Origin of the sequence: Nocardioides sp. TRM66260-LWL, from assembly GCF_020075545.1 — a bacterium.
Lineage (GTDB): Bacteria > Actinomycetota > Actinomycetes > Propionibacteriales > Nocardioidaceae > Nocardioides.
In genome coordinates, this window is record NZ_JAIQZK010000010.1 from 55434 (window position 1) to 101626 (window position 46193).

A 46193-nucleotide genomic window follows, 5' to 3' on the forward strand; every position below is an offset into this window, starting at 1 on the left:
CGCCGTGGCCGAACTCGTGCGCCACGACGTCGATCGAGCCGATCCAGCGACCGCCGGACTGGGTGTGGCCGACCTGCACCTGGGTGCCGTCGTAGTAGGCGTTGACGTCGTTGAGGCCGACGCGGATCGGCACCCAGCCGCCGTTGCCCGTCATGCCGTTGCGGCCGAGCCAGGTGGAGAGCATGCGCCGCTCCTGGTCCGCGGCGTAGAAGGCGTCGACGCAGCCGGTCTCCTTGGACGTGGCCGAGCCGTTGCCCCAGGTGTTGGTGGACTTCACCAGCGTCGTGTTGGTGGCGGCGTCCTGGCACACCAGGCTCGAGGCGTTGGAGTTGCGCATGACGTAGGACGAGCCGCTGGTCGAGGTCGGGATGGTGACCGTGCCGGCGTAGGCGGAGTTGCCCGTGCCGTCGGCGACGTGCTCGCGGGTGCGCAGGACCTTGCCGGTGAGGGCGTCGACGTCGACGGTGAGGCGGGACGCCTCGCCGCCGCGGGTGCCCCGGACGGTGGTCTCCCACGCCAGCCGGCTCGAGCGGCCCTGCACGACGACCAGCGTCGGCGCGGCCTCGGCGGAGCCGCCGCGCACCTGACGCAGGGCGACGGCCGTGGCGGTGCCCGCGCCGCGACGCGGCGTGATGCCGGCCAGGCTGACCGGACGCGTCTGCGCGACCGACGTGCCCAGGACGCGTCCGGCGGCGTCGGTGGTGACGACGAAGTCGCCGCCGCGCACCGGCAGGCCGCGGTAGGTGCGGTCGTAGGCGACGTAGGTGAGGCCCTCGGAGGAGTGCGTGCGACGCGCGACGAAGGCGTCGTGACGGGAGGCCTTCAGCGCCGCGGGCCGCTCGGCGACCAGGGCACGGGCGGACTGCTGGGCGCGGAGTCGCGCCGTGGCCGGGGCGACCGGCCGAGCGTCACCCTGGCGGGCGCTGGTGGCGCTCGAGGAGGGGACGGTGGAGCCGGCCTGGGCGGCGGACACGGTGGTGGCCGCGACGGCGGGGACGAGGGCGACGCTCAGCGCGCCCACGAGGAGTCGTTTCAACGTGACACTCCTGCACATGAGGGGCCGGGGAGCGGCCCGAGACGGTTGACCCGGCGGTGGGACGACGTCGTCGCACCGGCCGGGCCCTCAGGCAAGCCGCTGGCCCGGGACCGGGTCAACGGACCCGGAGTGCACGTCCGTGCACTGCGCGAACCTGCACGATCGATCGGGCAACGCACGGCCGACGTCGACCGTCCCGCCGGGCTGCGTTTGGCGCTCGCGACGCCTCCAGCCGTCCTACGATGCGGCCGTGACCCCCGACCAGCCGTCGTCCGCGTCCGTCGTGAGCGGCCGCCGCACCTTCCTGCTGATGATCCCGATCAACCTGCTGATGGTGCCGTGGGTGTGGATCGGCCGCGTCGTCTTCGGCGTCTTCGGCTGGTTCGGCCTGGTGCTGATCCCGGTCGCCCTGGTCGTGCTGGCGGCGCTGACGCTCACCACCGTGCTGGCCTTCGTCCGCAAGGCGCGACCGCGCGGCCTGACCCGCGTCGAGCTGATCTGGCAGTGGCTGCTCTGGGGCGCGCTGCTGGTCTTCGGCGCGGTGCTGCCCGACTTCGGCGACACCGAGGACTCCACCCGCTCGGCCCTCACCCAGGCCTTCGGCTATTCCGATCGGCTGATCAGCCTCAGCTTCGACCTCGCCGTGATCGCCGCGGGCGTCGCGGTGGTGGCCTGGATCGGGCTGCTGGTCAGCCTGCTCGCCGGCTCGCGGACCCAGGCGATCTCGAGCCCCGGAGCCCCGGCCGCGGCCTGAGGGCTCAGGCCCCCGGCCGGTCCAGCCGCTCGATGATCGTGACGTTGGCCTGCCCGCCGCCCTCGCACATCGTCTGCAGGGCGTAGCGGCCCCCGGTGCGCTCGAGCTCGTGCAGCATCGTGGTCATGATCCGGGCGCCGGTCGCGCCGATCGGGTGGCCGAGCGCGATGCCGCCGCCGTTCACGTTCACCTTCTCGTGCGGGATCGAGAGCTCCTTCATCCAGGCCAGCACGACGGAGGCGAACGCCTCGTTGCACTCGAACAGGTCGATGTCCTCGACGGTCAGTCCGGTGCGCTCGAGCGCGTGACGGGTGGCGCGGATCGGGCCGGTGAGCATCCACACGGGGTCGTCGCCGCGCACCGAGAGGTGGTGGACGCGGGCCCGCGGCGTCAGGCCGTGCTCGGCGACGGCCCGCTCGGAGGCGACCAGGACGGCCGAGGCGCCGTCGCAGATCTGGGAGGCGACGGCGGCGGTGATGCGTCCGCCGGGTGCCAGCGGCTGCAGGCCGGCCATCCGCTCCAGCGAGGTCTCCCGCGGGCAGGTGTCGGCGTCGACGACCGTGCCGTCGGGCAGGGTCAGCGGGGCGATCTCGTCGGCGAAGCGACCCGCGGCGGCGGCCGCGAGGGCCCGCTCGTGCGAGGCCAGGGCGAAGGCCTCCATCTCCTCACGGCTGCAGTCCCAGCGCTCGGCGATCATCTCGGCGGAGTTGAACTGGCTGACCTCGACGTCGCCGTAGCGCGCGACCCAGCCGGGCGACTCCGCGAACGGCGTCGAGAAGCCGTACTGCTGGCCGACCAGCATCGCGGCGGAGATCGGGATGGCCGACATGTTCTGCACGCCGCCGGCCACGACGAGGTCCTGGGTGCCGGACATGACGCCCTGGGCGGCGAAGTGGACGGCCTGCTGGGAGGAGCCGCACTGGCGGTCGATGGTGACGCCCGGCACGTGGTCGGGCAGGCCGGCCACCAGCCAGGCCGTGCGCGCGACGTCGCCGGCCTGCGAGCCGATGGTGTCGCAGCAGCCGAGGACGACGTCGTCGACGGCGCCGGCGTCGACGCCGGTGCGCTCGACGAGGGCCTTCAGCACGTGCGCGGCGAGGTCGGCGGAGTGGACGCCGGCGAGCGCACCCCCGCGGCGGGTGACCGGGGTGCGGACGGCGTCGACGAGGTAGGCGTCAGGCATGGGAGATCCCGTCGAGGAGGATGGTCAGGTACTGGTCGGCGATGGCGGTGTGCGCGTGCTGGCCGCCGGGGCGGTACCAGCGCACGGCGACCCAGACGGTGTCGCGGATGAAGCGGTAGGTGAGCGTGAGGTCGAGGTCGGCGCGCAGCACGCCCGTGCGCACGCCCTCCTCGAGCAGGGTCATCCACACCTGCCGCGACTGGGCGTTGCGCTCGGCGAGGTAGGCGAACCGCTCGGACGCGCCCAGGTGCGCCGCGTCGTTCTGGAAGATCGCCACGGCGTCGCCGTGCTCGTGGATGGCGTCGAAGGAGAGCCGGACGGCCCGCTCGAGCTTGCGGCGGGCGTCGTCGTCGCTGGCGAGGATCTCGTCGTAGGCCGCGAAGAGCCCCTCCTGGAAGGTCCGGAGGATCTCGTCGACCATCGACTCCTTGGAGTCGAAGTGGTGGTAGAGGCTGCCCGAGAGGATGCCCGCGGCGTCGGCGATGTCGCGGACGGTGGTGTTGGTGAAGCCCTTCTCGGCGAAGAGCCGCGCGGCGATCCGCAGCAGCTCGTCGCGACGGGACGTGGCGGTCGCGGAGGGCGGGGACGACGCTGGAGTCACGGGAGGCATCCTCGCTCAGGCGTGCTGGCTGCTGGCCGAGACGACCTCGCCGGTGAGGTAGGAGGCGTAGTCGGAGGCGAGGAAGACCATGACGTTGGCGATCTCCCAGGGCTCGGCGGCCCGGCCGAACGCCTCGCGCTGGGTGAGCTCGTGCAGCAGCTCGTCGGAGGTGACCTTCGCCAGGAACGGGTGCATGGCCAGGCTGGGGCTCACCGCGTTGACCCGGATGCCGTGCGGCGCGAGGTCGAGCGCCGCGCAGCGGGTCAGGGCCATCACGCCGGCCTTCGCCGCCGCGTAGTGCGCCTGGCCCTCCTGGGCGCGCCAGCCGATGACCGAGGCGTTGTTGACGATGACGCCGCGGGTGCCGGCCTCGGCCATCCGCCGCCCGACCGCCCGGACGCAGCGGAAGGTGCCGGTGAGCGTGATGTCGAGGACGCGCGACCACTGCTCGTCGGTCATCTCCAGCACCGACGCGGTGCCGCCCAGGCCGGCGTTGTTGATCATCACGTCGACGCCGCCGACCTCGTCGGCGAGGTCGAGCAGGCGCTGCACCTGCGCCTCGTCGGTGACGTCGCAGACGGTCTGACGCACCCGATCGGCGCCGAACTCGGCGGCCAGCGCCTCCTCGGCCTCGGCGAGTCGTCGCTCGTGGGTGTCGGAGAAGACCACCGCGCGGGCGCCCTCCTCGAGGGCGCGGCGCACGACGGCGGCGCCGATGCCGGCGCCGGCGGCGGCCGTGACGACGACCGTGCGGTCGGCGAGCAGGCCGTGCGGCGGCACGTAGGCCGGAGTGGGCTGGACGGGGCGGGCGGACGTCATGGGGCTCAACCTCGGGGCTCGCGGGGCAGGCCGAGCACGCGCTCGGCCAGGATGTTCCTCTGCACCTCGTCGCTGCCGCCGTAGATCGTGTCGGCGCGGGAGAAGAGGAACAGGCGCTGCCAGGTCGACAGCTCGTAGGGGGCGGCGTCGGCGAGCAGTCCGCCGGTGCCGACGACGTCCATGGCGAGCTCGCCGAGACGTCGGTGCCAGCCGGCCCAGGCCAGCTTGAAGATCGAGCCGGCGCCGCCGCCGGCCGCGGAGTCCTCGCCGTTGCCGACCAGCGAGAGCGTGCGCAGCGCGAAGGAGCGCAGCGCCTCGAGCTCGACCCGGGAGTGCAGCATCCGATCGCGCAGCACGGCGTCGTCCCAGACGCCGGTCGCGCGGGCGAGCGCGATCAGCGCGTCGAGCTCGCGGGCGAAGCCGACGACCTGGCCCAGGGTCGAGACGCCGCGCTCGAGGCCGAGCAGGCCCATCGCGACGCCCCAGCCGCGGCCGGGCTCCCCGACGATCAGGTCGGCGTCGGTGCGGGCGTCGGTGAGGAAGACCTCGTTGAACTCCGAGCCGCCGGTGAGCTGCTCGATCGGCCGCACCTCGACGCCGGGCTGGTCGATCGGCACGAGCAGGAACGACAGGCCCTGGTGCCGCTGCGAGCCGGGCTCGGAGCGCGCCACCACGAAGAGCCACTGGGAGAAGTGGGCGTTGGAGGTCCAGACCTTCTGGCCGTCGAGCACCCACTGCGAGCCGTCCTCGGAGAGCCGGGCGCGGGTCTGGACGTTCGCGAGGTCCGACCCGGCGTTCGGCTCGGAGTAGCCCTGCGCCCACAGCTCCTCGACCGCCACGATCGGCGGCAGGAACCGCGCCTGCTGCGCTGGGGTGCCGAAGGCGAGCAGCGTGGGGCCGAGCAGCTCCTCGCCGAGGTGGTTGACCCGCCCGGGCGCGTCGGCGCGGGCGTACTCCTCGTGGAAGATCACCTGCTGCCACAGGCTCAGACCGCGTCCGCCGTGCTCGACCGGCCAGCCGACGGCCGTCCAGCCCTCGCGCGCCAGGTGGCGGTTCCAGGCGAGCCGCTCGGGCAGCGCCTCGTGGTCGCGGCCGGGCCCGCCGAGGCCCTTGAGCCCCTTGAACTCGCCGGCCAGGTGGTCCTCCAGGAAGGCGCGCACCTCGGCCCGGAAGGCCTCGTCGGTCGGGGAGTAGGTCAGGTCCACAGGTGCTACGCTACCAAGCAACTGTTTGGTTGGGCGAGAGGGTGAGAGGTGTCCGAGACCGTCGACACGATCCCGGCGGCGCTGCGGGCCGCCGCGACGCGGTTCGGCGACGCGCCGGCCTACGTCGAGGACGGCCGGACGACGTCGTTCGTCGAGCTCCACGCCCGGGTGCGCGAGACCGCCGCCCGCTACGTCGCCGCCGGGGCCGAGCCCGGCTTCCGCGCGGTGGTATGGGCGCCGAACAGCGTCGCCTGGGTGGTCGCGGCGCTCGCGGTCTCCTACGCCGGCGGGACGCTCGTCCCGGCGAACTCGCGCTACACCGGCCACGAGGTGGCCGAGCTGGTCGAGCGCACCCGGGCGCAGGTCGTCGTCCTGGCCGACGGCTTCCTCGGCCGCTCCCAGCGCGCCGACCTCGAGGCGGCCGCCGACCTGTCCGGCGTCCGGCTGCTGCTCGACGTCGCCGACCTCGGCGAGCAGGCCGAGCCCGACGCCGGCCTGCTCGCCGAGGTCGAGGCCCGGGCCGACGCGGTGCGGGCCGACGACGTCGCCGACGTGCTGTTCACCTCCGGCACCACCGGACGACCCAAGGGCGCCATGTCGGCGCACCGCCAGACCGTCGGCGTCGCCCGCGCGTGGGGCGAGCTCGGCGGCGTCACGAGCGCCGACCGCTACCTGGTGGTGAACCCGTTCTTCCACTCCTTCGGCTACAAGGTCGGCATCGTCACCGGGCTGCTCACCGGCGCCACGCTCCACCCCGAGGCCACCTTCGACGTCGCCCGCACCCTCGACCTGATCGAGCGCGAGCGGATCACCGTGCTGCCGGGTGCGCCCACCATCTACCAGTCGCTGCTGGCCGCGGCCGGCCGCGAGCGGCGCGACCTCTCGTCCCTGCGCCTGGCGGTCACCGGCGCCGCGGTGGTGCCGCAGGTGCTGATCGAGCGGATGCAGGAGCCCGCGCCGACCGGGCTCGGCATCGCCCAGGTCGTCACGGCCTTCGGCATGACCGAGGCGGTCGTCGTGACGATGTGCCGCGAGGGCGATCCTGCGGAGCTGGTCGCGAGCACCTGCGGCCGCGCGATCCCCGGCATGGAGACGCGCATCGGCGAGGACGGCGAGCTGCTCGTCCGCGGGCCGTTCGTCATGCTCGGCTATCTCGACGACCCCGCGGCCACCGCCGAGGCGATCGACGCCGACGGCTGGCTGCACACCGGCGACGTCGGGGAGCTCGACGACGCCGGCAACCTGCGCATCACCGACCGGCTCAAGGACATGTTCATCTCCGGCGGCTTCAACGTGTACCCCGCCGAGATCGAGCAGACGCTGACCCGGGTCGAGGGCGTCGCCGACGTCGCGGTGGTCGGCGTGCCGGACGAGCGGCTCGGCGAGGTGGGCGCGGCGTTCGTCGTCCGCGACGCCTCCCCCGCGGGCGCGGCGCTGGACGCCGCGTCGGTGATCGCCGCCGCGCGCGAGCGCCTGGCCAACTTCAAGGCCCCCCGGGAGGTCGTCTTCGTCGACGCCCTCCCCCGCAACCTGTCCGGCAAGGTGCTCAAGACCGAGCTCCGCGCCGGCCTGCGAGAGAGGTGACGATGGACCTGTCGCTGTCGGAGTCCGAGCTGGCCTTCCAGGCCGAGGCCCGGGCGTGGCTCGCCGCGCACGTGCCGGCCGAGCCGCTGCCCTCCATGGACACGCCCGAGGGCTGGGCGCTGCACCAGGAGTGGGAGGCGAAGCTGGCCGCGGACCGCTGGTCGGTCGTCTCCTGGCCGCGCGAGGTCGGCGGTCGCGAGGCCTCGCTCGTGGAGTGGGTGATCTTCGAGGAGGAGTACTACCGCGCGGGCGCGCCGGGCCGCGTCTCGCAGAACGGCATCTTCCTGCTCGCCCCGATCCTCTTCGAGCACGGCACCCCCGAGCAGCAGCAGCGCTTCCTGCCCTCCATGGCCACCGGCGAGCGCATCTGGGCGCAGTGCTGGAGCGAGCCCGAGGCCGGCTCCGACCTGGCGTCCCTGCGCTCCACGGCGCGGCGCGACGAGGAGCGCGGCGGCTGGGTCCTGGACGGGCAGAAGACCTGGTCCTCGCGCGCCGCGCTGGCCGACTGGGGGTTCGGCCTGTTCCGCTCCGACCCGTCCGCGCAGCGCCACCGCGGGCTCACCTACTTCCTCTTCCCCCTGGACGCGCCGGGCGTCACCGTGCGTCCGATCGCGCAGCTGGACGGGGAGGCCGGCTTCGCCGAGATCTTCTTCGACGAGGTGTTCGTGCCCGACGCCGACGTGCTGGGCGGGGTCGGCGAGGGCTGGAGCGTCGCGATGTCGACGGCCGGCAACGAGCGCGGCCTCTCCCTGCGATCCCCCGGACGCTTCTGCGCGGCGGCCGACCGGCTCGTCGACCTGTACCGCAGCACGCCCGAGCCGCCCGCCGCGGCCGGCGACGCCGTCGTCGACGCGTGGCTGCGCGCCCAGGCGTACCGGCTCTACACCTGGGGCACCGTCACCCGGCTCGCGGACGGCGGCGACATCGGGGCGGCGGGCTCGGTGAACAAGGTGTTCTGGAGCGAGCTCGACGTCGCCCTGCACGAGACCGCGCTCGACCTGCTCGACGCGGACGCCGAGCTGGAGTCGCGCTGGCTCGACGGCTACACGTTCTCGCTGTCGGGGCCCATCTACGCCGGCACCAACGAGGTGCAGCGCAACATCGTCGCCGAGCGGATCCTCGGCCTGCCGCGCGAGCCGAGGGGAGCCTGACGTGCACTTCGTCCACACCACCGACCAGCGGGACCTGGCCACGTCGCTCGAGGCGCTGCTGGCCGGCGCGGACACCGTCGCCGTGGCCCGGGCCTGGGCCGACGGCGACCTCGGGCCCGGGCTCGCGCTGTGGCGGCGTCTGGCCGACCAGGGCGTCTCGATGCTCGCGACCGAGGCGTCCGCGGTCGAGGTCGTCATCGCCTTCGAGGCGCTCGGCCGGCACGCCGTGCCCGGGCCCTGGGTGGAGTCGGCGGCGTACCTGCCGCGCGCGCTGGGCCGCGAGCTGGACGGTCCGGCGACGGTCGCCGTCGCGCCGCTCGCCCCGCGCGCCCTGGACGCGCACGTCGTCGAGGAGGCCTACCTGGTCGTCGACGGCGTGCTCCACCGCGCCGCGCCCGCCGACGGCGCGACGCACCGCTCGGTCGACCGCACCCGCGCGCTCGTCGACCTCGTCGCCGGCGACGCGGTCGACGGCCCGACCGATGCGGCCCTGGCCGCGGCCGAGCGGCTCGCGGTGCTGGCCACGAGCGCCCAGCTGCTCGGCGCCGGCGAGCGGCTGCTCGCCGACACCGTCTCCTACGTGCGCCAGCGGCGGCAGTTCGGCCGCGAGATCGGCTCGTACCAGGCGCTCAAGCACGCGCTCGCGGACGTCCGCATCGCCCTCGACTTCGCCCGACCGCTCGTCGACGGCGCCGCGCTCACCGACGCGCCCGCCGACGTCCACGCGGCGAAGATCGCGACCTCCGACGCGGCCTACCTGGCCTCGCGGACGGCCCTGCAGCTGCACGGCGCGATCGGCTACACCCAGGAGTTCGACCTGAGCCTGTGGCTCACCAAGGTCCGTGCGCTGGTCGGCGCCTGGGGCACGCCCGCCCGGCACCGCGCGGCGCTGCTGGCCCTGCTCGTGGACGGGCGGGCCGCCTGATGGACTTCGCGCTCTCCGCCGAGCAGGAGCAGCTGGTCGCCACCGTCCGGGCACTGCTGGCGCGGCGCTCCGACCCGGCGGCCGTGCGATCCGCGCTGGCGCTGCCGCTCGGCTACGACGAGGACCTGTGGCGGCTGCTCTGCGAGCAGGTGGGCGTCGCCGCGCTGGCCGTGCCCGAGGAGCACGACGGCGCGGGCGCGACGCTCTTCGAGGCGCTGCTGGTGCTCGAGGAGCTCGGCCGCACGCTGACGCCGTCCCCGCTGCTCTCCACGCTGCTGGCGACCGAGGTGGTCCTCGCCGGCGGCACCCCCGAGGCGCAGGCCGACCTGCTCCCCCGGCTGGCGGCCGGGGAGACCGCCTGCGTCGTCGACCTCGCGGCCCCGCATCCGGTGGTCGACGCGGACCGTGCGTCCCTCGTCCTCGTGCTCGGCGACGACGGCGTCCTCGGCGTGGCCGACGCGGCCGCGTGCGCCGTGGCCTGGACGCCGTCGATGGACCAGACGCTGCGGCTGGGCACCGTGTCGGTGCCCGCCGACGCCGTCCGGCCGATCGGGCGCGCCGAGCCCGCGCGGGCCAGGGTGGCGGCGGTCGGCACGGCCGCGGTCGCCGCGCTCGCACTCGGCTGCGCGACGCGCGGCCTGGACATGACGGTCGCCTACAGCGCCCAGCGGGTGCAGTTCGGGCGGCCGATCGGCTCCTTCCAGGCGCTCAAGCACCGCATGGCCGACCTGCTCGTGCGCGTCGAGCTCGCTCGCTCGACGTCGTGGGCCGGCTCGTTCGCGGTGGCCCGCGGCACCGCCGAGGACGGCACGCCGTTCGACGCGCACGTGGCGGCGTCCTGCTGCCTGGAGGCGGCGGAGCGGGTGGCCGCGGAGACCGTCCAGCTGCACGGCGGCATCGCGATCACCTGGGAGCACGACGCCCAGCTGGTGTTCAAGCGCGCGCACGCCCTCGGGCACCTCTTCGGCACCGGGCGCGCGCATCGCGAGGCCCTGGCCGAGAGCACGGCATGACCCGCCCGGCGTCGTCCGTGGCCGCACCGTGGCCCAGGTCACAGGCCGTCCCCGGGTCAGACCGGGACGGCGCTCCTAGGATGCGGGACATGGACAGCGTCGACACCACCCCCCAGGAGAACGAGGCGGCCGAGGACGCCACCGAGGCCCTCACCGGCGAGATGGTCGCGAACCCCCGTCGCACCCGGATCTGATCCACTCCCTCCCGCCACTCCGATCCCCGAGGACCCCCGGCCGCCGGCCGGGGGTCCTCGTGCGTCCGGGGCCCGGCGGCCGCGGATCAGCCGCCTCGCCGCGTCACCGTGTCACCGTGTCACCGCGGCAGCACGCGCACCGCGTACGTGCGCTGCGCCCGCACCCCCAGCGCGTCGACGACCTCGACGTCGACCACCACCGTGCGCGAGGCGGGCACGACGCGGGGCAGCCGCAGCCGCAGGACGCGACTCCCGTCGTCCACGCGCTCGAGCCGGGCGCCCGTCGGAGCGCGGACCCGCCAGCGGAGCGAGGGCAGGCCGCCGGTCGCGACCAGCGTGACGCGATACGCGCTGCCGGCGCGTCCGGCCGGCAGCCGGGTGGGCCGGAGCGCCAGCCGCGGCACCACCCGCAGCGGCCAGAGCGCGGTGGCGGTCGCACCGTCGGCGTCCTGCACACGCACCGGGACGAGCAGGTCGCCGGCCGTGCGCGGGGTGCCGGTCAGCGTGCCGTCGGCGGCCAGCGCGAGGCCGGGCGGCAGCCCGGTCGAGCTCCACGCGTACGGCGCGGTGCCGCCCGTGGCGGCGAAGCGCACCGGCCCCAGGGCGAGGCCGACCTCGGCGGGCCGCGAGTCCGGGAGGTCGATGCCCAGCGACGGGCCGGGAGGCGTCACCCGCAGCTCGCCGGCGACCACGCGTGTGGTGCCCTCCGCGTCGCTGACCACGAACCGCAGCGGCGTGGTCTGCGGGACGTCGGGGGCCGCGCCGAGCAGCGCTCCCGAGTACGGGTCGAAGCGGAGCCCCTCGGGCAGCCCCAGGGCGGCCGTGCGATACGGCGGCACCCCTCCGGTCAGGACGAGCGGCGTCTGGGTCACGGCGGTGCCCGTCACCACGGGGGTCGTGCCGACCCGCGCGGCGAGGACGTCCTCGAGCGGGCGCGCCGTCACCGCGTAGCGCCCCAGCGAGCCCGCGGCGTCGTAGGCGTCGGGGCGCGCGAGCGCGGAGCCGTCGCCGACGCCGTCGCCGCTGCCGTCGCCGGCCACCTGCACCAGGAGCCGACGCGAGGTGCCGGCGGCCACGGGCACGTCCACGGTGGCCCCGGTGCCGGTGGCCACCCAGCTCGCCGCCGGGAGGGTCGGCGGCGCGGCGCGTCCGATCTCGACGCCGGTGTCGGCGTCACGGACGGTGAGCGCGACGTCGAGCATCTCGTCGTCGGAGACGGGCGCCGCGGTGATCGCGGTCGGCCGGTCGATCGCGACGACGAAGCCGTCCACGTCGCCGGGCGACTCGATCGCGCCGGTGGCGTGCCCGTCGACCAGCGCCCGCGCGGCCTCCGCACCGCCCTGCCCGCCGCTGCCGTCGGGCCCGTCGTCGGCCACGGTGCCGAGCGCGGCGGCGAGCGTGGCGACGTCGTCCTGCTCGGGGTGCGTGGCGCCCGGGTAGGAGCCGTGCGACCAGCCGCTCACGTCGGCGTCGACGGGCAGCCCCAGGATCGGCCCCCACAGCGCGCCACCGGCCCAGAAGGTCGTCGTGCCGACGGCGGTGGTGCGCCCGTGCGGCTCGAGACCGGCCATCCGGCCGACGTGCAGGGCCGCGGTGAGGCCGGCGTCGCGCGGCTGGCGCATCAGGTCCGCGAACACCCAGGCGGGGCCGGACGCGTCGCGCTGGGCCTGCCGGTCGGCACCGAGCAGGTAGGTGTAGGTGGTGCCGCCGCAGCGGCCGCACCAGGCCGCCACCGGGTTGTCGTACGCCTGGGTCAGCAGGATCTCCACGCCCCAGGTCGGGTCGTCGGGCCCGTCGGCGCGCAGCGCGTCGGTGCTCGGCCGCTCGGTCGTGACGTCGACGTCGAACGGCGCGAGCTTCGCGGCGAGCACCTGCCAGGTCCAGCGGACCCAGTCCTGCTCCTCGGCGCCCAGCGACGCCGGGTCGCCGTCGCGGTCGAAGGGCGCTGCGACGAGGGACCCGACGCCGGTCAGGGCGTTCCAGCCGACGTCGGCGACCGTGGCGCCCACGACGTCGAGGTAGACGGTGCGGGCCGCCCCGGGACGCGAGTGCAGCGCCAGGACGTCGACGTCGCCCGCCGCCCGCCGGGCGACGGCGCGCTCCGCCCGGGGCATCCCGGTCGCCGGGGCCGCGACGGCCACCGCTGTCGACCCGGCCTCCGGCGGGCCGCCCGGCGTGCCGAGCGCCGGTGACCCCGGGCCGAGAGCCAGAGGGATCACGACGAGCAGGCCCGCGAGGAGCAGCGGGCGGGGCCGCACACGGTGCGACCGACGACGAGCAGGACGAGCAGGACGAGGCATGGCGGTCCCTCCCAGGTCCGACGACCCGACCACGCTAGGGAGCGCGGGTCACGGACGGCAGCCGTCGCCCGGGCGGCCCGGCCTGACCCGTCCGGGCCAGGGGGCGCGTCCGTGCCGGGCGCGACGACGGAGATGCCGCGCAGCGCGTCAGCGCACGGTGCGGTACTGCCCCTTGAAGAACAGGAGCGGGTCGGCGTCGGCCTCGTCGGTCTGCAGGTCGACGACGCGGCCGATGACGATCCAGTGGTCGCCGGCCTCGTGGACGGCGTGGATGGTGCAGTCGACGTGAGCCACCGAGCCCTCGATCACCGGCGACCCGGTGACCGCGGAGGGGTGCCAGCCCAGGCCGGCGTACTTGTCGGCGCCGCGGCTGGCCATCTGGTTGGAGACGTCGACCTGGTGCTCGGCGAGGAAGTTGACGCAGAACCGGCCGGAGCGCTGGATGGCGGGCCACGCACGGGAGGTCCTCGCGGGCACGAACAGCACGAGCGGCGGGTCGAGGGAGACGCTGGAGAACGACTGGCAGGTCAGGCCCACCGGCTCGCCGTTGCTGATCGCGGTGACGACGGTGACACCGGAGGCGAACCGGCCCAGCACGTCGCGGAACCGGCGGGCGGCGGCGACGGCCTCGGGATCGGCCGGGTCGACGGCCGCCTCCTCGCCCGGGTGCAGCTGCACGTCGTAGGCGAGCCAGGAGTCGATCAGCTCGGCGCTGGGCCACGTGGCCGCGGCGTCGGGACGCATGCCCTCGGGGACGGCGGGGGGCTCCGGCGACGTCATGACCCCCACCGTAGTGGCGGGTCCGGCGACCGCCGGGACGGGGCCGTCGGGGTGGGCCCCCATGGTCAGCGTCCGCCGCTGAAGTCGTGGCCCCAGTAGGAGACGGCCGTCGACTCGCGGGCGACCCAGGAGGAGTCCTGGACGGTCAGGCCGTCGGTGCCGAACTCGACGTCGAACCCGCCGGGCGAGCGGACGTAGAACGAGACCATCTCGTCGTTCATGTGCCGGCCGAGCGTCGCCGAGAGCGGGGCGCCGTGCTTGCGGACCCGCTCGAGCGCCCGGCCGACGTCGTCGAGGGCGTCGACCTCGAGCATGATGTGGACGCACTTGCTCGGGTTCGGCATCGGCAGGAACGCCAGCGAGTGGTGCCGCGGGTTGACGCCGAGGAACCGCAGCCAGACCTTGCTGCCCGGCTCCTTGCCGACGAACTCGCCGGGCATGCTCATCGAGTCGCGCAGCCGGAAGCCGAGCACGTCGGCGTAGAACCGCAGCGCCTCGACGTCGTCGTCGACCGGCACGACGAGGTGCCCCATGCCCTGGTCGCCGGTGACGAACCGGGCGGCGTAGGGCGTCACCAGCGGACGCGCCTCGTAGGTGATGCCGTGGAAGAGCTCGAAGACGTTGTCGAAGGGGTCGGAGAAGCGGATCATCTCCTGGACGCGGCGCTCGTCGAGCTCGGAGGCCGTGGCCTCCTCGAACTCGACGCCGGCCTTCTGCAGGTGCTCGCGCGCGTCCTGCAGCGCGCGGTGGTCGGCCAGCTCCCAGCCCGCGCAGATCAGCCGGTCGACGTCCGCGGGCTCGACGACGAGCCGGTGGCTGACCTGGTCGATGCGGTAGTAGAGGTGCTCGGGGTTGGCGCCGCGAGCCTCGGCGAGGCCGAGCACCTTGCCGGCGAAGGTGCGCCACTGCTCGAGATCGGTGCTGGCGACCCGGACGTAGCCCAGCGAGCGGATGTCGATGCTCATGCGGCACCTCCCTGGGCGGCCGCGCGGGGCCGCTCGACGTGGCGGGCGAGGAACGCGGTCGCGACCTCGCGGAACTCCTCGGCGGCCTCGATCTGGGCCCAGTGGCCGCAGTTCGGGAAGACGTGCAGGCTGGCCTTGGGGATGAGCTTGAGCGCCACCATCGCGCCGTCGAGCGGGTTGACGCGGTCCTCGCGGCCCCAGGTGAGCAGCGTGTGCTTGCGCAGGCGGTGCGCCTCGCGCCACAGCAGGCCGTCCTCGGCGGTCTCGGGGTTGAAGAACGACCAGCCCATGCTCGCCATCGCGGCCTGCGCGCCGGGCGCGGTCGCGTCCGCGAAGCGCTCCTCGACGAGCTCGTCGGTGACGAGGTCCTGGTTCACGACCATGCAGGAGATGAAGCGGCGCAGGCTCTCGCGGCTGGGCTCGCGGCTGAAGTCCATGAGCCGCTGGACGCCCTCGGTCGGGTCGGCGTGGAAGAGGTTGAGGCTCAGGCCGCCGGGTCCCATGAGGATCAGCCGACCGACGCGGTCGGGGTGGCTGAGCGCCAGCCGCATCGCGGTGCCGCCGCCGAGGCTGTTGCCGAGCAGGTGGACGCGCTCGATGCCGAGCTCGTCGAGGAGCGCGACCACCGCGTCCGCGGAGAAGCGGTAGTAGTTGCCGACGACGGCGGGCTTGTCGGAGCCGCCGAAGCCCGGCTGGTCGACCAGGATCGTGCGCAGGTCGCGGGCGAAGGACGGCAGCGCGGAGCCGAAGTTCGACCACGCGGACGCGCCGGGGCCGCCGCCGTGGAGCATCACCAGCGGCAGGCCGCCGCCGAGCGCGGTCGGCGTGCCGGCCTCGTAGTAGGTCAGGGCGATCTCGCCGGCGGCGTCGGTGCGCACGGTCGCGGTGCGCCGCAGGGCGTCCCGGCTGAGCGGGGCGTCGGTGGCGCCGGTGGCGGGGCTGGTCGTCGTCATCAGTACATCCCGGGGTCGATCTGGTGGCCGAGCTCGTGGGCGCCGAACATCTGCAGCGCCCGCTCGGGGTCGTTGGCGGCGTGGACGCGGCCGGCGTGGGCGTCGCGCCAGGCGCGCTCGAGCCGGGTGCCGCGGGCCAGGGCGCGTCCGCCGGAGGCCTCGAAGAGCAGGTCGATGGCGTCGAGCGCCCGCTGGGAGCCGATCACCTGGTCACGGCGCGCCTTGAGCCGCACCCGCAGCGGGATCTGCTCGCCACGGGCCACGAACGCCTGCTCCTCGCGGAGGTTGCCGACGAGCTGTCCCCAGGCGGCGTCGATCTCGCTGGCCGCGCGGGCGACCCGGACGGCGGCGAACGGGTCGAGGCTGGCCCGCTCCCCCGCGTACGCGGCGCGCACCCGCTGGCGCTGCAGCGCGACGTGCTCGTCGTAGGCGCCCTGGGCCATGCCGATCATCGGCGCGGTGATGGTGGCGGTGAAGACCGAGTGGAACGGCAGGCGGTAGAGCTCGGCGTCGTTGACCGCCTGACCGGGCCCCTTGCACTGGCCGGTCTCGCTCATCGAGAGCGTGAAGGCGGCGGGGACGAACGCGTCCTCGACCACGATGTCGTTCGAGCCGGTGCCCGCCAGGCCGACGGTGTGCCACACGTCGGCGATCTGGTAGTCGGCCCGGGGCAGCAGGAAGGTGCGGAAGTCGACCACGGCGCCGGTCGCGTCGTGCACGAGCCCGCCGAGCAGCACCCACTGGCAGTGGTCGGCGCCGGAGCTGAAGCTCCAGCGTCCGGTGAGCCGGAAGCCGCCGTCGACCACGTCGGCGCGTCCGGTCGGCGCGTAGGACGAGCTCAGCCGGGTGCGCTCGTCCTCGCCCCACACGGCCTCCTGGGCCGAGGCGTCGAAGAGCGCGACCTGCCAGGGGTGGACGCCGACCACGCTGGCCATCCAGCCCGTGGAGCCGCAGGCGGCCGCGATCTCGCGCACGGCCGTGTAGTAGTCGACCGGGTCGGCCTCGTGCCCGCCGTGGCGGCGCGGCTGGAGCAGGCGGAAGAACCCGACCTCGTCGAGCTCCTTGACGCTGGCCTCCGGCACCACCCGCAGCCGCTCGGCCTCGTCCGCGCGCTCGCGGATGCTCGGCAGCACGTCGCGGACGCCCTCCAGCACCGGATGGGACATGGGCACGCTCCTGATCGGTCGATCGCGAGCCGCCAGACTAGAACACGTTCTTGTTTTGGGTCCAGTCCCGCGGGGCGCGGCGCGTCACCCGTCGAGCCGGGAGAGCACGCAGAGCTCGTTGCCCTCGGGGTCGGCCAGCACCGCCCATCCGCGCTCGCCGTCGCGGAGGTCGGCCACCAGCGTGGCGCCGTGGGCGAGGAGTCGCTCGACCTCCTCGTCCCGGCTGCGGTCGGTGGGACGCAGGCAGGGGTGCACGCGGTTCTTCACCGCCTTGCCCTCGGGCACGGCGAGGAACAGCCAGGACCGGCCGTCGGGGCCCTCGAGGCCCGACTCCTGCGCGCCCGGGTGGTTCCAGCCCTCGGAGGTGTCGGACGGGTCGTGCGCGAAGTCGTCGAGCACGGCGTCCCACCAGACGGCCTGCGCGTAGGTGTCGTGGGCGTCGAAGCAGAGGTTCGCGAGTCGGGAGGCCATGACGCGAGCCTGCCCCGTCCGCGCCGTGGACGCCACCGCCCGTCGGACGACGGGCCCTGTCGGTGGGGCTCGACGCCGCGACGACCAGCGCGGCTCACGCGTTCGCCGCCGCCTTGTCCTTCTCGGCCTTCAGCATCAGGGCGATGTCGATGAGCTGGTCCTCCTGGCCGCCGATCAGCTTGCGCCGCCCGGCCTCGAGCAGGATCTGCGCGCCGGAGACGCCGTAGCGGTCGGCGGCGTTGCCGGCGTGCTTGAGGAAGGACGAGTAGACGCCGGCGTAGCCCATCATCAGCGTCATCCGGTCCAGCCGGCACTCCTCCGGCATCGCCGGGGCGATGACGTCCTCGGCGGCGTCGACGATCTGCAGGAAGTCGACGCCGGTGCGCCAGCCGAGCTTGTCGCACACGCCGATGAACGCCTCGAGCGGCGTGTTGCCGGCGCCGGCGCCGAAGCGGCGCACCGAGCCGTCGATCTGGGTCGCGCCGGCGCGGGCGGCGATGACGGTGTTCGCCACGCCGAGCCCGAGGTTCTCGTGACCGTGGAAGCCGACGTCGGCCTGGTGGCCGATCTCGGCGACGACGGCCGCGACCCGGTCGGCGGTCTGCTCCATCACCAGGGCGCCGGCGGAGTCGACGACGTAGACGCACTGGCAGCCGGCGTCGACCATGATCCGGGCCTGCCGGGCCAGCACCTCGGGGCTCTGGGTGTGGCTCATCATCAGGAACCCGACGGTCTCCAGGCCGAGCTCGCGGGCCAGGCCGAAGTGCTGGATCGAGACGTCGGCCTCGGTGCAGTGCGTGGCGATCCGGCAGATCTGCCCGCCGTTGTCCTGGGCGGCCCGGATGTCGTCCTTGGTGCCGACGCCGGGGAGCATGAGGAAGGCGATCTTCGCCCGCTGCGCGGTCTCGGCGGCGATCCGGATGAGCTCCTGCTCCGGGGTGCGCGAGAAGCCGTAGTTGAACGACGAGCCGCCGAGGCCGTCGCCGTGCGTCACCTCGATCACCGGGATGCCGGAGGCGTCGAGGGCACGGACGATGTCCTCGACCTCGCGCGCGGTGAACTGGTGCCGCTTGTGGTGCGAGCCGTCGCGCAGGCAGGTGTCGGTGAGCCGCAGGTCGAGGTCGCCGAACGGCTCGTCGCCGTGCGTGCCGGACCAGGTGCGGGCGAGCCGATCGAGCGGGGCGGTCGTGGCGTGCGTGTCGGTCATCTCAGGCTCCAGCCAGGATCGAGCGGGCGATGTTCTGGCCGACCTGGGTGGCGGCGGCCGTCATGATGTCGAGGTTGCCGGCGTAGGGCGGCAGGAAGTCGCCGGCGCCCTCGACCTCCACGAAGATCGAGACCTTCAGCGCGCCGCGGGTGGCGTCGGAGGGCTCGTCGATCTGCGGCTCCTGGAGCAGTCGGTAGCCGGGCACGTACTCCTGGACGGCCTTCTCCATCGCGAACACCGAGGCGACGATCGCGTCGCGGTCGGCGTCGGGGTCGACCGCGCAGAAGATCGTGTCGCGCATGATCATCGGCGGCTCGGCGGGGTTGAGGATGATGATCGCCTTGCCCTGCGCCGCTCCCCCGATCTCGGTGACGCCGCGGCTGGTCGTGCGGGTGAACTCGTCGATGTTCGCGCGGGTGCCCGGGCCGGCGGAGACGCTGGAGACCGAGGCGACGATCTCGGCGTACGACACCGGCGTGGCCCGCGAGACCGCGGCGACCATCGGGATCGTGGCCTGCCCGCCGCAGGTGATCATGTTGACGTTCCACGCGCCCACGTGCTCGTCGCCGTTGACCGGCGGGATCACCGCGGGGCCGACCGCGGCCGGCGTCAGGTCGACGGCCCGGATGCCGGCCTCCCGGTAGCGCGGCGCGTACTCCCGGTGCACGTAGGCCGAGGTGGCCTCGAAGAGCAGGTCGGGCAGCTCGTCCTGCTTGAGCAGCCAGTCGACGCCCTCGTGCGAGGCCTCCAGGCCCTTCGACGCGGCGATCCGCAGCCCCTCGGACGACGGGTCGACGCCGATCATCCAGCGCGGCTCGATCGGGCCGCCCTGCTCGGCGGAGCGGAGCAGCTTGAACAGCAGGTCGGTGCCGATGTTGCCGGGTCCGACGATGGCGGCGGTGAGCTTCTGGGCCACGGGGCCTCTTCTCTCTGGTGCGGCGGGTGCGGTGGGTGCGGGGGTCTCGACAAGCTCGACCACCGCGGCGGGGAGGGCCGGTCAGGCGAAGGTGGCGACCAGCGGGGCGAAGCCGCTGATCGACGCCTCGACGGTCTGGCCGGCGGCGAACTGGACGAACGGGCCGAGGGCGCCGGAGAGGACCAGGTGGCCGGCGCGCAGCGGGTCGCCGTAGCGGTGGGCCTGGATCGCCAGCCAGCGCAGCGCCTCGAGCGGGTCGCCCAGGCAGGCGGCGCCGGTGCCCTCCGAGCGGACCTCGCCGTCGATGCTCAGGCTCATCACCACCTCGACCGGCTCCACCTCGTCGAGCGGACGTCCGGCCGCGCGGTCGGCGACGACGAACAGCCCGCTGGAGGCGTTGTCGGCGACGGTGTCGGTGAAGCCGATGTCCCAGCCCGAGATGCGCGAGTCGACGATCTCCAGGGCCGGCAGCACGAGCGCGACCGCGGAGCGGACGAGCGCGGGCGTGATCTCCTCCTCGTCGGCCGGCGCGAGGTCGGCGCCGAGCACGAAGGCGACCTCCGCCTCGACCCGGGGCTGGAGGAGCGCGTCCATGGGGATCGGCGCGAGCGCGCTGACGTCCATCTCGTCGAGCAGGTAGCCGAAGTCGGGCTGGTCGACGCCGAGCTGGCGCTGCACCGCCTCGGAGGTCGCGCCGATCTTGCGGCCGACCACGCGGGCCCCGGCGTCGAGGCGCCGGCGGACGAGGCCCTGCTGCACGGCGTACGCGGCGTCGAGGTCGTCGGTGCCGATCAGGTCGCGCACCGGCGCGCAGGGCGTGCGGGTCGCGAGCGCGCCGGCGAGCCGCTCGACGGCCTGCTCGACCCGCGGGGCGACGGACGGCGTCACGATGGTGTCGGAGGTCACCTGCACATAGTAGAACCTGTTACAGTTTTGTGCCATGACGGGTGGTTCGACGGGCGCCCTGCCCGCAGAGGTCGATGTCGTCGTCGTCGGAGCCGGAGCCGCGGGCATGTCCGCCGCGCTGCGCGCCGCCGACCACGGCCTGGAGACGGTGCTGCTGGAGAAGAGCGGCCACTTCGGCGGGTCGACGGCCCGCAGCGGCGGCGGGGTGTGGATCCCCGGCAACTACGCGCTGCGCGAGGCCGGACAGGTCGCGCCCGACGACGCCGCCCAGGCCGAGCTCTACCTCGACTCCATCGTCGGCGACGTCGTCCCGAAGGTGCGGCGCGACACCTACCTGCGCCGCGGTCCCGAGGTCATGGACTTCCTCAAGGCGCGCACCCCGCTGCGCTTCCGCTGGGTGCCGCAGTACGCCGACTACCACCCCGAGGCGCCCGGTGGCCGAGCGGCCGGACGCTCCGCCGAGCCCGTCCCGATGGACGCGCGCTTCCTCGGCGCCGAGCTCGAGCGGCTGCACCCGCAGTACACCAAGGCGCCGGCGAACATGATCGTCACGCAGGCGGACTTCCGGAAGATCAGCCTGGGGCTGCGCACCGTCCGCGGCCCGATCACCATGGTGATGGTGCTGCTGCGCCGCATCGTCAGCCTGCTGCTGCGCCGGCGCATGTACGCGATGGGCAACGCGATCGCGATCAGCCTGCGCAAGGGCCTCATGGACGCCGGGGTGCCGGTGCACTACGAGTCGCCGCTCGCGGACCTGCTGGTCGAGGACGGCCGGGTGGTCGGCGTCGTCGTCGAGCGCGACGGCGTGCGCCACGAGGTGCGAGCGCGGCGTGGCGTCGTGCTCGGCAGCGGCGGCTTCGAGCGCAACCTCGCGCTGCGCGAGCAGTACCAGCCGAAGCCCACCTCGGTGGACTGGACGACCGGCTCGCAGTTCAACGACGGCGCCGGCCACGTGGCCGGCATGGCAGCCGGCGCGGCCGTCGACCTGATGGACGACGCGTGGTGGGGCCCGACCATCCCGCTGCCGTCGGGCCCGTGGTTCTGCCTGGCGGAGCGCAACCTGCCCGGCTCGATCATCGTCAACGGCGAGGGCCGCCGGTTCATGAACGAGGCGCTCCCCTACGTCGAGGCCACCCACGCCATCTACGCCGGGGAGGCCACCGGCGTCCCGCACGTGCCGGCCTGGATGATCATCGACCAGCGCTACCGCGACCGGTACCTCTTCGCCGGGCTCTTCCCGCGCCAGCCGTTCCCCGGCCGCTGGTACAAGTACGGCACCATCCGCAAGGCGTCGAGCATCGAGGCGCTCGCCGCCGAGATCGACGTGCCCGCCGAGAACCTGGCCGCGACCCTGGAGCGGTTCAACGGCTTCGCCCGCACCGGCGTCGACGAGGACTTCCACCGCGGCGAGTCGGCCTACGACAAGTACTACTCCGACCCGACGGTGAAGCCGAACCCGTCGCTGCACGTCATCGACGAGGCGCCGTTCTACGCCGTCAAGATCGTGCCGGGCGACCTCGGCACCAAGGGCGGCCTGGTCACCGACGAGCACGCCCGCGTGCTGCGTCCCGACGGCTCGACGATCGAGGGCCTCTACGCGGCCGGGAACGTCTCCTCGGCCGTCATGGGGCACACCTACCCCGGCCCGGGCGGCACCATCGGCCCCGCGCTGGTCTTCGGCTACCTGGCCGCCGACGACATCGCCGAGCGGACGCACGCCGCGGCCGCCGTCCGGACCCCGGCGGAGGAGACGGCCTGATGCCCATCGACCCGTCGGTGGCGATCGGCGCCACCACCGGCACCACGACGTTCTCGTGGGCCGAGAGCGACGTGCTGCTCTACCACCTGGCGATCGGCGCCGGCTCGGCGCCGGGCGACTTCGTCTCCCCCGCCGCCCTGCGCCTGACCCTCGACGGCCCGGCGCTGCAGGTGCTGCCGTCGTTCGCGGTGGTCGCGCCGACGTTCCACGCCACCGACCCGCCGCCGCTCGACCTGCCCGGCTGCGAGATCGACCTCGCGCAGGTCGTGCACGGCTCGCAGTCGGTGCGGCTCGCCGGCCCGCTGCCGACCCACGGCACCGCGACGCTGACGACCCGCATCACCGACGTCTGGGACAAGGGCAGGGCGGCGGTCATCTGGCAGGAGGGCACCGCGGTCGACGCCGACGGCGCCGAGCTGTGGCGGGCGCGCTCCTCGATCTTCGTGCGCGGCGAGGGTGGCTTCGGCGGCGACCGCGGCGGCTCCGAGCCCGTCGTCGTGCCCGAGCGGGCGCCCGACGCCGAGGTCGTCTACGCGGTGACCCCGCAGCAGGCCCTCCTCTACCGGCTCTGCGGCGACCGCAACCCGCTGCACGCCGACCCCGACTTCGCCAAAGCCGCCGGCTTCCCGGCGCCGATCCTGCACGGCCTGTGCTCCTACGGCATCGCGCTGCGCAGCCTGACCGACGCGCTGCTCGACGGCGACGCGAGCGCCGTCGGCGGGTTCACCGCCCGGTTCGCCGGCGTGGTCTTCCCCGGCGAGACCATCGGAGTGCGCGGCTGGCGCGAGGACGGCCGGGTCGTGGGCTCCGCCCACGTCGTCGCCCCCGGCTCGGAGCGCGACGGCGCGCCCGTGCTGGCCGACGTCGTGCTCGAGACCGCCTGACGGGCTCAGCGAGCCTGCGCCACCACGGTGACCCGGCCCCGCTCGGGGTCCCAGCGGCGCAGCTCGCTGAGCACGATCTCCTCGTCGGCCGGCGCCGCCTCGAGCGCCTCCAGCGCCCGCGGGACGTCGGCCCGCGGCACCCGCCGCGCCAGCGTGACGTGGGGCAGCCAGCCGGGGAAGCGGCGGTCGGGCACCTGCACCCGCAGCGCCAGCACCCGGCGCACGACGTCGTCGTCCAGCTCCAGCGCCCGGGCGATCGTCACCGAGCCGGTCGAGCCTAGCAGCAGCAGACCCGACAGCCGGCCGGTGACCGGGAGCAGGGAGCCGACCCGGACGATCGCGACGTCCAGGGCCTCCTGGCTCAGCTCTGGCCCCGACACCAGCGTCGCGTGCGGCACGTCGGAGACGCCCGGACGCGCCAGCTGCGAGGGCAGACCGGCGTCGGCCAGTGCCTGCCACTGCGCCCGGACGAGCGCGCGGCCGGCCTCGTCGGGCACCAGCTCGAGGGCGTGCACGGGCATCGTCGGATCGACGCTCACGCCGGCCGACGGGCGAGCAGGTAGAGCCGTTCGGTGGCCTCGTCCCGGGCGACGATGGGCCCGCGGCGGTACCACTCGACGTCGACCAGGCCGGCGTCGGCGAGCACGCGCGCGACGGCGTGCTCGTCGTGCAGCGCGATGTCGACGTCGACCCGCTGCTCGAACCACACCGGCTGGTGCTTCACGGCGCCGCCCGCGGGACCGGCGTGCAGGGCGAGCACGAGCCAGCCGTCGGGCAGCAGCGGGCGCGCCAGCGCCGCGACGGCCTCGGGCAGCTCGCTGGCCGCCAGGTGGATGAGGGAGTACCAGGCGACGACGGCCGCCCAGCCCTCGGCCCGCTCGGGTCGCAGCAGGCGGCGCAGGTCGCCCTCGCCGAAGCGCAGGTCGGGGAAGCGGCGCCGCGCCTCGGCGACCATCGCCGGGCTGACGTCCAGCCCCTGCGCCGGCGCGCCGAGCCCGGCCAGGTGCGCGGTGACGTGGCCCGGGCCCGAGCCGACCTCGATCAGCGGTGCGCCGAGCGCGACGGCGTGCGCCGCTACCCGTCCCAGCAGCCACTGCTCGAACGGCATCCGCGCCAGCTCCGGGACGAGCCGCTCGGCGTAGGGCGCGGCGATCGCGTCGTAGGTCGCGACGACCGTCGCGTCGCGGGTGCCGGCGCCGACCCCCAGCAGCGCCTCGGTGCCGCCGCCGGCCGACCCCGTCGACGCCGACGACACGTGCGAAGCAGACGACGCAGATGCCGGGGCGACGGGCTCGGCGTCGCCGAGCAGGTGCCGCCAGCGGTGGTCCTGCTCGCGGGGGCGTCGCTCGAGCCGCTCGACCAGCGGCTCCGGGCGTGCGGCGAGCGCTACGAGCGTGCGCTGGACGTCGTCGCGGTCGGCGAAGGGGTGGAGCCGCTCGGTGCGGGTGCGCAGCTCCCCGGGCGACTGCGGGCCGCGCAGCAGCAGGACGGTCAGGACGGCCCGGGCGGCCGCGTGCTGCTCTCCGGCGAGGCCCAGCGCCTCGTCGAGGGTCTGGTGGTGCTTGAGGGTGCGGCGGCCGGTGTCGGACCAGACGATCCGCAGCAGCCCGCGCGCCTTGAGCGCCTTCGCGACCTCCTCGATCGTGCGCTCGTCGAGGTCCATCACCGGCTCGCGGCTGCTGGTCTGGTTGCAGGCGGTGCGCAGCGCCGTCAGGGTCAGGGGGTAGGTGGCCGGCACGGTCACCTGCTTCTCCAGCAGCGCGCCGAGGACCCGCTGCTCGACCGGGTCGAGGACGATCACGCGGGCGACCCTAGCCAGGCCTGGGCCCGCTTCGTGTGGGCGGCCTTCTTGGCCGGGTCGAGCCGGTCGTAGAGGGTGGCGATCATCTGCGAGCGCGGGTTGCCGGCGAAGACGTCGTGGTGGTCGCGCACGAACGTCCAGTAGAGGGCGTCCCAGTCGGCCTCCCAGTCGCCCCGGGGCAGGTCGCTCATCTTGCGCAGGTAGTTCGAGCCCGACACGTACGGCTTGGTCGTGATCGCCGGGCCGGCGGCGAACTGGCTCATCGCGTAGACGTTGGGCACCATCACCCAGTCGTAGGCGTCGATGAACATCTCCATGAACCACTCGTAGGCGGCGTCGGGCTCGGCGCGCAGCAGGCACAGCGCGTTGCCGAAGACCATCAGCCGCTCGATGTGGTGGGCGTAGGCGGTGTCGAGCACCCGCTCGAGGCACAGGTCGACGGGGGCCAGGCCGGTCGAGGCGGTCCACCAGCCGGGGTCGAGGCGCTGCGCGTGCTCGAGGTGGTTGGTGCTGCGCATCCGGCGGCCGAACCACACGTAGGTTGCGCGCATGTACTCCCGCCAGCCGATCACCTGCCGCACGAAGCCCTCGAGGGAGGCGATCGGCACGTCGTCGGCGCGTTCGAGGACCAGCTCGAGCACCCGCTGCGGCGAGATCAGGCCGATGTTGAGCGCCGGGGTCAGCAGGGCGTGGAAGACGAACCCGTGCTGGCGCGAGATGGCGTCCTCGTAGGGCCCGAACTGCTCCAGACGCTCGTCGAGGAAGGCGACGAAGGAGGCCTCGGCCTCCTCGTGCGACGTCGGCCAGCGGAACGACTCGGTCCGACCGGGGTTGTCGGGGAACGCCTCGGCGACCCAGGCGATCGCGTCGGTCACCGCGGCGTGCTGCTCGATCGCCGGGACGTCGGGCACCGGGTGGTTCCTGGGGAGCTTCTTGCGGTTCTCCTCGTCGAAGCTCCACCTGCCGCCCACGGGCGCGCCGTCGCCCTCGACCAGCACGTCCAGCCGGCGTCGCTGCCAGGCGTAGAAGTGCTGCATGCGGGCGAACTTCGCGCTGGTGGTGCCGCGGTACTCCTCGAGCTGCGATCGAGTGGTGAGGAAGCCCGGCGACTCCCGCCAGTCGGTGACGACGTCGGCGAGGTCGCGCTCGAGCCAGTCGTCCACGACGTCGAAGCAGCTCACCTCGGACGGTCGGAGGTCGGCGAGCAGGGCGTCGAGCTGAGCGCGGGAGGTCTGGTCGGCGTCGGTGCGGACGTGGTGGACGGTGCGGCCCGCGTCGCGCAGACGCGCGGCGAAGCGCTCCATCGACGCACGGTGCAGCACGAGCTTCTGCCGGTGGAAGCGGTACTGGCGGAACAGCAGGTCGTGCTCGACCAGCACGAGCACGGTGCTCTCCGGCTCGTCGAGGTGCTCGAGGAAGAGCTGGTGGGGCAGCACCAGCCGCACGGGCGGGGACGACGGGACAGCCGACATGACACGAGCCTAGGAAGCCGCCGGTTGCGGCCTAGGCTGACGCACATGGCGACGACGCAGGTGCTGGAGCGGTGGACCGCCGGCGAGCACACCGACGAGGACGGCACGACCCACCCGATCTACCGGCAGGGCACCGGCCCGGGCGTGATCGTCATCCACGAGATCCCCGGCCTGACGCCCAAGGTCGCCGCTTTCGGCCAGGAGGTCGTCGACGCCGGCTTCACCGTGGTGATGCCGAGCCTCTTCGGCACCCCGGGCGCGCCGTTCGGCCCGGTGGCGATCGCGCGGGCGATGGCCCAGGTGTGCGTGAGCCGCGAGTTCACCAAGCTCGCGACCCGGCAGACCACGCCGGTGGCCGGCTGGCTGCGCAGCCTCGCCCGCAGCCTGCACGCCGAGACCGGCGGGCCGGGCGTGGGGGCGCTCGGCATGTGCTTCACCGGCGGCTTCGCCCTGGCGATGATGGTGGACGAGGCCGTCGCCGCCCCCGTGCTGTGCCAGCCGTCGGTGCCGTTCACCGTCGGCCGCGCCCGCAGCGCCGACCTCAACCTCTCCCCCGCCGACCTCGACGCCGTCAAGCGCCGGGCCGGCTCCGGATGCCCCGTCCTCGGCGTGCAGTACGCCTCCGACCCGCTCACCGGCACCCGGTTCGACACCCTCGACCGCGAGCTCGGCCCCGCGTTCCTCCGCGTCGACCTGCCCGGCAAGGGGCACAGCGTCGTCACCGAGCAGCGCGACCAGGGCGCCGTCGACCGGATCCTCGGCTTCCTCGACGAGCGCCTGCGATCGGCGTGAGCCGGGGCGCGCCGCGCTCGCGTCGTGCCGCGCTGGCGCTCGTCGTCGGCGCCACCGTCCTCAGCAGCCTGCTCCTCGGCCTCGCCGGCCTGCCCTCGCCCGTCCTCTTCGGCGGGCTGATCGGCGGCCTGGCACACGCCCTCACGTCCGAGGAGGGCCTCGAGCTCGCGCCGACGTCGTTCCGGCTCGCCCAGGCGCTGATCGGGGTGACGATCGGCTGCCTGGTCAGCGGCGAGGCGCTGCGCGCCATGGCCGCCGACCTGCCGACCATCGCGCTCATCACCCTCGGCACGGTCGTCGTGAGCGTCGCCGCGGGCCGCGTGCTGGCGCTGCGCCGCGACGTCTCGCCGGTCACGGGCGCCTTCGCGCTGATCGCCGGCGGCGCGTCGGGGGTGGTCGCGGTCGCGCGCGACCTCGGCGCGGACGACCGCGTCGTCACCGTCGTGCAGTACCTGCGCGTGCTGCTGGTGCTGGTGACGCTGCCGATCGTCACGACGACGCTCTTCCACCCGGCGCGCGGCGTCGGCCGGCTGACCACGGACGCCGACCTGCCCGCCTCCCTCCTCGTCACGGTCCTGGCGGTCGTCGGCGGGCTGGGGCTCGCCCGCGTCGTCCGGTTCCCGACCGCGACCCTGCTCGGCCCGCTCGCCGTCAGCGCCGTCCTCGCGGCCGGGGGCTGGCTGGGCGGACCCCTGTCGGTGCCGACGCCGCTGCAGTGGCTGGCCTACGGGCTGATCGGCGCCCAGGTGGGCCTGCGGTTCACCCGGGCCAGCCTGGCGGCGATCGCCCGGATGCTGCCGCTGGTGCTCGCGATCATCGCGACGATGATCGCGGCGACCGCGGCCATGGGAGCCGTGCTGGCCGCCGTCACGCCGGTCGACGGGCTCACCGCCTACCTGGCGACGACGCCGGGCGGGCTCTTCGCCGTCCTCGCGACGGCCGCCGACAGCGGGGCCGACGTCACCTACGTGCTGGCGGTGCAGGTGTTCCGGCTGCTGGTCGTGCTCGCGCTCACTCCGGCACTGGCACGCCTGCTCGCAGCGCGTCCCGATCGGTGACCGCGCGCGTGGCGCGTCGGTACCGCACGATCTGGATCGCGCCCAGGCCCCAGAGCAGGTACTGCAGGCTCATCGCCCAGCGGAACGCCGAGACCGGGTAGTCGCTGCCGCCGCCGGGCGTCAGCGCGTCGAGCACGACGCCGATGGCGACGACGAGCACGAGCGTGGCGACGAAGCCGGCGACGTTGACGATGCCGGTGGCGCTGGCCAGCCGGGAGCCGGGGTTGCTGGTGCGGGCCAGGTCGAAGCCGATCACCGACGCCGGGCCGCCCACGCCGGCCACGACGACCAGCAGCACGAGCACGGGCAGCGGCGCCTGCCCCGGCCAGGCGAGCACGAGCGTCCAGGCCGCGGCCATCGCGCCGACGATCGCGAGCACCATCGTCGAGCGGTGCCACGGGTGGCGGCTGATCAGCCCGCCGAGCACGGGGCCGGCCAGGACGACGGCGACGGTCATCACGGTGAGCAGGACGCCGGCCTCGGCGTCGCTGCGTCCCTCGCCGCGCACGAGGAACGGGTAGCCCCACAGCAGCGCGAGCACATTGGCGCTGAACGGCGTGCAGAAGTGCACCCAGAAGCCCAGGCGGGTGCCGGGCTGGGCCCACGACGCCGCCAGGCTCGCGCGCATCGCCGGCAGCGAGAGCGTCTCGCCTCGGACGCTCCGCGAGGTGGGGCCGTCGCGCAGGACGAGCAGACCGAGCGCGGCCACCGCCAGGCTCAGCACGGCGGTGACCAGGTAGGCGCGGGTCCAGCCGAGAGTGCCGAGCGCCCAGGTCATCGGGATGGCGGCGCCGATCGACCCGAGCTGGCCGACGGTGCCGGTCACCTGGGTCATGAACGGGATCCGGCGCCGCGGGAACCACGACGACAGCAGCCGGATGACGCAGATGAACGTCATCGCGTCGCCGGCCCCGACGAGGAACCGCGCGCCGAGCGCCACCGGGTACGACGCTGCGAGCGCGAAGGTGGCCTCGCCGACCGCGATCACCGCTGCCCCGGTGAGGGCGACGAGCCGAGGCCCGAACCGGTCGACGGCGAGGCCGACCGGGATCTGCAGGCCGGCGTAGACCGCCAGCTGGAGCATCGTGAACGACGCCAGCTGCGAGGCGGAGATGTCGAAGCGCTCGGCCGCGGCCAGACCCGCGACGGCCAGGGACGACCGGTGGAAGACGGCCAGGGTGTACATCGCCAGGGCGACGCCCCACACCGTCCAGGCGGTGCGGGATCCTCTCCAGTCCTCCGCCGCGCTCACCGATCGATCATCCGTCGACTCCCGCTACGAGCGCGAATCGACGGACGGCGGCGGGCTAGCCGCCGAAGGCCGAGACGAGGGTCGCGAGGGCCAGCATCAGCAGGGCGAAGAACAGCACCGCGGCGGTGGCGGCGGCGCCGGCCTTGACGAGTCGGTCGCGCCGACTCGTCGCCGTGGGGGCGTGGGGATCGGGGGTGGCGCTCATGCGCGGACGCTAGCCCGTCGGACGACCGGTGTCAGCCGCTCCGGCGGAGCCGGCACCCCTCACTGGGTGGCCGCCATCATCTGCCGCAGCTCCTTCTTCAGCTCCGAGATCTCGTCGCGCAGCCGGGCCGCGACCTCGAACTGCAGGTCGGTGGCCGCCTGGCGCATCTGGTCGGTGAGCTGCTGGATGAGCTGGGCGAGGTCGCTGCTCGGGATCCCGGTGAGGTCGGCGGCACCGCCGGAGTGCTTCTCGCCGAGCATCGGCGTCGGGGACTTCCCCTTGCCCGCCTTGCCGGCCCGGCCCTTGGCCTCGGTGCCCGCCCAGGTCTCGAGCAGCGCCTGGGTGGACTCGTCCTCGCGCGCGAGCATCTCGGTGATGTCGGCGATCTTCTTGCGCAGCGGCTGCGGGTCGATGCCGTGCTCGGTGTTGTAGGCGATCTGCTTGGCCCGGCGCCGGTTGGTCTCCTCGATCGCCGACTCCATCGACGGCGTGATGCGGTCGGCGTACATGTGCACCTGGCCGAAGACGTTGCGCGCCGCGCGGCCGATGGTCTGGATGAGCGACTTGTCGGAGCGGAGGAAGCCCTCCTTGTCGGCGTCGAGGATCGAGACCAGCGAGACCTCGGGCAGGTCGAGGCCCTCGCGCAGCAGGTTGATGCCGACGAGCACGTCGTACTCCCCCAGCCGCAGGTCGCGCAGGAGCTCGATGCGCTTGAGAGTGTCGACCTCGGAGTGCAGGTAGCGGGTGCGCAGGCCGGCGTCGAGGAGGTAGTCGGTGAGGTCCTCGGACATCTTCTTGGTGAGCGTCGTGACGAGCACCCGCTCGTTGCGCTCGGTGCGCAGCCGGATCTCGTGGATGAGGTCGTCGATCTGGCCCTTCGTCGGCTTGACGATCACCTCGGGGTCGACGAGGCCGGTCGGCCGGATGATCTGCTCGACGACGTGCGGCGGGGTGCTGCCGCCGGCCTTGTCGAGCTCGTAGTCGCCGGGGGTCGCGGAGAGGTAGATGGTCTGGCCGATGCGCTCGAGGAACTCCTCCCAGCGCAGCGGGCGGTTGTCCATGGCGCTGGGCAGCCGGAAGCCGAACTCGACGAGGTTGCGCTTGCGGGACATGTCGCCCTCGTACATGCCGCCGATCTGCGGCACGGTGACGTGCGACTCGTCGATGACGAGCACGAAGTCCTCGGGGAAGTAGTCGAGCAGGCAGTTCGGCGCCGAGCCGCGCGGGCGGCCGTCGATGTGCATCGAGTAGTTCTCGATGCCCGAGCACGAGCCGACCTGGCGCATCATCTCGATGTCGTACGTGGTGCGCATGCGCAGCCGCTGGGCCTCCAGCAGCTTGCCCTCCCGCTCGAAGACCGCGAGCTGCTCCTCGAGCTCGGCCTCGATGCCGGCGATCGCCCGCTCCATCCGCTCGGGGCCGGCCACGTAGTGCGTGGCCGGGAAGACGTAGAGCTCGTCGTCCTCGGTGAGCACCTCGCCGGTGACGGCGTGGAGCGTCATCAGCCGCTCGATCTCGTCGCCGAAGAACTCGATGCGCACGGCGTGCTCCTCGTAGACCGGGAAGATCTCGAGGGTGTCGCCCCGCACCCGGAAGGTGCCGCGGGTGAAGGTGAGGTCGTTGCGGGTGTACTGGATCTCGACCAGGCGCCGCAGGATCGAGTCGCGGTCGTGCTCCTCGCCGACGCGCAGCCGGATCATCCGGTCGACGTACTCCTGCGGGGTGCCCAGGCCGTAGATGCACGACACGGTCGAGACGACGATGACGTCGCGCCGGGTGAGCAGCGAGTTCGTGGCCGAGTGGCGCAGCCGCTCGACCTCCTCGTTGATCGAGGAGTCCTTCTCGATGTAGGTGTCGGTCTGGGGGACGTACGCCTCGGGCTGGTAGTAGTCGTAGTAGGAGACGAAGTACTCGACCGCGTTGTCGGGGTACAGCTGACGCAGCTCGTTGGCGAACTGGGCGGCCAGCGTCTTGTTCGGCTGCAGGACCAGCAGCGGACGCTGCACCTGCTCGGCCACCCACGCCACCGTGGCCGTCTTGCCGGTGCCGGTGGCGCCGAGCAGCACGACGTCCTGCTCGCCGCCCTGCAGGCGGCGGGTGATCTCCGCGATCGCGGCCGGCTGGTCGCCCGCGGGGGCGTAGTCGGAGACGACCTTGAAGGGGGCGACGCGGCGCTCGAGATCGGTGACGGGACGCATGCTGCGAGACTACGGTGGCCCACCGACAGTCCTCCCCGCCCGACAGGAGCACCCCTCATGGCCCTCGGTCTCAACCCGGTCGGCGACGTCCTCAAGCGCGCCGACAAGGTGCTCGCCGGCGCCGGCGCCACCCTCGACGTCGTCGAGGGCAAGCTGGAGAACGTCGACGCCACCCTGGCGAAGGTCGACGCCCGGATGACCACGGTCGACGCCACCCTCGCCGAGACCCGCGAGGTGCTGGGTCAGGTGCAGGGCCTGCTGGCCGAGCTCACCGAGGAGATCGCGCTGATCCGCCAGATCCCCGAGCTGCGCGCCCGCCTCGACGAGGTGCACGCGGCGGTGACCGCCGGGGCCTGAGCCCCGGACGGCCACCGCGTCACCGGCTCACCGCGGCCGGGTCGTCAGGACAGCCGGCCGAGCCAGTCGGTGCCGTTGAGCGCCCACGCGGCGTTCGTGCCGGCGGGGTCGTTCCAGCCGTCGTAGAGCGTGTTGCCGGACTGGCCGGTGCCGTCGTCGACCGGCGAGGAGTCGCCCCACAGGATCACCCGGCCCGAGCCGAACGTGCTGACCGCGATGAAGCAGCCGGTGCTGCCGGTGTTCGAGACGCCGGCCCGGTAGAGCAGGCACTTCGCGTTCGGGTTGGCCGCGGTGGAGAGGGTGGAGGTCGTCGCGCCGCGCAGGATCGACGTCGAGGCGGTCCCCCAGGCGCCCTTCACGACCGGGTGCGTCGAGGCGCCCGAGCCGAGGTTCGCGGTGTTCTCGCTGCTGATGTTCTGGTAGGCGACGGTGAGGCCGAACGGGTTCGTGTCGTCGACGCCGTTGCTGCTGAACAGCTGGTTGGCGATGTCGACGGAGTCGACGCCGTCGTTGTTCCGGTCGGACTGGTCGTGGTCGACGATCAGGTACAGCCCGCCGCCGTTCTGCACGAACGTCATGATCGCCTTGCGCTCGGCGGCGGTGAAGGCCGTGTTGGGCTCGTCGATCACCAGCACGTCGTAGTTGGCGAGGTCCTGCGCGTTGGAGGTCGAGCCGTAGGTCAGCGACCGGCCCGACGGGTTGGTCGCGAGCCGGTACTCGGTGGGGTACTGCGCGAGGCTGACGCCCCAGGCCGAGATCGCGCCCGTCCAGTCGGTCTCGACCGTGGGGGCCGACTTCTGGTTGTAGGGGCTGGGCTGCGAGGTGGAGATGATCCAGTCGGCGTTGCCGGCCGTCTGGGCGTGCGCGTTGTCGAAGAGGACGCGCAGCGGCGTGGCCGCGCCGGCCGGCGGGGCGGCGCCCGGGACGGCGGGCAGCGCGGCGGTCAGGCCGCCGGCCACGAGGGCGACGGCGCCGACCCCGAGGGCGGCGGCGCGGGCGGGACGGGCGAGGTGGGGGCGCGGAAGGCGCACGGGTGCTCCGTTCGTCGGTGGGCCGCCCCGAGTGGCGACCCGGCCGCCGGCCATCCTGCCCACCGCGGCGCCGGCCCACCCCGGGGGCGCGCCGTCGCCGCGGTGAACAGCCGGCTACGACCCGGGGGCGTAGGCGGCGCCGCGCTGCGGGCCCCCGGCGGCCGGGCACGCGCCCGTCGTCGGCAGGGCTCGGGGGCCGATGTCGCGGGGCTCGCGCTGCGGCGTGCCGTACCGGCACCGGGCGTCGTCCTTCAGCACGATCGAGATGAACAGCTTGTCGTCGTGCACGACCTTCTGGAGCGTGGCGAGCCCCGGCGCGTACTGCGTGAGGAGCTCGCGGAACCCGGCGTCCTGGCGGGTCAGGATGTCGCCGAGCACGAGCCCGCGGGAGAGGAAGTCGGGCAGGACGGCCCGGGCGTCGGCGATCAGCCGGTCGAGCTGGGCGAGCTGCCCGGGCGTGCGGTCGATGAGCCGCCGCAGTCGCGGGTCGTAGGCCCGCAGGAAGCCGGCCAGGCTCTTGGCCGAGGTGCCGAGCTCACCGAGCTGCACGCGGTTGTCGGTGATCGCGCCCGTCGCGGGCTCGAGGTTCCGCAGCAGCCGGGCCGTCTCGGGGTAGGCGCGGTCGAGCTCGTCGAGCAGCAGGCCGGCCTGGTCGACCAGGCGCCCGATGTCCTGGCCCGTGCCGCGCAGACCGGTGGAGAGCTCGGTGAGGAGGCTGCGCAGCTTGCGGTCGTCGATCTGGTCGAGCAGCCGGCTCACGGCCACCACGGTGTTGCCGAGGGTCGCGGGCAGGTCGTCGGCCCTGGCCTGCAGCGTCGAGCCGTCGGTCAGGTAGGGCCCGCCGGTGCGACGGGGCTGCAGGTCGAGGTACTGCTCGCCCACCGGCGAGAGGCTGCGCACCTGGACGCGCGTGTCGGCCGGCACCTCGAGGTCGTTGATCCGCGCGGTGGCCACCACGCCGTCCGGGGTCACCGAGATGTCGGTGACGCGGCCGACGCTGACGCCGCGGTAGGTGACCGCCGAGCCCTCGAAGAGCCCGCCGGTGGCGCTCATCGTCACGCGCACGTCGATCGGCTGCGCGGTGAGCGGGCGGTCGAGCACGCCGCCGAAGAGGTAGGCGACGGTGACCACGAGCACCCCGACGACGCCGACGGCGGAGAGGTACAGCCGGTTCGCCACCAGGCTCCGCAGGCGGCTCATCGGACGCCTCCCCGCGCCGCGGCGGCGTCGAGCCGGTCGAGTCCGGCGCGTCGGAGCGCGAGCTGCTGCACCGGGACGAGGTCGGTGGCCGCCCGGCGCCGCGCCGGCGCGTTCAGCCCGTCGAGCCGGAGCTTGACGCCGAGGTTGAGGTAGTCGCCCGGGACGACGCCCGCCAGCGCCTTGTCGAGCGTCACCAGCGACTCCAGGGAGGCGCGGTACTCCGGCCCGGCGTCGGCGGCCGTGCGCAGCACCGAGGCCGCGGAGCGCAGCGAGGCCAGCAGGTTGGCGCGGGTGGCCTCGACCGTCTGGTTCGCCACGCCCGCGAACGCGTCGAGCTGGGCGAGCAGGCGGGTGAGGTCGGGCGTGAGGTCGCGCAGCACCCGCGCTGCGGGCTGGACGTCGCGCAGCGCGGCGTCGACCGTGCTCTGCCGCGAGCGCAGCAGCCGGCTGACCGAGGCCAGCGAGCGCAGCGCGCGGTCGAGGTCGGCCGTGGTGGCGTTCGCCTGGCCGAGCACCCGGTTCGTGCGGTCGAGCAGCCCGCGGATGCGCTGCTCGCGGCCGCCGAGAGCCGCGTCGAGCTCCTCGGTGATGGTCTGCAGCTGCGCCAGACCGCCGCCGTTCACGAGCAGGGACGCCTGGGAGAGGGTGTCCTCGACGGTCGGGGCGGTGCTGGTGCGGTCGCGTCCGAGCACGGCGCCGTCGCGCAGCAGCGGGCCCGTCGCGGGGTTCGAGACGTCGACGAAGAGCTCGCCGAGCGGCGTGGTGTAGCGCAGCCGGGCGCTGGCGCCGCGGCGCAGGCCGGCGGCGGTGGAGACGTCAAAGGTGACGCGGGCGCGGAAGTCGCGGGCGGTCACCGAGGTGACCCGGCCGCTGTCGACGCCGTCGACCTTCACCACCGCGCCCTGGGCGAGGTTGAGCGCCTCGTCGAAGTCGGCGGTGACGGCGATGGTGTCGCCGGAGACGCCGGCGGCGGGCAGGACGTCGTCCAATCGCGGGCCGCTGCTGCAGGAGGCGAGCGCGGGGGCGACGAGCAGGGCGAGCAGGGCGCCGAGCAGGGCTGTGCGCAGGCGGGTCATGGCAGGAGTCCTCCACCGGTGCCGGGGCCGAGCAGGCCGGACAGGATGCCGCCGAGGCCGCCGACGACCGAGCCGAGCAGGCTGCTCAGCGCCTTGCAGGCCGGGTCGAGCGGCGTCCGCTTGCAGACGTCGCCGAGCAGGTCGCCGAGGTTGACCAGCGCGCTGGGCGAGAGCCGGACGACGAGGCGGTCGCCGACGGTGGTGCGCTGCAGGTTCTGCAGGGCCGTCGGCATGACCCGGAGGATCTCCTCGAGCTGACGCTGCTTGGCGGTGATGCTCGAGATCACCGAGCCCGCGCCCTTCACCGTGCTGACGAGGTCCTCGCGGTTGTCGACGGCGAACCGGGCGATCTCGGTGACGGCGCGCTGCAGCGCGTCGAGCGCCGACTGCAGGTTCGAGCGCTCCCCGGCCAGCTGGGTGGTCGCGCCGGAGACCTGCTGGACGAACTCGTCGATGGTGTCGCGGTTGGCGGCGACCGAGGCGACGAGGTCGTCGAGCGCCTTGAGCGCGGCGACGATCTGCTTGCGCTGGCTGGCGACGACGTTGGTGGCGCCGGCGAGCGAGCCGAGGGTGTCGTTGAGCGCCTGGCCGCGGCCGCCGAACGCCTTCTGCCCGGCGTCGATGAACCGCTGGACCGCCTTGGTCGTGCGCTTGCTGCCGGAGATGCCGGTGGCGAACTCGTCGAGCGCGCCGAGCACCTGGTCGAACTCGACCGGCGTGCGGGTGCGGTCGCGGTCGATGACGGCGCCGGTGGCCAGCACCGGGCCGCCGGAGTACACCGGCGTCAGCTCGACGTACCGGTCGGTGGCCACCGACCGGGCCACGACGACGGCGCCGACGTCGGCCGGGATCTTGTGGTCGGTGTCGATCTCCATCTCGACGCGCACCTGCGGCCCGTCCGGCTCGATCGCGGTGACGTGGCCGACGGTGACGCCGAGGATGCCGACGTCGTTGCCGACGAACAGGCCCGAGGAGGAGGTGAACAGCGCGGTGACCCGCATCGGCGCGCGGCCGCCGAGGCCCGGCAGCGCGCCGCAGGCCGACGTGAGGCCGATCAGCAGCGCGAGGACGACGAGCAGCGCGCCGCGGCGCAGCGTGGACGGTCGCATCAGCATCTCCCCACGGCGCACTGCTGGTCGTCGGTCGGGATGACCGAGCGCGACAGCAGGTCGAGCCACGGGCCGGTGCCGGTGGCGTTGGCGACGTAGCGCATGGCCGGCGCGGTGAGCTCGAGCGCCTTCTGCAGGCGTCCGTCCTCCTGCTTCAGCGCCGCCAGCGCGGTGTCGAGATCGGCGAGCGCCGGACGCAGGTCGGCCCGCGTGTCGCGGACGAGCCCGGTGAGCGCGTCGGACAGCGTCCGGGTGCGCACCAGCAGCTGGCTGATGGCCTGCCGCCGCGCGGTGACCTCGGAGACCACCAGCGTCGTCTGCTGCATCAGCCCGTAGATGTCGCGGGTGTTGCTGGAGAGCAGCTGGGAGACCTGGCGCGCCGCGACCAGCAGCGCGCTGGTCTGGTCGGAGCGCTTCTCCACCAGCGCCGAGAGGCGTCCGACGCTGGTGAGCGCCGGGCCGATCGCGCCGCTGCTGCGCTCGAGGGTGCCGCTGACGGCGGTGAGGGCGTCGGCGAGCTCGACCGGGTCGAGCCGCTGCAGCGTGGTGGTGCCCTGGTCGAGCACGTCCTGCAGGTTGTAGGGCACCGACGTCTGCGCCAGCGGGATCTGGTCGTCGGGCAGGCTGCCGCCGCCCCGCGGGTGGACGGCGAGGTAGTGCGTGCCCAGCAGCGTCGCGACCTTCACCTCCGCGGTGGTGGTCGGTCCCAGCTCGACCGCGCGGTCGAGGGTGAAGGTGACCTCCACGTCGCGGTCGCGCAGCTCGATGCCGGTGACCTCGCCGGAGGGAACGCCGGCCACCTCGACCGACTCGCCGGTGCGCAGCCCGGCGGTGTGGGCGAGGATCGCGGTGTAGCTGCGCTGGCCGAAGTGCACCTGCGAGAGCACCGTGACCCCCACCGCGAGCAGCACCACGCACGCCAGCGCGACGACGCCGACCCGGAACGGGTCGCGCTCGCTGAACGGCTTGACCGACCTCATCGACAGGCCTCCGAGAATCGCTTCGCGCCGGGCACGGGATCGATGCTGAGCGGCCCGATGCCCAGGTTGAGCGTGCAGACGTAGATGTTGAGCGCGTTCTCGTACGACGTCGGACGACCCAGCCGGGTCATCAGGTCGGCGAACGCGGCGAGCGCGGCGGAGAGCTGCGGCCGGGTCTCCACCAGCGTCCGGGCGACGCGCCGCAGCTCGCGGGTGGTCTCGGTGGCCGGGCGGCGCGCCTGCTCGAGCAGGTCGGACGTCGCGCCGACGAGGCTGGCGACGCCGTCGATCGAGTCGCCGATCGAGCGGCGGTCCTGCGCGAGGCCGGTCATGAGCCCGCGCAGCTCCTTGACGGTGGCGGTGAACCGGCTGCCCTGCCGCGCGAGGCTGTCGAGCACCGGGGTGAGGTTGGTGAGCACCGAGCCGATCAGCTGGTCGCGGTCGGCGACGAAGGTGGTGAGCTCGGTGACCTGCTGCAGCAGCTGCTCCACCGTGCCGCCCTCGCCCTGGAGGACCTCGACGATGGAGGTGGCCAGGCGGTTGACGTCGGCCGGCTGCAGCACCTCGAACAGCGGCCGGAAGCCGTTGAGCAGCTCGGTCAGGTCGAAGCCGGGGTTGGTGCGGCGCTCGTCGATCACCGCGTCGGCCGGCAGCGGCGCACCGCGGCGTCCGGTCTGCACGAGCGCGAGGTACCGCTGCCCGACGAGGTTCTGGTACCGCATGACGATCTTCGTGGTGTCGAGGATCGGCTGGGCGTCGGAGAGGTCGAAGCGCACCCGGGCGCCGTCGCGTCCCTCGACCTGGATCGACACGACCCGGCCGACCCGCACGCCCGCCACCCGCACGTCGTCGCCGACGCGCAGACCGCTGACGTCGGTGAAGTCGGCGCTGTAGGAGCGGGTGTCGCCGCTGACGGGGTCGACCATCGTGTTGACGAGGATCGTGCCGAGCAGCACGGACACGAGCGCGAACAGGCCGAACCGCACCGCGATCCGTCGGGTCCCCGCGGTCATCGGGCGCCTCCCTGGTAGACCGGCCGGTCGCCGGGACCGTAGGCCGGCGGGGTGTCGTTCTGGAACCGCCCGTCGACGTCGACGTAGCCGCCGACGATCGCGGTCGGCAGCAGCCGCGCCAGGGCGATGTTGATCCGGTTGGAGGCGCGCAGCGCCGCCTCGCGGTTGTCGTCGACCGCGTCGAGCACGCGCGCGGTGTCGGACAGCGCCCCGGCGAGGGCGACGCGGTTGCGCTCGAGCAGCGCGCGACCGCCGGCGCTGGTGCGGGCGCCGCCGACGAGCAGACGGCGCAGCCCGTCGCGCTCCTCGGTGACGGTGCGCAGCGTGACCAGGCCGTCGTCGGTGGCGTCGAGCAGGTCGGGGGCCACGCGCTCGACGACGCCCAGGCTGGTCGTCAGGTCGCGCACGTCGCTGCGCAGTCGCGGGACGAGCGGCTCGACCTTGGTCAGGTAGGCGTCGAGCCGGTCGAGGATCCGGCCGATGCGGGCGCCGCGTCCGTTGAGCGCGGTGGCCGCGGCGCCGAGCGCCGAGGAGAGCCGCGCGGGACCCAGCGCCTTGACCAGCCGGTCGACGTCGTCGAGGGCCTGCTGCAGCTCGAGGGTGCCCTGGCTGCGGTCGGGCGGGATGACGGCCCCGGCCCGCAGCGCCGGGGCGTCGGTGGCCGCGACGGTGCGGGTGCCCCCGCGCTCGCCTCGACGCACCAGGTCGACGTAGGTGGTGCCGAAGACGCTGGCCGGGAGGATGCGCGCCACCACGTCGTCCGGGATGTCGCCGAGGTCCTCGGAGCGGATGTCGAGATCCAGCCGCACCGGAGCCTGGCCGACGGTGGTGCCGGCGTCGCGGGCCTCCTCGGCGTCGGCCCGCTCGATGGCGGTGACGCGGCCGACGATGACGCCGCGCATCTTGACGTCGGCCCCGGGACGCAGCGCGCCACCGGCGTCGGCGACGAGCGCGGAGACCTGCGGCGGGGCGCCGATCTCGCCGCTGCTGCGCAGGTAGGCCGCGCCGAGCAGGAGGGCGATGACGAGCAGCGCGACCGCGCCGCGGCGGGCGTGGTCGGCGCGCCGCAGGTCGCGACGGCCCTTCTCGGGCCGCGCGCGACGCAGGGACGGCAGGCGTGAGGCCATGCTGCTCACCCCGAGATCCGGAATCCGGCGTCGCCGCCCCAGATGACCAGCGTGAGGATCATGTCGAGCACGACGACCACGACGATGCTGGCGCGGATCGCCGCGCCGGTGGCCTCGCCGACCGACTGCGGGCCGCCCGAGACCCGCAGGCCGTACCAGCAGTGCACGAGGGTGACGATGAGCGCGAAGACCAGGATCTTGACGATCGAGAAGAACACGTCGCGGCCCTGGATGAAGGTCGAGAAGTAGTGGTCGTACTGGCCCGGCGACTGCCCGAAGAGCACCACCACGGAGGCCTGCGAGGCCAGGTAGGAGCCGATCAGGCCGACGAGGTAGAGCGGCAGGATCGCCACCATGCACGCGATCGTGCGGGTCGTCACCAGGTAGCGCATGGGGTCGACGGCCATCACCTCGAGGGCGTCGACCTCCTCGTGGATGCGCATCGAGCCGAGCTGGGCGGTGAACCGGCAGCCGACCTGCGCCGCGAGCGCGAGGGCGGCGATCAGCGGGGCGAGCTCGCGGGTGTTGGCGCTCGCGCTGATGAAGCCCGCGAGCGGCGCGAGACCGACGATCTCCAGGCCGTTGAACCCCTCGATGCCCAGGGAGGTGCCGGCGGCGATCGAGAGCAGCACCATGACGCCGACGGTGCCGCCGCCGACGACGATCGCGCCGCTGCCCCACGCGATGTCCTTGAGCTGGCGCAGGGTCTCGGCCGGGTAGAGCCGCAGCGTGGTCGGCACCTCGCGCAGCGTGACGAGCGCGAACGCGGAGAAGTCGCCGAGCTTGGCGAGCGCCGTCAGGACGCCCTCGACCAGGCCGACGAGGAGGTCGGAGCCGGCGCCGCGCACGCGCTGCGCGACGGTGCGCCGGGCGATGCCCGGGGACGCGGCGCTCACGCGATGCCCTGCGGGACGAGCATCACGTAGGCCTGCGTGATCGCGACGTTCACGACCGCGAGCAGGATCACCGAGAGCACGACGGACTGGTTGACCGCGTCGGCCACGCCCTTGGGGCCGCCGGAGGCCGAGAGGCCCTTGTGGGCGGCGACGATCGTGGCGATGAAGCCGAAGACCAGCGCCTTGAGCTCGGCGAGCAGCAGGTCGGTGGGCTGGCTGAAGGAGACGAAGGAGTCGAGGTAGGCGCCTGACGAGATCGTCCCGCCGCCCACGTTGAGCACGTAGGCGGTGATCATCGCGGTCATCGCGACGATGATCGTCAGCAGCAGCGCGACGACCAGCGCGGCGACGACGCGCGGGGCCACCAGGCGCTGCACCGGCGAGATGCCCATGACCTTGAGCGCGTCGATCTCCTCGCGCACCTGGCGCGCGCCGAGGTCGGAGCAGATCGCGGAGCCGACCGCGCCGGCGATCATCAGCGACGTCACCAGGGGGGCTCCCTGGCGCAGGATGCCGATGCCGTTGACCGCGCCGCTGAAGCTGGTGGCGCCGACCTGGCCCGCGACCGCGCCGATCTGCACCGAGATGATCACGCCGAACGGGATCGCGACGAGGATCGTCGGCAGCAGCGAGACGCGGGTCATGAACCACGCCTGGAGCAGGAACTCCTCCCAGCTGAACCGGCGGCGCACGATGTCGGTGGCGGCCACGGTGGTGGCCTCGACGGCGAGCATCACCAGGCGGCCGGTCGTCACGACCGAGGCCCGAGCGCGGCCTTGGAGGACGCCGACGATCCGCGGCGCTCGGAGCCGCGCGGGCGGCGACAGCGTGGTCGTCACGCCGGAACCGGCATGACGACATGACCCTGCGCAGACATCTCCGTCCCCCCTTGCTCGGTGATGGCCGCCGGTGGGTGGACCGGACAGCGCGTAACAGATATCACAGCATTCTGAGCGGCGTCCCGAGGACCCCGACATCCGACGGACGCGCTGGCGCGGGCGGCTAGGTTGACGCCGTGCCACCGTCCGCCACGTCGCGCCGTCTGCGTGTGATCCGGGCGGTGCGGCGCGCGCTTCTTGCGCTGCTCGGCCTGCAGGTCGGGCTGGCCGTCGGCATGTCGGTGGTCGACTCCTACCGGCGGCGGGGCAAGCGGCCGGGGCCGTTCCCGACGGTGCCGCCGCGATCGGTCGAGGTCGGCTCGGCGAGCATCACCACCTACACCTACGGCCGCGACCTCTACGCCGACATGATCGCGGCGATCGAGGGCGCCCAGCGGCGCATCCTCTTCGAGACCTACATCTGGAAGGGCGACGCCACCGGCGAGCGGTTCAAGCAGGCGCTCGCGGCGGCGGCGGCGCGGGGCGTCGAGGTGCACTGCATCTACGACGGCTTCGCGAACCTCGTCGTCTCCCCCGGCTTCAAGCGGTTCCCCCGCACCATGCGGGTGCTGCGGTTCCCGCTCTACAACGGCGGCCTGCGGTTCTTCGACGCCCGCCGCTACGGCCGCGATCACCGCAAGATCCTGGTCGTGGACGGCCGGGTCGGCTTCGTCGGCGGCTACAACATCGGCGCCGCCTACGAGACCGAGTGGCGCGACACGCACGTGCGCGTCACCGGGCCGCCGGTGATCGACCTCGAGCGCGCCTTCGCGGACCTGTGGAACCTCAACCGGCGCAGTGCCCTGCGCACCCGCCACCGGCCGCTGCTCGTCCAGACGCCGGCCGAGTGGGAGCCGCACATCCGGCTGCAGCGCAACATCCCGCGGATGTGGATGTTCCCGATCCGGGCGATGTACCTCGAGGCGATCAACCGCGCCAGCCGCAACGTCTGGATCACGACGGCCTACTTCCTGCCCGACCAGGACTTCGCCGACGCGCTCAAGGACGCCGCGCGCCGCGGCGTCGACGTGCGGCTGCTGGTGCCGCTGAAGTCGAACCACATCGTGGCCGACTGGATCTCCCGCGGGTACTACGCCCAGCTGCTCGAGGCGGGCGTGCGGATCCTGCGGTACCGCGACGCGATGATCCACGCGAAGACCGCCACGGTCGACGGCACGTGGGCCACCGTCGGCACCGCGAACATCGACCGGCTCAGCCTGCAGGGCAACTACGAGATCAACATCGAGGCCATCGACCCGGCGTTCGCCGCGACCCTCGAGGAGGTCTTCGCGGTCGACGAGACGCACTGCCTGGAGCTGACGATCGCCGAGTGGCAGGCCCGCGACCTGCACCGCAAGTTCACCGAGGCGGTGCTGGCGCCCCTGCGGCCGCTGCTGTGACCCGGACTCCACCGTCCTCGGTCGTCCGGCTCAGCGCGCCGAGGGGATGTCGAGCACGCCGGCGAACTGCAGCGCCTTGCCGCGGTCGCCCTTGACCTTGAGCTGGCCGCGCAGCACGCCGGTGATGGCGCTGAGGTGGCCGGTGGCCAGGCGCAGGAAGTCGCTGCCCTCGCAGGTGATCGTCGCGTCGCGCCGCTCGCCGGCGCGCTCGGCGTCACCCGGCGTCACCTCGGCGACGCCGTGACGCACGCGCACCACGTAGCGCTCGATCTCGCCGGACGGGTGGCCCAGCAGCCGGAAGCCGATGAGGAGGTCGCAGCGGGCGGCGCGGCGGCGGCTGACGAAGTCGGGCAGGCGGCGGAAGATCTCGTCGAGCACGACGCCGCGGAAGCCGCTGGCCATGACCTCGCGCAGGTGCTCGGCCGAGACGCCCTTGAGCGCCGTGGCGACGTCCGTGGGGTCGAGCGTCGTGGGGTCGAGCGCGACGGCGTCGGTGCCGGGCACGGTGAACATGCCGCCGACGGCCAGCGCGAGCATCGCGTCGCCCTCGATGCGCAGGCGACCCGCGAGGTAGTCGAGGCCGGGGTTGGCCTCGCCGCTGATCAGCCGGACGAAGCCGACGACGCTGGTGCGCAGCACGACGTCGACCGGCTCGGAGACCGGGAGGTCGGGCAGCACCTTGAGGGTGCCGTGGTCGAGCACCAGGCCATGACGCTCGCGCACGGTGCCGCCGCGGACCAGGTCGAAGCGGACCGTGCCGACGAGCTCGGCGAGCCGCTCCAGCAGCGCGTACTCGTGGAGGCGCCCGAGGACGCCCTCGACGGCCGCGCCGCGGATCTCGTCGCGGTCGATGATCGCGGTGAGCTCGGCGTCGCTGGTCTCGCGGACCGCCGCGACGAGCTGCTCGGCCGGGACGTCGGCCAGGAAGGCACGGGTCTCCGCAGCGTCGGCGGTGCGGAGCGTAGCGAGCGTTACGTGTGTCACCGTGTCAGCGTACGTGACCCAGGTCACCTTCGTACGACGTTCGCCGGAAGGTGGGTGCGGGGCGCCATCTTGGCGCCGTGACGCGGACGGCGCAGGCCGGCGACCGAGATCAGGACGGGCACCCGTCCCCGATGCGGACGCCACGGCTCGAGGAACTCGGCCATCTCGTCGTCGTCGAACTCCCGGCCCGCCAGGGCGTGCCCGACGTCCTTGCACACGTGGTAGTCGCCGAAGCTGACGGCGTCGGCGTCGCCGTGGGCGCGCTGGCGGACCTCGGCGGCGGTCCAGACCCCGATGCCGGGGAGCGTGCACATCCGGCGCTCCGCCTCCGCGCCCGGCAGGTCGATCGTGCGCTCCAGCGCCGGCGCCACCCGGGCGGCGACGACCGCGGCGCGGGAGCGGGCGTGGTCGACGTGGCACTGGCGCCAGCCCCACGACGGGATCATGGCCACCTGCTCGGCGCTCGGCTGCACCCACAGCCGCAGGTCGCGCCCGGGGCCCGGCGCCCGCTCGCCGAAGCGATGGACGAGCAGCCGGAACCCGCCGAACGCCTCCTGGCTGGTGACCTTCTGCTCCAGGATCGCCGGCAGCATCGCCTCCCACACCAGCCCCGAGCGGCTGACCCGCAGGTGACCGTGGCGGCGCCACGCCTCCACCAGGGCCGGGTGGCGTGGCTCGAAGCCGCTCGGGTCGTCGTCGGCGCCGAGCGTCGACGGCAGCCACTCCAGCGCCCAGTCGGCGCCCGGCCCCCATGCGCGGCCGAGGACGGTGCCGTCGGACGGGCGGCCCTCGTAGACGATCGTCGCGACGCCCTCCGGCGTGCGGATGCCGCGCCAGACGCGTCCGGCGTCGTCGATGCGGTAGGTGGGGTCGCCGTGCCCGCGGCGATGGGTCCAGAGCATGCCGCGCACGGAGACCGGCCAGTCGGGGCGCCACACCCGCTCACGTCCGCGCTCGCTCACGGATCCGAGGCTACGCGCGGGCGCCGACAGCACCGCTGCGGCCGATCACGAGAACGTGTTCTCCCGCCGTGCTCTACCCTCCGCCTGTGGCCCTCCAGATCACCGATCACGCCCGCGTCCGGACCGTCGTCCTGGACCGTCCCGAGGCGCTCAACGCCTTCGACGAGGAGCAGTGGCTCGCCACGGCCGCCACCTTCCGGGCCGCGGCCGAGGACCCCGACGTCGCCGTGCTGCTGCTCACCGGCGCCGGGCGGGCGTTCAGCGCCGGGCAGGACCTGCTCGACATGGCGCGGATGAACGCCGAGGCCCCGGCGTCCGAGAGCGGTCTCGCGGCGCACGGTGGCTTCAACGCGCTGATGGACGCCCTCGTCGAGTTCCCCAAGCCGCTCGTCGTCGCGGTCAACGGCATCGGGCTCGGGATCGGCGCGACCGTGCTCGGCTACGCCGATCTCGCGCTCATGTCGACGACCGCACGGCTGAAGTGCCCGTTCACCAGCCTCGGGGTGGCGCCCGAGGCGGCGTCGTCCTACCTGCTCCCCCGGCTCATGGGTCGGCAGGCGGCTGCCTGGCTGCTGCTCTCGGCGGAGTGGATGAGCGCCCGGGAGGCCCTCGACGCCGGTCTCGTGTGGCGGCTGTGCGAGCCGGACGACCTGCTGCGCGAGGCGCGCCGCGCCGCCGAGACGATCGCCGCGCGCCCGATCGCCTCGCTGATCGCGGTGAAGCGGACGATGACCGAGCCGCTCCGCGACCAGATCGACGCCGCCCGCCGCCGCGAGAACGCCGCCTTCGCCGAGCTGATGGGCGGCCCCGCCAACCGCGAGGCGCTCGCCGCGTTCGTCGAGGGCCGCGAGCCGGACTTCACCGGCATGTGAGCACGCCCGGGCGCACCCGTAGCCCGATCACCGGGTGGTGTCGGGCTGCGGGCTGTGCGTGCGGTGGTCGAGCTGGGTCGCACGCTGGTCGAGCCGGGTCTCGCGGTGGTCGAGCTTGTCGAGACCGGGGTTTCGACAGGCTCAACCACCGGGGCGTGGCTCAACCACCGGGTTCCGGCTCGACCACCGTGAGCGTCGTGCCGTGGCGGTCGCGGCGGAAGCGGACGCCGTTCGGTGAGCGCCAGAGGTAGGTGCCGGGTTGGTCGGGTCCTGCTGGCTTGTATCTCCAGCCGTCGTGGGTCTTGTGGCGGTGGTGCTTGCGGCACAGCGGCGCGAGGTTGGACGACGCTGTCGGGCCGCCTGCCTCGTAGGGGTCGATGTGGTCGGCGTCGCAGGACCGTGCGGGTCGACGGCAGTAGGGGAAGACGCAGGTGTGGTCCCGCAGGATGATCTGCTCGCGGATCAGGTCCGGCACCTCGTAGGCGTCGGAGTACTGCTCGGCGGCGAGGTCGAGGATCGGCCGGACGGTGACGCTGGTCCCGGCGGTCTGGCACCAGGCCTTGATGACGTCGATGCCGAGCGGTGAGCGGGACGCCTCGCTGCGGGCGACGTCGCCGAGGGTGCCGGTGACGGCGTCGACCGACAGGTGGACGTAGAGCGTGAGGTGCCTCGAACGAGGCTGCGTCGCTGACGCGGTGGCTCCGGGCCCGCCGTCGGCCTCGAGCGGGAGGGCCTGCTCCCCACGCGCGAGCATCCCG

The 46193-nt window shown here is 73.9% G+C and carries 44 protein-coding genes (1 of these 44 only partly in view); 12 read left to right on the forward strand and 32 right to left on the reverse strand.

The window, feature by feature from the left end; translation table 11 throughout:
- Nucleotides 1-1036, reverse strand: partial view of a M4 family metallopeptidase gene (locus tag K8Z61_RS17315; protein WP_224131385.1) — the 5' portion only. Its footprint begins 542 nt before the window's first position; 1036 of the gene's 1578 nt are visible here — the first part of the coding sequence; the start codon lies at nt 1034-1036; its stop codon lies off the left edge, out of view.
- 250 nt (nt 1037-1286) lie between these two features.
- Between K8Z61_RS17315 and K8Z61_RS17320 the strand changes: the two genes are divergently transcribed.
- The gene (locus K8Z61_RS17320) at nt 1287-1790 is read left to right on the forward strand and encodes a hypothetical protein (RefSeq protein ID WP_224131387.1); all 504 of its coding nucleotides are present in this window, start codon (nt 1287-1289) and stop codon (nt 1788-1790) included.
- 4 nt (nt 1791-1794) lie between these two features.
- Here the strand turns inward: K8Z61_RS17320 and K8Z61_RS17325 are convergent, their stop codons facing one another.
- Genes K8Z61_RS17325 through K8Z61_RS17340 form a run of 4 tightly spaced genes read right to left on the reverse strand, consistent with a single transcriptional unit; the run spans nt 1795 to nt 5598 of the window.
- Nucleotides 1795-2973, reverse strand: coding sequence for an acetyl-CoA C-acetyltransferase (locus K8Z61_RS17325; protein WP_224131389.1), 1179 nt, complete (start codon nt 2971-2973; stop codon nt 1795-1797).
- A complete protein-coding gene (locus K8Z61_RS17330; protein WP_224131391.1) occupies nt 2966-3574 on the reverse strand; it encodes a TetR/AcrR family transcriptional regulator in 609 nt (202 codons plus the stop codon). The genes K8Z61_RS17325 and K8Z61_RS17330 overlap by 8 nt, the downstream gene beginning before the upstream one ends.
- Before the next feature lie 15 nt (nt 3575-3589).
- Nucleotides 3590-4393 carry an SDR family oxidoreductase gene (locus K8Z61_RS17335; RefSeq protein WP_224131392.1) on the reverse strand — a complete coding sequence of 268 codons (804 nt, stop codon included), beginning with the start codon at nt 4391-4393 and terminating at the stop codon, nt 3590-3592.
- 5 nt (nt 4394-4398) lie between these two features.
- The gene (locus tag K8Z61_RS17340; RefSeq protein WP_224131394.1) at nt 4399-5598 is read right to left on the reverse strand and encodes an acyl-CoA dehydrogenase family protein; all 1200 of its coding nucleotides are present in this window, start codon (nt 5596-5598) and stop codon (nt 4399-4401) included.
- 48 nt (nt 5599-5646) lie between these two features.
- Between K8Z61_RS17340 and K8Z61_RS17345 the strand changes: the two genes are divergently transcribed.
- Genes K8Z61_RS17345 through K8Z61_RS17360 form a run of 4 tightly spaced genes read left to right on the forward strand, consistent with a single transcriptional unit; the run spans nt 5647 to nt 10271 of the window.
- Nucleotides 5647-7182: a FadD3 family acyl-CoA ligase gene (locus K8Z61_RS17345; RefSeq protein WP_224131396.1), complete on the forward strand. Its 1536-nt coding sequence runs from the start codon at nt 5647-5649 to the stop codon at nt 7180-7182.
- 2 nt (nt 7183-7184) lie between these two features.
- The gene (locus K8Z61_RS17350; RefSeq protein ID WP_224131398.1) at nt 7185-8333 is read left to right on the forward strand and encodes an acyl-CoA dehydrogenase family protein; all 1149 of its coding nucleotides are present in this window, start codon (nt 7185-7187) and stop codon (nt 8331-8333) included.
- A gap of 1 nt (nt 8334) precedes the next feature.
- A complete protein-coding gene (locus K8Z61_RS17355) occupies nt 8335-9258 on the forward strand; it encodes an acyl-CoA dehydrogenase family protein (RefSeq protein ID WP_224131399.1) in 924 nt (307 codons plus the stop codon).
- Complete coding sequence (locus tag K8Z61_RS17360) at nt 9258-10271, forward strand: acyl-CoA dehydrogenase family protein (RefSeq protein WP_224131401.1); 1014 nt, start codon at nt 9258-9260, stop codon at nt 10269-10271. The genes K8Z61_RS17355 and K8Z61_RS17360 overlap by 1 nt, the downstream gene beginning before the upstream one ends.
- Nucleotides 10272-10584: 313 nt before the next feature.
- On the opposite strand, the gene K8Z61_RS17365 is transcribed toward K8Z61_RS17360, so the two are convergent.
- The 9 genes from K8Z61_RS17365 to K8Z61_RS19450 form a co-directional block, all read right to left on the reverse strand.
- A complete protein-coding gene (locus K8Z61_RS17365) occupies nt 10585-12579 on the reverse strand; it encodes a putative Ig domain-containing protein (protein WP_224131402.1) in 1995 nt (664 codons plus the stop codon).
- 333 nt (nt 12580-12912) lie between these two features.
- Complete coding sequence (locus K8Z61_RS17370) at nt 12913-13545, reverse strand: flavin reductase family protein (RefSeq protein WP_224131404.1); 633 nt, start codon at nt 13543-13545, stop codon at nt 12913-12915.
- 65 nt (nt 13546-13610) lie between these two features.
- On the reverse strand, nt 13611-14510 hold the full coding sequence (gene hsaC, locus K8Z61_RS17375; protein WP_263431279.1) for an iron-dependent extradiol dioxygenase HsaC: 900 nt from the start codon (nt 14508-14510) through the stop codon (nt 13611-13613).
- Entirely contained in the window at nt 14507-15463 is a 957-nt protein-coding gene (hsaD, locus tag K8Z61_RS17380; protein ID WP_224131406.1) for a 4,5:9,10-diseco-3-hydroxy-5,9,17-trioxoandrosta-1(10),2-diene-4-oate hydrolase, read from the reverse strand. Before hsaD ends, hsaC begins: the two co-directional genes overlap by 4 nt.
- Entirely contained in the window at nt 15463-16629 is a 1167-nt protein-coding gene (gene hsaA, locus K8Z61_RS17385; RefSeq protein ID WP_224131408.1) for a 3-hydroxy-9,10-secoandrosta-1,3,5(10)-triene-9,17-dione monooxygenase oxygenase subunit, read from the reverse strand. The genes hsaD and hsaA overlap by 1 nt, the downstream gene beginning before the upstream one ends.
- Before the next feature lie 84 nt (nt 16630-16713).
- Complete coding sequence (locus K8Z61_RS17390; RefSeq protein ID WP_224131410.1) at nt 16714-17100, reverse strand: VOC family protein; 387 nt, start codon at nt 17098-17100, stop codon at nt 16714-16716.
- A gap of 94 nt (nt 17101-17194) precedes the next feature.
- Entirely contained in the window at nt 17195-18307 is a 1113-nt protein-coding gene (dmpG, locus tag K8Z61_RS17395) for a 4-hydroxy-2-oxovalerate aldolase (RefSeq protein ID WP_224131412.1), read from the reverse strand.
- 1 nt (nt 18308) lies between these two features.
- Nucleotides 18309-19223, reverse strand: coding sequence for an acetaldehyde dehydrogenase (acetylating) (locus tag K8Z61_RS17400; RefSeq protein ID WP_224131414.1), 915 nt, complete (start codon nt 19221-19223; stop codon nt 18309-18311).
- Nucleotides 19224-19304: 81 nt separating this feature from the next.
- Nucleotides 19305-20129 carry a 2-keto-4-pentenoate hydratase gene (locus tag K8Z61_RS19450; RefSeq protein ID WP_224131416.1) on the reverse strand — a complete coding sequence of 275 codons (825 nt, stop codon included), beginning with the start codon at nt 20127-20129 and terminating at the stop codon, nt 19305-19307.
- Between the two features lie 34 nt (nt 20130-20163).
- Between K8Z61_RS19450 and kstD the strand changes: the two genes are divergently transcribed.
- Complete coding sequence (kstD, locus tag K8Z61_RS17410) at nt 20164-21888, forward strand: 3-oxosteroid 1-dehydrogenase (RefSeq protein ID WP_224131418.1); 1725 nt, start codon at nt 20164-20166, stop codon at nt 21886-21888.
- Nucleotides 21888-22772: a MaoC/PaaZ C-terminal domain-containing protein gene (locus tag K8Z61_RS17415; protein WP_224131419.1), complete on the forward strand. Its 885-nt coding sequence runs from the start codon at nt 21888-21890 to the stop codon at nt 22770-22772. Before kstD ends, K8Z61_RS17415 begins: the two co-directional genes overlap by 1 nt.
- Before the next feature lie 5 nt (nt 22773-22777).
- On the opposite strand, the gene K8Z61_RS17420 is transcribed toward K8Z61_RS17415, so the two are convergent.
- The 3 genes from K8Z61_RS17420 to K8Z61_RS17430 are packed head-to-tail and all read right to left on the reverse strand — an operon-like array spanning nt 22778 to nt 26045.
- The gene (locus K8Z61_RS17420; RefSeq protein ID WP_224131420.1) at nt 22778-23293 is read right to left on the reverse strand and encodes a hypothetical protein; all 516 of its coding nucleotides are present in this window, start codon (nt 23291-23293) and stop codon (nt 22778-22780) included.
- A 14-nt stretch (nt 23294-23307) separates the two neighbouring features.
- The gene (locus K8Z61_RS17425; RefSeq protein WP_224131421.1) at nt 23308-24573 is read right to left on the reverse strand and encodes a DUF480 domain-containing protein; all 1266 of its coding nucleotides are present in this window, start codon (nt 24571-24573) and stop codon (nt 23308-23310) included.
- The gene (locus K8Z61_RS17430; protein WP_224131422.1) at nt 24570-26045 is read right to left on the reverse strand and encodes a cryptochrome/photolyase family protein; all 1476 of its coding nucleotides are present in this window, start codon (nt 26043-26045) and stop codon (nt 24570-24572) included. Before K8Z61_RS17430 ends, K8Z61_RS17425 begins: the two co-directional genes overlap by 4 nt.
- Before the next feature lie 45 nt (nt 26046-26090).
- Here K8Z61_RS17430 and K8Z61_RS17435 point away from each other — a divergent pair, with 45 nt between their 5' ends.
- Both K8Z61_RS17435 and K8Z61_RS17440 read left to right on the forward strand, forming a co-directional pair.
- Nucleotides 26091-26837 carry a dienelactone hydrolase family protein gene (locus K8Z61_RS17435; RefSeq protein WP_224131425.1) on the forward strand — a complete coding sequence of 249 codons (747 nt, stop codon included), beginning with the start codon at nt 26091-26093 and terminating at the stop codon, nt 26835-26837.
- Nucleotides 26834-27895: an AbrB family transcriptional regulator gene (locus tag K8Z61_RS17440; protein WP_224131427.1), complete on the forward strand. Its 1062-nt coding sequence runs from the start codon at nt 26834-26836 to the stop codon at nt 27893-27895. Before K8Z61_RS17435 ends, K8Z61_RS17440 begins: the two co-directional genes overlap by 4 nt.
- Here K8Z61_RS17440 and K8Z61_RS17445 read toward each other — a convergent pair.
- Genes K8Z61_RS17445 through uvrB form a run of 3 tightly spaced genes read right to left on the reverse strand, consistent with a single transcriptional unit; the run spans nt 27849 to nt 31550 of the window.
- The gene (locus tag K8Z61_RS17445) at nt 27849-29147 is read right to left on the reverse strand and encodes a nitrate/nitrite transporter (RefSeq protein ID WP_224131429.1); all 1299 of its coding nucleotides are present in this window, start codon (nt 29145-29147) and stop codon (nt 27849-27851) included. The genes K8Z61_RS17440 and K8Z61_RS17445 overlap by 47 nt on opposite strands.
- 55 nt (nt 29148-29202) lie before the next feature.
- Nucleotides 29203-29352: a hypothetical protein gene (locus K8Z61_RS17450; RefSeq protein WP_224131431.1), complete on the reverse strand. Its 150-nt coding sequence runs from the start codon at nt 29350-29352 to the stop codon at nt 29203-29205.
- 59 nt (nt 29353-29411) lie between these two features.
- The gene (uvrB, locus tag K8Z61_RS17455) at nt 29412-31550 is read right to left on the reverse strand and encodes an excinuclease ABC subunit UvrB (protein ID WP_224131433.1); all 2139 of its coding nucleotides are present in this window, start codon (nt 31548-31550) and stop codon (nt 29412-29414) included.
- 57 nt (nt 31551-31607) lie between these two features.
- Between uvrB and K8Z61_RS17460 the strand changes: the two genes are divergently transcribed.
- Nucleotides 31608-31907 (forward strand): hypothetical protein, encoded by a 300-nt coding sequence (locus K8Z61_RS17460; RefSeq protein WP_224131434.1) that lies wholly within the window; start codon nt 31608-31610, stop codon nt 31905-31907.
- A gap of 44 nt (nt 31908-31951) precedes the next feature.
- Here K8Z61_RS17460 and K8Z61_RS17465 read toward each other — a convergent pair whose 3' ends face one another.
- The 9 genes from K8Z61_RS17465 to K8Z61_RS17505 form a co-directional block, all read right to left on the reverse strand.
- Nucleotides 31952-32938, reverse strand: coding sequence for a ThuA domain-containing protein (locus K8Z61_RS17465; RefSeq protein WP_224131435.1), 987 nt, complete (start codon nt 32936-32938; stop codon nt 31952-31954).
- A 114-nt stretch (nt 32939-33052) separates the two neighbouring features.
- The gene (locus tag K8Z61_RS17470) at nt 33053-34138 is read right to left on the reverse strand and encodes an MCE family protein (RefSeq protein WP_224131437.1); all 1086 of its coding nucleotides are present in this window, start codon (nt 34136-34138) and stop codon (nt 33053-33055) included.
- Nucleotides 34135-35214 carry an MCE family protein gene (locus K8Z61_RS17475; RefSeq protein ID WP_224131439.1) on the reverse strand — a complete coding sequence of 360 codons (1080 nt, stop codon included), beginning with the start codon at nt 35212-35214 and terminating at the stop codon, nt 34135-34137. Before K8Z61_RS17475 ends, K8Z61_RS17470 begins: the two co-directional genes overlap by 4 nt.
- Nucleotides 35211-36323, reverse strand: coding sequence for an MCE family protein (locus K8Z61_RS17480; protein ID WP_224131441.1), 1113 nt, complete (start codon nt 36321-36323; stop codon nt 35211-35213). Before K8Z61_RS17480 ends, K8Z61_RS17475 begins: the two co-directional genes overlap by 4 nt.
- Nucleotides 36323-37303 carry an MCE family protein gene (locus K8Z61_RS17485; RefSeq protein ID WP_224131442.1) on the reverse strand — a complete coding sequence of 327 codons (981 nt, stop codon included), beginning with the start codon at nt 37301-37303 and terminating at the stop codon, nt 36323-36325. Before K8Z61_RS17485 ends, K8Z61_RS17480 begins: the two co-directional genes overlap by 1 nt.
- Nucleotides 37300-38316 (reverse strand): MCE family protein, encoded by a 1017-nt coding sequence (locus K8Z61_RS17490; RefSeq protein WP_224131444.1) that lies wholly within the window; start codon nt 38314-38316, stop codon nt 37300-37302. Before K8Z61_RS17490 ends, K8Z61_RS17485 begins: the two co-directional genes overlap by 4 nt.
- Nucleotides 38313-39443, reverse strand: a complete 1131-nt coding sequence (locus K8Z61_RS17495; RefSeq protein ID WP_224131446.1) for an MCE family protein — start codon at nt 39441-39443, stop codon at nt 38313-38315. Before K8Z61_RS17495 ends, K8Z61_RS17490 begins: the two co-directional genes overlap by 4 nt.
- Nucleotides 39444-39448: 5 nt before the next feature.
- Nucleotides 39449-40339: an ABC transporter permease gene (locus tag K8Z61_RS17500; protein WP_224131448.1), complete on the reverse strand. Its 891-nt coding sequence runs from the start codon at nt 40337-40339 to the stop codon at nt 39449-39451.
- Entirely contained in the window at nt 40336-41073 is a 738-nt protein-coding gene (locus tag K8Z61_RS17505) for an MlaE family ABC transporter permease (RefSeq protein WP_374227992.1), read from the reverse strand. The genes K8Z61_RS17500 and K8Z61_RS17505 overlap by 4 nt, the downstream gene beginning before the upstream one ends.
- Nucleotides 41074-41354: 281 nt before the next feature.
- Between K8Z61_RS17505 and K8Z61_RS17510 the strand changes: the two genes are divergently transcribed.
- Nucleotides 41355-42617, forward strand: coding sequence for a phospholipase D-like domain-containing protein (locus K8Z61_RS17510; RefSeq protein WP_224131451.1), 1263 nt, complete (start codon nt 41355-41357; stop codon nt 42615-42617).
- A 30-nt stretch (nt 42618-42647) separates the two neighbouring features.
- Here K8Z61_RS17510 and K8Z61_RS17515 read toward each other — a convergent pair whose 3' ends face one another.
- Nucleotides 42648-43601 carry an SCP2 sterol-binding domain-containing protein gene (locus K8Z61_RS17515; RefSeq protein ID WP_224131453.1) on the reverse strand — a complete coding sequence of 318 codons (954 nt, stop codon included), beginning with the start codon at nt 43599-43601 and terminating at the stop codon, nt 42648-42650.
- 23 nt (nt 43602-43624) lie between these two features.
- Nucleotides 43625-44563, reverse strand: coding sequence for a DNA-3-methyladenine glycosylase (locus tag K8Z61_RS17520; RefSeq protein ID WP_224131455.1), 939 nt, complete (start codon nt 44561-44563; stop codon nt 43625-43627).
- Between the two features lie 86 nt (nt 44564-44649).
- Between K8Z61_RS17520 and K8Z61_RS17525 the strand changes: the two genes are divergently transcribed.
- Nucleotides 44650-45435, forward strand: coding sequence for an enoyl-CoA hydratase/isomerase family protein (locus K8Z61_RS17525; RefSeq protein ID WP_224131457.1), 786 nt, complete (start codon nt 44650-44652; stop codon nt 45433-45435).
- A 160-nt stretch (nt 45436-45595) separates the two neighbouring features.
- On the opposite strand, the gene K8Z61_RS17530 is transcribed toward K8Z61_RS17525, so the two are convergent.
- On the reverse strand, nt 45596-46193 hold a 598-nt coding region (locus tag K8Z61_RS17530; protein WP_224131459.1), incomplete at its 5' end, for an HNH endonuclease signature motif containing protein.

What these genes read in the sequence shown, in the direction of transcription:
- K8Z61_RS17325 (WP_224131389.1), bottom strand. Translation starts at nt 2,973, where the DNA reads ATGCCTGACGCCTACCTCGTCGACGCCGTCCGCACCCCGGTCACCCGC.
- K8Z61_RS17335 (WP_224131392.1), bottom strand. Translation starts at nt 4,393, where the DNA reads ATGACGTCCGCCCGCCCCGTCCAGCCCACTCCGGCCTACGTGCCGCCG.
- K8Z61_RS17350 (WP_224131398.1), top strand. Translation starts at nt 7,185, where the DNA reads ATGGACCTGTCGCTGTCGGAGTCCGAGCTGGCCTTCCAGGCCGAGGCC.
- K8Z61_RS17360 (WP_224131401.1), top strand. Translation starts at nt 9,258, where the DNA reads ATGGACTTCGCGCTCTCCGCCGAGCAGGAGCAGCTGGTCGCCACCGTC.
- K8Z61_RS17365 (WP_224131402.1), bottom strand. Translation starts at nt 12,579, where the DNA reads ATGCCCCGGGCGGAGCGCGCCGTCGCCCGGCGGGCGGCGGGCGACGTC.
- K8Z61_RS17370 (WP_224131404.1), bottom strand. Translation starts at nt 13,545, where the DNA reads ATGACGTCGCCGGAGCCCCCCGCCGTCCCCGAGGGCATGCGTCCCGAC.
- hsaC (WP_263431279.1), bottom strand. Translation starts at nt 14,510, where the DNA reads ATGAGCATCGACATCCGCTCGCTGGGCTACGTCCGGGTCGCCAGCACC.
- hsaD (WP_224131406.1), bottom strand. Translation starts at nt 15,463, where the DNA reads ATGACGACGACCAGCCCCGCCACCGGCGCCACCGACGCCCCGCTCAGC.
- hsaA (WP_224131408.1), bottom strand. Translation starts at nt 16,629, where the DNA reads ATGTCCCATCCGGTGCTGGAGGGCGTCCGCGACGTGCTGCCGAGCATC.
- K8Z61_RS17390 (WP_224131410.1), bottom strand. Translation starts at nt 17,100, where the DNA reads ATGGCCTCCCGACTCGCGAACCTCTGCTTCGACGCCCACGACACCTAC.
- dmpG (WP_224131412.1), bottom strand. Translation starts at nt 18,307, where the DNA reads ATGACCGACACGCACGCCACGACCGCCCCGCTCGATCGGCTCGCCCGC.
- kstD (WP_224131418.1), top strand. Translation starts at nt 20,164, where the DNA reads ATGACGGGTGGTTCGACGGGCGCCCTGCCCGCAGAGGTCGATGTCGTC.
- K8Z61_RS17415 (WP_224131419.1), top strand. Translation starts at nt 21,888, where the DNA reads ATGCCCATCGACCCGTCGGTGGCGATCGGCGCCACCACCGGCACCACG.
- K8Z61_RS17420 (WP_224131420.1), bottom strand. Translation starts at nt 23,293, where the DNA reads ATGCCCGTGCACGCCCTCGAGCTGGTGCCCGACGAGGCCGGCCGCGCG.
- K8Z61_RS17430 (WP_224131422.1), bottom strand. Translation starts at nt 26,045, where the DNA reads ATGTCGGCTGTCCCGTCGTCCCCGCCCGTGCGGCTGGTGCTGCCCCAC.
- K8Z61_RS17435 (WP_224131425.1), top strand. Translation starts at nt 26,091, where the DNA reads ATGGCGACGACGCAGGTGCTGGAGCGGTGGACCGCCGGCGAGCACACC.
- K8Z61_RS17450 (WP_224131431.1), bottom strand. Translation starts at nt 29,352, where the DNA reads ATGAGCGCCACCCCCGATCCCCACGCCCCCACGGCGACGAGTCGGCGC.
- uvrB (WP_224131433.1), bottom strand. Translation starts at nt 31,550, where the DNA reads ATGCGTCCCGTCACCGATCTCGAGCGCCGCGTCGCCCCCTTCAAGGTC.
- K8Z61_RS17460 (WP_224131434.1), top strand. Translation starts at nt 31,608, where the DNA reads ATGGCCCTCGGTCTCAACCCGGTCGGCGACGTCCTCAAGCGCGCCGAC.
- K8Z61_RS17470 (WP_224131437.1), bottom strand. Translation starts at nt 34,138, where the DNA reads ATGAGCCGCCTGCGGAGCCTGGTGGCGAACCGGCTGTACCTCTCCGCC.
- K8Z61_RS17475 (WP_224131439.1), bottom strand. Translation starts at nt 35,214, where the DNA reads ATGACCCGCCTGCGCACAGCCCTGCTCGGCGCCCTGCTCGCCCTGCTC.
- K8Z61_RS17480 (WP_224131441.1), bottom strand. Translation starts at nt 36,323, where the DNA reads ATGCGACCGTCCACGCTGCGCCGCGGCGCGCTGCTCGTCGTCCTCGCG.
- K8Z61_RS17485 (WP_224131442.1), bottom strand. Translation starts at nt 37,303, where the DNA reads ATGAGGTCGGTCAAGCCGTTCAGCGAGCGCGACCCGTTCCGGGTCGGC.
- K8Z61_RS17490 (WP_224131444.1), bottom strand. Translation starts at nt 38,316, where the DNA reads ATGACCGCGGGGACCCGACGGATCGCGGTGCGGTTCGGCCTGTTCGCG.
- K8Z61_RS17495 (WP_224131446.1), bottom strand. Translation starts at nt 39,443, where the DNA reads ATGGCCTCACGCCTGCCGTCCCTGCGTCGCGCGCGGCCCGAGAAGGGC.
- K8Z61_RS17505 (WP_374227992.1), bottom strand. Translation starts at nt 41,073, where the DNA reads ATGCTCGCCGTCGAGGCCACCACCGTGGCCGCCACCGACATCGTGCGC.